This window comes from Streptomyces sp. KLMMK (assembly GCF_036961605.1).
GTDB lineage: Bacteria > Actinomycetota > Actinomycetes > Streptomycetales > Streptomycetaceae > Streptomyces > Streptomyces telluris.
Genome location: NZ_JBAMDC010000022.1, coordinates 1 through 52,789 on the forward strand (window position 1 = coordinate 1; position 52,789 = coordinate 52,789).

50 protein-coding genes and 3 pseudogenes are annotated in these 52,789 nt (G+C 71.0%); 26 read left to right on the plus strand and 27 right to left on the minus strand.

From position 1 onward, the window contains the following. From V7793_RS06715 to V7793_RS06725, 3 genes are all read right to left on the minus strand, one after another. Positions 1–1,576 (minus strand): GAF domain-containing protein (locus tag V7793_RS06715; RefSeq protein ID WP_335581984.1); only part of this gene is annotated, 1,576 nt, incomplete at its 3' end. 68 nt (positions 1,577–1,644) lie between these two features. Further along, on the minus strand, positions 1,645–2,517 hold the full coding sequence (locus tag V7793_RS06720) for a 3-hydroxybutyrate dehydrogenase (protein WP_443057855.1): 873 nt from the start codon (positions 2,515–2,517) through the stop codon (positions 1,645–1,647). A gap of 195 nt (positions 2,518–2,712) precedes the next feature. Next, positions 2,713–3,390 (minus strand): macro domain-containing protein, encoded by a 678-nt coding sequence (locus tag V7793_RS06725; RefSeq protein WP_335581986.1) that lies wholly within the window; start codon positions 3,388–3,390, stop codon positions 2,713–2,715. A 312-nt stretch (positions 3,391–3,702) separates the two neighbouring features. On the opposite strand from V7793_RS06725, the gene V7793_RS06730 reads away from it, so the two are divergent. The 5 genes and pseudogenes from V7793_RS06730 to V7793_RS06750 all read left to right on the plus strand — a co-directional run bounded on the left by V7793_RS06730 (position 3,703) and on the right by V7793_RS06750 (position 8,259). Further along, a complete protein-coding gene (locus V7793_RS06730) occupies positions 3,703–5,334 on the plus strand; it encodes an ADP-ribosyltransferase domain-containing protein (protein ID WP_335581987.1) in 1,632 nt (543 codons plus the stop codon). A 30-nt stretch (positions 5,335–5,364) separates the two neighbouring features. Beyond that, positions 5,365–5,517, plus strand: a pseudogene (locus V7793_RS06735) (DUF5959 family protein); the annotation flags it as partial. 153 nt (positions 5,518–5,670) lie between these two features. Further along, positions 5,671–6,609, plus strand: a complete 939-nt coding sequence (locus V7793_RS06740; protein ID WP_335581988.1) for a LysR substrate-binding domain-containing protein — start codon at positions 5,671–5,673, stop codon at positions 6,607–6,609. Between the two features lie 196 nt (positions 6,610–6,805). Then, positions 6,806–6,988: a 4-oxalocrotonate tautomerase DmpI gene (dmpI, locus tag V7793_RS06745; RefSeq protein ID WP_058041880.1), complete on the plus strand. Its 183-nt coding sequence runs from the start codon at positions 6,806–6,808 to the stop codon at positions 6,986–6,988. Between the two features lie 362 nt (positions 6,989–7,350). Beyond that, entirely contained in the window at positions 7,351–8,259 is a 909-nt protein-coding gene (locus tag V7793_RS06750) for a DMT family transporter (RefSeq protein ID WP_335581989.1), read from the plus strand. A gap of 739 nt (positions 8,260–8,998) precedes the next feature. Here V7793_RS06750 and V7793_RS06755 read toward each other — a convergent pair. The 3 genes and pseudogenes from V7793_RS06755 to V7793_RS06765 all read right to left on the minus strand — a co-directional run. Continuing rightward, positions 8,999–9,597, minus strand: a pseudogene (locus V7793_RS06755) (phosphotransferase); the annotation flags it as partial. Then, positions 9,594–10,433, minus strand: a complete 840-nt coding sequence (locus V7793_RS06760; protein WP_335581990.1) for an alpha/beta fold hydrolase — start codon at positions 10,431–10,433, stop codon at positions 9,594–9,596. The pseudogene V7793_RS06755 and the gene V7793_RS06760, both read right to left, overlap by 4 nt. 131 nt (positions 10,434–10,564) lie before the next feature. Beyond that, positions 10,565–11,329 (minus strand): alpha/beta fold hydrolase, encoded by a 765-nt coding sequence (locus tag V7793_RS06765; RefSeq protein WP_335581991.1) that lies wholly within the window; start codon positions 11,327–11,329, stop codon positions 10,565–10,567. A 160-nt stretch (positions 11,330–11,489) separates the two neighbouring features. On the opposite strand from V7793_RS06765, the gene V7793_RS06770 reads away from it, so the two are divergent. The 3 genes from V7793_RS06770 (at position 11,490) to V7793_RS06780 (ending at position 14,549) form a co-directional block, all read left to right on the plus strand. Then, positions 11,490–12,431, plus strand: coding sequence for a LysR family transcriptional regulator (locus tag V7793_RS06770; protein ID WP_335581992.1), 942 nt, complete (start codon positions 11,490–11,492; stop codon positions 12,429–12,431). A gap of 307 nt (positions 12,432–12,738) precedes the next feature. Beyond that, positions 12,739–14,250, plus strand: coding sequence for a hypothetical protein (locus V7793_RS06775; RefSeq protein WP_335581993.1), 1,512 nt, complete (start codon positions 12,739–12,741; stop codon positions 14,248–14,250). Positions 14,251–14,384: 134 nt separating this feature from the next. Then, positions 14,385–14,549: a hypothetical protein gene (locus tag V7793_RS06780; RefSeq protein WP_335581994.1), complete on the plus strand. Its 165-nt coding sequence runs from the start codon at positions 14,385–14,387 to the stop codon at positions 14,547–14,549. Positions 14,550–14,681: 132 nt separating this feature from the next. Here V7793_RS06780 and V7793_RS06785 read toward each other — a convergent pair whose 3' ends face one another. The 4 genes from V7793_RS06785 to V7793_RS06800 all read right to left on the minus strand — a co-directional run bounded on the left by V7793_RS06785 (position 14,682) and on the right by V7793_RS06800 (position 18,008). After that, positions 14,682–15,860, minus strand: a complete 1,179-nt coding sequence (locus V7793_RS06785) for a winged helix DNA-binding domain-containing protein (protein WP_335581995.1) — start codon at positions 15,858–15,860, stop codon at positions 14,682–14,684. Positions 15,861–16,071: 211 nt separating this feature from the next. Further along, positions 16,072–16,539, minus strand: a complete 468-nt coding sequence (locus tag V7793_RS06790; protein WP_335581996.1) for an SRPBCC family protein — start codon at positions 16,537–16,539, stop codon at positions 16,072–16,074. Further along, positions 16,527–17,369 carry an RNA polymerase sigma factor SigJ gene (gene sigJ / locus V7793_RS06795; protein WP_443057857.1) on the minus strand — a complete coding sequence of 281 codons (843 nt, stop codon included), beginning with the start codon at positions 17,367–17,369 and terminating at the stop codon, positions 16,527–16,529. Before sigJ ends, V7793_RS06790 begins: the two co-directional genes overlap by 13 nt. A 186-nt stretch (positions 17,370–17,555) precedes the next feature. Then, the gene (locus V7793_RS06800) at positions 17,556–18,008 is read right to left on the minus strand and encodes a VOC family protein (protein ID WP_335581998.1); all 453 of its coding nucleotides are present in this window, start codon (positions 18,006–18,008) and stop codon (positions 17,556–17,558) included. Between the two features lie 48 nt (positions 18,009–18,056). On the opposite strand from V7793_RS06800, the gene V7793_RS06805 reads away from it, so the two are divergent. The 3 genes from V7793_RS06805 (at position 18,057) to V7793_RS06815 (ending at position 20,039) form a co-directional block, all read left to right on the plus strand. Next, entirely contained in the window at positions 18,057–18,659 is a 603-nt protein-coding gene (locus V7793_RS06805; protein ID WP_335581999.1) for a CGNR zinc finger domain-containing protein, read from the plus strand. Between the two features lie 5 nt (positions 18,660–18,664). Next, the gene (locus V7793_RS06810) at positions 18,665–19,069 is read left to right on the plus strand and encodes an SRPBCC family protein (protein ID WP_335582000.1); all 405 of its coding nucleotides are present in this window, start codon (positions 18,665–18,667) and stop codon (positions 19,067–19,069) included. A gap of 196 nt (positions 19,070–19,265) precedes the next feature. Beyond that, positions 19,266–20,039, plus strand: coding sequence for an isocitrate lyase/PEP mutase family protein (locus V7793_RS06815; protein ID WP_335582001.1), 774 nt, complete (start codon positions 19,266–19,268; stop codon positions 20,037–20,039). Between the two features lie 95 nt (positions 20,040–20,134). On the opposite strand, the gene V7793_RS06820 is transcribed toward V7793_RS06815, so the two are convergent. The 3 genes from V7793_RS06820 to V7793_RS06830 form a co-directional block, all read right to left on the minus strand. Continuing rightward, positions 20,135–21,013: an aminoglycoside phosphotransferase family protein gene (locus V7793_RS06820; protein ID WP_335582029.1), complete on the minus strand. Its 879-nt coding sequence runs from the start codon at positions 21,011–21,013 to the stop codon at positions 20,135–20,137. Positions 21,014–21,167: 154 nt separating this feature from the next. Then, complete coding sequence (locus tag V7793_RS06825) at positions 21,168–22,694, minus strand: sensor histidine kinase (RefSeq protein ID WP_335582002.1); 1,527 nt, start codon at positions 22,692–22,694, stop codon at positions 21,168–21,170. Next, entirely contained in the window at positions 22,687–23,373 is a 687-nt protein-coding gene (locus V7793_RS06830; RefSeq protein ID WP_335582003.1) for a response regulator transcription factor, read from the minus strand. Before V7793_RS06830 ends, V7793_RS06825 begins: the two co-directional genes overlap by 8 nt. Before the next feature lie 166 nt (positions 23,374–23,539). Between V7793_RS06830 and V7793_RS06835 the strand changes: the two genes are divergently transcribed. Continuing rightward, positions 23,540–23,980 (plus strand): PepSY domain-containing protein, encoded by a 441-nt coding sequence (locus V7793_RS06835; protein ID WP_335582004.1) that lies wholly within the window; start codon positions 23,540–23,542, stop codon positions 23,978–23,980. Positions 23,981–24,022: 42 nt separating this feature from the next. Here the strand turns inward: V7793_RS06835 and V7793_RS06840 are convergent, their stop codons facing one another. Continuing rightward, entirely contained in the window at positions 24,023–24,628 is a 606-nt protein-coding gene (locus V7793_RS06840) for an RDD family protein (RefSeq protein ID WP_335582005.1), read from the minus strand. Positions 24,629–24,737: 109 nt separating this feature from the next. On the opposite strand from V7793_RS06840, the gene V7793_RS06845 reads away from it, so the two are divergent. Then, on the plus strand, positions 24,738–25,199 hold the full coding sequence (locus tag V7793_RS06845; protein WP_335582006.1) for a hypothetical protein: 462 nt from the start codon (positions 24,738–24,740) through the stop codon (positions 25,197–25,199). A 22-nt stretch (positions 25,200–25,221) separates the two neighbouring features. Here the strand turns inward: V7793_RS06845 and V7793_RS06850 are convergent, their stop codons facing one another. Next, positions 25,222–26,331 carry a DUF6461 domain-containing protein gene (locus V7793_RS06850; protein WP_335582007.1) on the minus strand — a complete coding sequence of 370 codons (1,110 nt, stop codon included), beginning with the start codon at positions 26,329–26,331 and terminating at the stop codon, positions 25,222–25,224. Positions 26,332–26,445: 114 nt separating this feature from the next. Here V7793_RS06850 and V7793_RS06855 point away from each other — a divergent pair, with 114 nt between their 5' ends. Beyond that, positions 26,446–26,877, plus strand: coding sequence for a cupin domain-containing protein (locus V7793_RS06855; RefSeq protein WP_335582008.1), 432 nt, complete (start codon positions 26,446–26,448; stop codon positions 26,875–26,877). A gap of 33 nt (positions 26,878–26,910) precedes the next feature. Here V7793_RS06855 and V7793_RS06860 read toward each other — a convergent pair whose 3' ends face one another. The 3 genes from V7793_RS06860 to V7793_RS06870 form a co-directional block, all read right to left on the minus strand. Further along, positions 26,911–27,957 (minus strand): magnesium and cobalt transport protein CorA, encoded by a 1,047-nt coding sequence (locus V7793_RS06860; RefSeq protein ID WP_335582009.1) that lies wholly within the window; start codon positions 27,955–27,957, stop codon positions 26,911–26,913. Between the two features lie 79 nt (positions 27,958–28,036). Beyond that, complete coding sequence (locus V7793_RS06865) at positions 28,037–29,674, minus strand: carboxylesterase/lipase family protein (RefSeq protein WP_335582010.1); 1,638 nt, start codon at positions 29,672–29,674, stop codon at positions 28,037–28,039. 96 nt (positions 29,675–29,770) lie between these two features. Further along, positions 29,771–31,171 carry a condensation domain-containing protein gene (locus tag V7793_RS06870; RefSeq protein ID WP_335582011.1) on the minus strand — a complete coding sequence of 467 codons (1,401 nt, stop codon included), beginning with the start codon at positions 31,169–31,171 and terminating at the stop codon, positions 29,771–29,773. Between the two features lie 274 nt (positions 31,172–31,445). On the opposite strand from V7793_RS06870, the pseudogene V7793_RS06875 reads away from it, so the two are divergent. Both V7793_RS06875 and V7793_RS06880 read left to right on the plus strand, forming a co-directional pair. Continuing rightward, positions 31,446–31,685: pseudogene (locus tag V7793_RS06875) on the plus strand (phosphotransferase); the annotation flags it as partial. A gap of 103 nt (positions 31,686–31,788) precedes the next feature. Then, the gene (locus V7793_RS06880) at positions 31,789–32,457 is read left to right on the plus strand and encodes a dienelactone hydrolase family protein (RefSeq protein WP_335582012.1); all 669 of its coding nucleotides are present in this window, start codon (positions 31,789–31,791) and stop codon (positions 32,455–32,457) included. Positions 32,458–32,497: 40 nt separating this feature from the next. Here V7793_RS06880 and V7793_RS06885 read toward each other — a convergent pair whose 3' ends face one another. After that, positions 32,498–33,346, minus strand: coding sequence for an alpha/beta fold hydrolase (locus tag V7793_RS06885; protein ID WP_335582013.1), 849 nt, complete (start codon positions 33,344–33,346; stop codon positions 32,498–32,500). A gap of 4 nt (positions 33,347–33,350) precedes the next feature. Beyond that, complete coding sequence (locus V7793_RS06890; RefSeq protein ID WP_335582014.1) at positions 33,351–33,962, minus strand: TetR/AcrR family transcriptional regulator; 612 nt, start codon at positions 33,960–33,962, stop codon at positions 33,351–33,353. Between the two features lie 120 nt (positions 33,963–34,082). Here V7793_RS06890 and V7793_RS06895 point away from each other — a divergent pair, with 120 nt between their 5' ends. Then, on the plus strand, positions 34,083–34,658 hold the full coding sequence (locus V7793_RS06895; protein WP_335582015.1) for a GNAT family N-acetyltransferase: 576 nt from the start codon (positions 34,083–34,085) through the stop codon (positions 34,656–34,658). Positions 34,659–34,749: 91 nt separating this feature from the next. Here V7793_RS06895 and V7793_RS06900 read toward each other — a convergent pair whose 3' ends face one another. Then, on the minus strand, positions 34,750–36,969 hold the full coding sequence (locus tag V7793_RS06900) for an MMPL family transporter (RefSeq protein ID WP_335582016.1): 2,220 nt from the start codon (positions 36,967–36,969) through the stop codon (positions 34,750–34,752). A 281-nt stretch (positions 36,970–37,250) separates the two neighbouring features. On the opposite strand from V7793_RS06900, the gene V7793_RS06905 reads away from it, so the two are divergent. Beyond that, on the plus strand, positions 37,251–38,525 hold the full coding sequence (locus V7793_RS06905; protein WP_335582017.1) for a sensor histidine kinase: 1,275 nt from the start codon (positions 37,251–37,253) through the stop codon (positions 38,523–38,525). Between the two features lie 122 nt (positions 38,526–38,647). Beyond that, on the plus strand, positions 38,648–39,346 hold the full coding sequence (locus tag V7793_RS06910) for a response regulator transcription factor (protein ID WP_335582030.1): 699 nt from the start codon (positions 38,648–38,650) through the stop codon (positions 39,344–39,346). A 137-nt stretch (positions 39,347–39,483) separates the two neighbouring features. On the opposite strand, the gene V7793_RS06915 is transcribed toward V7793_RS06910, so the two are convergent. Then, positions 39,484–40,911, minus strand: coding sequence for an IS1182 family transposase (locus V7793_RS06915; protein ID WP_443057858.1), 1,428 nt, complete (start codon positions 40,909–40,911; stop codon positions 39,484–39,486). 175 nt (positions 40,912–41,086) lie between these two features. Then, positions 41,087–41,740 carry a flavin reductase family protein gene (locus V7793_RS06920; RefSeq protein ID WP_335582018.1) on the minus strand — a complete coding sequence of 218 codons (654 nt, stop codon included), beginning with the start codon at positions 41,738–41,740 and terminating at the stop codon, positions 41,087–41,089. A 67-nt stretch (positions 41,741–41,807) separates the two neighbouring features. On the opposite strand from V7793_RS06920, the gene V7793_RS06925 reads away from it, so the two are divergent. Beyond that, positions 41,808–42,530, plus strand: a complete 723-nt coding sequence (locus V7793_RS06925; protein WP_335582019.1) for an ArsR/SmtB family transcription factor — start codon at positions 41,808–41,810, stop codon at positions 42,528–42,530. A gap of 116 nt (positions 42,531–42,646) precedes the next feature. Here V7793_RS06925 and V7793_RS06930 read toward each other — a convergent pair whose 3' ends face one another. The 3 genes from V7793_RS06930 to V7793_RS06940 form a co-directional block, all read right to left on the minus strand. Beyond that, entirely contained in the window at positions 42,647–42,946 is a 300-nt protein-coding gene (locus V7793_RS06930; RefSeq protein WP_335582032.1) for a hypothetical protein, read from the minus strand. Between the two features lie 202 nt (positions 42,947–43,148). Next, entirely contained in the window at positions 43,149–43,322 is a 174-nt protein-coding gene (locus tag V7793_RS06935) for a hydrophobic protein (RefSeq protein WP_335582020.1), read from the minus strand. Positions 43,323–43,401: 79 nt separating this feature from the next. Beyond that, positions 43,402–43,866, minus strand: coding sequence for a VOC family protein (locus V7793_RS06940; protein ID WP_335582021.1), 465 nt, complete (start codon positions 43,864–43,866; stop codon positions 43,402–43,404). Between the two features lie 219 nt (positions 43,867–44,085). Here V7793_RS06940 and V7793_RS06945 point away from each other — a divergent pair, with 219 nt between their 5' ends. From V7793_RS06945 to V7793_RS06970, 6 genes are all read left to right on the plus strand, one after another. After that, on the plus strand, positions 44,086–45,621 hold the full coding sequence (locus tag V7793_RS06945; RefSeq protein WP_335582022.1) for a phage tail sheath family protein: 1,536 nt from the start codon (positions 44,086–44,088) through the stop codon (positions 45,619–45,621). 91 nt (positions 45,622–45,712) lie between these two features. Further along, the gene (locus tag V7793_RS06950) at positions 45,713–46,153 is read left to right on the plus strand and encodes a phage tail protein (RefSeq protein WP_335582023.1); all 441 of its coding nucleotides are present in this window, start codon (positions 45,713–45,715) and stop codon (positions 46,151–46,153) included. Positions 46,154–46,220: 67 nt separating this feature from the next. After that, positions 46,221–47,549 carry a phage tail sheath family protein gene (locus tag V7793_RS06955; protein ID WP_335582024.1) on the plus strand — a complete coding sequence of 443 codons (1,329 nt, stop codon included), beginning with the start codon at positions 46,221–46,223 and terminating at the stop codon, positions 47,547–47,549. Positions 47,550–47,605: 56 nt separating this feature from the next. Beyond that, the gene (locus V7793_RS06960) at positions 47,606–48,061 is read left to right on the plus strand and encodes a hypothetical protein (RefSeq protein ID WP_335582025.1); all 456 of its coding nucleotides are present in this window, start codon (positions 47,606–47,608) and stop codon (positions 48,059–48,061) included. A 144-nt stretch (positions 48,062–48,205) separates the two neighbouring features. Then, positions 48,206–49,846, plus strand: a complete 1,641-nt coding sequence (locus V7793_RS06965) for a hypothetical protein (protein ID WP_335582026.1) — start codon at positions 48,206–48,208, stop codon at positions 49,844–49,846. Further along, positions 49,839–50,717 carry a hypothetical protein gene (locus V7793_RS06970; protein ID WP_335582027.1) on the plus strand — a complete coding sequence of 293 codons (879 nt, stop codon included), beginning with the start codon at positions 49,839–49,841 and terminating at the stop codon, positions 50,715–50,717. Before V7793_RS06965 ends, V7793_RS06970 begins: the two co-directional genes overlap by 8 nt. A gap of 3 nt (positions 50,718–50,720) precedes the next feature. Here the strand turns inward: V7793_RS06970 and V7793_RS06975 are convergent. After that, positions 50,721–52,789 (minus strand): ADP-ribosyltransferase (locus V7793_RS06975; protein WP_335582028.1); only part of this gene is annotated, 2,069 nt, incomplete at its 5' end.

Sequence of the window (52,789 nt, forward strand, 5' to 3'; positions counted from 1 at the left end):
CCGTGCCTCCGTCCCGGGCCGCGGCCAGGCCGTGCCGGGTCGCCGCCAGGTGGGACGCCGCGGACCACAGGCGTTGCCGGTGGTCCGCGGGCGGGGGCGGGGGTGGCCATGTGATCGTGGCCCCGTCACCGGCGTGTTCTCCATCGTCCGGAGGGCGTTCCGGATTCGCCGGACTCGCCGGGCGGGCTGGGCCCGCCGGAAGCGCCGGGCTCGTCGAGCCCAGCCCACTCGCCTGGCTGAACGCACTCGCCGGATTCAGTTCACTCGGGGCACAGCCTCGCGCGGCACCCGCCGTGCCTTCCACCACCCTCGCCGCCAGGACCAGGTGCGGCGTGTCCAGGTCCGCGCGCAAGCGTGCGGCGCGCGCTCTCAGCAGGCGCAGGTCGCGGCCGGGCGCGTCGAGGAGGTCGTCGAGCAGCTCGCCCCGTACCCGCTGTTCTGCCTCGCCCGCCTGGCGGCTTGCGAGTTGCAGGAGCGAGGTGACCATGGCCGCCCGTTCCAGGGTGCGCTGGTCGACGGGGTCGAGCCCGGCGTGCCCGTGCAGGACCAGGGCTCCGAGGAGTTCACCGCCTGCGGAGACGGCGGCGTACCAGCCGTCCTCGTGGCGTACGGCTACGGCGCGGGAGCGGTCCACGGCGGCCGGGGGACACTGGCCGGCTTCCAGGAAGGTGACCCGCCCGCCCAAGCTCTCCGCGACGGCCGCGGCGACGTCGTCCACGTCGCCGCCGTGCAGGACGAGTGCAGTCAGCCGGTCGTGGACGTCGGAGGCGCGCTCGATGACGGCGCTGCGATCACGGATGATCTCGTTCGCGGCCTCCAGGCCGGCGAGGGCGGAACGGGTCTCGGCCAGCAGGTTCGCCGTATCGATGGCCACGGCGGCGTGTGCGGCGAACGAGGCGAGGAGCGCGGTCTGCCCGGGTTTGAATGCCCGGGCGCGGCGGTCCGCCGCGAAGAGCACTCCGATCACGCGGCTGCCGAGCTTGAGCGGCACGCCGAGGATCGCGACCAGGCCCTCGTCGCGGACCCCCGAGTCGATGGCCCGGGTGTGCTGAAAGCGAGGATCGTCGAAGTAGTCGTCGGTGACGTAGGGGCGGGCGGTCTGGGCGACCAGTCCGCCCAGCCCCTCCCCCATGCCGAGCCGCAGCTGCTGGAAGCGGGCCGAGACCGAGCCGTCGGTGACGCGCATATACGTGTCGCCGGCGGCCTGGTCGTGGAGTGTGAGGTACGCGACGTCCGTGCCCAGCAGGGAGCGGGCCCGCTGCACGATGGCCTGCAGCACCGCGTCGAGGTCGCGCAGGCCGGCCAGGTCGTGGGCGGTCGCGAACAGGGCCGACAGCTCGGCCTCGCGCCGTCGCCGGTCCTCCAGCTCGGCGCGTACGCGCAGGGCGAGGTGCTTGGCCCGGTCGAGGGCGGCGAGCCGCTCCGGCGGTGCCCCGTCAGCGCGGGCGCGCAGTACCGGATGCTCGTACTCCCCGGCGGGCGCGCCGCGGGCGAGCAGCGCGAGGTACGGGGTCTCAGTCTCGGTCTCGGTCTCGGTCTCGGTCTCGGTCTCGGTCTCGGCATGATCGTCGGACATGGGCACAGGCTCAGGCTTACCGCCGCCGGCCGGCGGCGCGCCGGCTGTCGGATGCCCGTGCCCGTCCGTCAGTGGGCGGTCCATCCGCCGTCCATGGTCAAGGTGCTGCCGGTGATGAAGGAGGCGTGCGGTCCGCACAGGTACGCCACCGCCTCGGCGACCTCGCCCGGCTCGATGAGGCGTTTGAGGGCCGAGTCCGCCAGGAGGATCCCCGTGAGGACGCTCTCGACCGGGATGTCGTGGAGAGCTGCCTGGTCGGCGAGCTGCTTCTCGACGAGGGGGGTGCGCACGTAGCCGGGGCTCACACAGTTGGACGTGACTCCGTGTGGCGCCCCTTCGAGGGCGGTGACCTTGGACAGACCTTCAAGGCCGTGCTTGGCGGCGACGTAGGCGGACTTGAAGGCGGAGCCTCGCAGCCCGTGTACGGAGGAGATGTTGACGACGCGGCCCCAGCCCCGCTCGTACATGTGCGGCAGGGCTCCCCTCAGCAGCCGGAAGGGTGCCTCCAGGAGGAGTGTGAGGACTGCGCGGAACTCCTCCGGCGGAAAGTCCTGGATGGGGCGTACGAGCTGGGTGCCGGCGTTGTTGACGAGGATGTCGGCGCCGGCGGCCGCCTCCTCGGCCACGTCGAGGTCGGTGAGGTCGACCAGCACGCTCTCGACGGCGCCGGGCAGGCAGGCCGCCCGTGCGTGGAGGGCGTCCAGGCCGAGGGCGTCCCGGTCCAGGGCACGGACCCGCGCACCGGCGGCGGCCAGCCGCAGCGCGCAGGCGGCTCCGATGCCGCCCGCGGCCCCGGTGACGAGCGCCGTACGCCCACGCAGGTCGAGCGCGGTGGCCACCGGGTGAGGGCGTGGATCCGAAGGTTCGGGAGCGGGTGGGGAGTTCAGCGGGTTCAGGGGGCCCAGGGGGTTCCGCGGGTGCGGGGAGTGGGACGCGGTCATGCCCGCACCCTAGGCGGGAGGGACAGCCGGCCCGATGTGCTGCACCACCACAGTGCCCCTCGGAACCATGGCATTCAAAGACATACGCATCACCCGCGCCGCGCCCGTCGTCAACTGACGTCGGGAACGGCGGGATGCGATGGGAGCAGGTCTCGCCGCGAGGAACCTCGTCAGCGACGGGAGGGAGGAACCTCGTCAGCGACGGGAGGACGAGCGCTTGGGCGGCTCGATGCGTACCCGCTGTTCGGCCGGTGCGTTCTCGATGTCGTCGAGTTGCCCGATGACCGTGCTGCGCAGGTCGTCGTAGTCATCGAAGTAGTAGTCGTTGAACAGCGTGTGGCCCGTCCACATCAGGTTGGCGCACACGCGTGCCGGCACCCGGCCCGTCTGTGCGCCCATGCCGACCAGTGCCACGGACTGGATGCTGCCCGGCTTCTCCTTGTTCTGCCGGTGGATCGCCTGGAATGCGGCGGCGCACGCCAGGGCCACATTCAAGGTCTCACTCACGTTCTCCGAGGACGTTTCCATCGTGGGCGTCGATATCAGGAACTTCGGATTGACGGCCCCGGACGGCACACACACCGCAGCGCCTACCGGGAGGCTTCCCGCGAACTGGTTGCGGATCGCCCGCTGCACACGGAGTTGGATTCCGGCTCCGAGGTGCCGCTTGATGGCCGCGTCGACCCCGCCGTCCATGCGGCCCCGGGAATTGGTCGGGGTGACCCAGGCATCGACGTCCTCATCGAGGATCGAGCCTTTGCGGATCTCGATCCCGGAGGTGTCGGCGAACGCCGCCCGCCATGCCTCCACCACCTTGGTGTTGATGTCGGTCAGCACCACCCTGAGCGGGGACTGCATGCGGTTCACGGTCATAGTGCACTCCAATCGGCAACCGGTCCTTCGACCACTCACGAAGCTACCTTGCCCCACTGACAACGCCGGTGACGGCAGTCGTTCGTGACCTGTCGTCACGATTGCGGGCACACTGCGCCGGTGCTAGCCTGCCGCCAGATTTCCGCAGGTCAGCCCTGACCTCCGACGCTCCGACGAGAGCCCACCGGCCGCACGCACGGCGCTTGGGGCTCCTGCCCCCTCTTGTCGCATTCAGTACTTTTGCGCGGAAGTCGCCCGCCTCACCAACCATGTCCCCATCAGCACGGTTCGATAATTCGGAGTTTCTCCACCATGAGTGATGCCAACACCCCGGCCCAGCCCGACCCGAATGACCCTCTGGCCCTCGCCGAACTGTTCAAAGGCGGCGGCGAACCGTGGCTTCCGCTCCTCAAACCGGTTATCGAAGGGCAGCCGGATGCAGCCAGGTTCATCGGTCCCAGCCGGGGCCCGGAAGTCGTCCCCGTACGCGAACTGACCTTCCAGGCGCTCAAGCCCAATCCACCGCACAAGTGGAAGGTCGTCATATTCGGGCAGAACCCGTATCCGCGACCCGAAAGCGCCACCGGCATCGCCATGTTCGACAACACCTTCCACGACTGGAAGGACAGCCAGTTCGGCAGGGTCGTCAGCATCCGCTGCATCATCAAGGCAGCGGCGATGTGGAAGTACGGGATTCCCAAGAAGACGCCCATCGCCGACATTCGTGCGCTGCTGAAGAAGCAGGACACCGTCCAGCCGCCGGAATGGTTCCAGGCGATGCTCACGCAGGGCGTGCTCCTGCTGAACGCGGCGCTCACCGCCAGCAGTGAGGGGGCACGGGGAGCCGACCCGCACACCGCGTTCTGGCGCCCGGTCGCCGAGCGGATCGTCGAGGAGATCCTCAAGGCGAAGCAGAACGCCGACGAGGAGGACCGTGGTGTCGTCTTCGCATGGTGGGGCGCTCACGCGCGCAATCTGAAGAAGATCGTCCTCCGGCTCCAGGAGAAGTACCCCGAGGTCGAAGTCCGGCACATCGACCACCCCAACCCCGCGGCGCAGGGCGACATCTTCTGCGACGGCGACCATTTCGACATGGTGAACGATGCCCTCGCATCGTTCGGCGCCGACCAGATCGACTGGCTGCCGAGCAAGGGCTGGAACAAACTCACGGAGAGTGCCGGCGGGACCGGCGGAACGGACAACGACGTCGCCGAACGGATGGGCGCGTTCATCACGTCCACCATGGAACAGCACCAGCTCTACCTCGAACGACTCGCCAGCGTCAAGGACGAGGGCCTCGCCCTCCCCGCGATCACCGGCGTCTTCGACACCCCGCTCATGGAGTTCCGCGACGCCGTCGCCCCCGTCGCCAAGCTGCTGTCCGGTCTCGACTGGCACGTCGACCTGTCGCACGAATTCGGCAAGAGCCGGGCGGAGGTAGCGGCCGGCAACGGCAGCCTGTCCGCGGACGCGATTGCCGCCCTCTACCTCTACACCTGCGAATCCGCGTTCTACCGGGAGATCAACAAGGTCCTGCGCTCCCCGGACCGGGCCAGAATCGTCCCGTACCTCCCTTACCTGCGGCTGCTGTTCTCGGCGGTGTCGCAGCTTCCCGCCCGCACCGAGCCGCTGTGGCGCGGCGTCTCGCTGGACCTGCGCGCGCAGTACCCGCTCGGCCGGACCGTGACCTGGTGGGGTGTGTCCTCGTGCACGCCCAAGCTCAGCGTGGCACGGCAATTCCTCGGCAGCCGCGGCAAGCGGACGCTCTTCGAGGTGGTACCCGCCCGGGCCGTGGGCATCAGCAAGTTCTCCGCCTTCACCGGCGAGGAGGAATTCATCCTCTCGCCGGGCACACAGCTCAAGGTGACGGAGGTAAAGACCGAGCGCGGCGGTCTGTGCACCGTGAAACTGACCGAATTGGAGGAGCAGTCCCTGGTGTCCTGAGCGGGGCCGAGAGTAGGCCGCTCGGCCTGCCTCCGGTTCGTCGCAGACGACCCGTACGTCGTCGAGGTGTACGACGGGGCCAGTACCGGAATCGGTGTCGCCGTGCCGCTCGACATGCGCGAGGGATGGCTGTCCGAAGCCAGGGAGCGCCTCGCAGCGGTCCGGGCCGTACTCGGCGCGTGAACGAGCGCTGCCGCACGCTCCGCCGTGGTGACGCTGCTCTGCTGACCGCTTGCCGGGGGGGGACAGCAGCGGGGGCGTCTCTCCGTGACGTGCCGGTGCGGCAGGATCGGGCGATGCGTTGAGCCTGGGAAAGGCACGGGGAAAGGGGAGCCGGTGGAGCTGCGGCAGTTGCGTTACTTCGTCACCGTGGCGGAGGAGCTGCATTTCGGGCGGGCGGCGGAGCGGCTGGTGATCGGGCAGCCGGCCGTCAGTCAGCAGATCCGGCGGCTGGAACGCGAGCTGAAGATCGAGCTCTTCGACCGGACGCCCCGGCTCGTCCGCCTCACCGCGGCCGGGCAGGCCTTCCTCCCTGCCGCGCGCGCCGTCCTCGCGGCAGAGGACTCCGCCCGGGCCGTGGCCGCGGAGCTGACCAGCGGCAGCCGGGGCATCTTCCGGCTCGGCACCATCACCGGGCTGGGCGAGCGGCTCGACCGCGTGCTGGAGGCCTTCGGGGAGCATGCGCCGGACGTCCGGGTGGAGTTGACTGCGCTGCCCGTACGGGAGCGGCTCGCGCGGCTCGCCGACGGCCGTCTGGATGCCGTCTTCGTACGTGGCGGTGCGCCGGTCTTCGACAGTGCGTCGACTCAGGGTGGTGACGAGCTGCGGCGCCGCCTGCTCTGGGACGACGAGCTGGTGGCGGCAGTGCCCGCCCGGCATCCCCTCGCCGAGCAGCCGGCAGTCACTCTCGCCGAGCTCGCGGCGCTGCCGCTGCGCCTGACCGAGCGGCGTCATCACCCCGCGCTGGTCGACCTCGTCCTCGACGGCTGCCGGAAGGCGGGCTTCGAGCCCACTCCGGGGCCCGTATTCAGCAGTCTTCAGGACACCCTGGCGGCGATCGGCTCGGGCACGCCGATGTGGACGGTGGTCTACGCCGGCAACGCCCAGCTGATGCGGCTGCCGCGTGTGGCCTTCGTCCCCTTCTCCGAGCCCGGGCTGCGGCTGCCCGTCGAGCTGGTGGTCCGGGGCGGCGCCTCCTCCCGGCTGGTCGGCTTGCTTCAGGATGCCGTGGCGGACCGTATCCGGCCGCCGGACGGGGCGCCTCTCGCTACCTGATCAGTGGTCCGCGCCGTCGGCGATCAGTCATCGGTGGCCAGTGGCTGCTGGCCAGTGATCAGTAATCGTGATCGCTGCGAGAGTCATTCGGGTCTGGGTGGGCAACTGCCCCACGCGGTGAACTGTTTCCAGCGACGGAACGCACCGCACCGGAACGGCCGGTGAGGCACTCCCGTCAAGAAGCAAGGAGCGCATCATGCCCATCGTCACCATCCAGCAGGGTCCCCGTGACATCGAGCTCAAGCGTGATCTGGTGGCTCGCGTCACCGACGCGTTCGTGGATGCCCTGCACATTCCTGCCGAGGCCGTGCAGGTATGGATTCACGAGGTTCCGGCCGACAGCTGGGGCGTGGCGGGCAAGCTGACCGCCGACAAGTAGACCGCTCTCCCTCCGAGCGGGGCCGTGCCTGTCCCGAAACCACGTGTCCGGGGGTCACGTGGTCTCGGGACGGGGCTGCCCCACCGGCGGGAAGCCGGGCGCCCACCCGACCGCCTACCCGACCGGCCGCCGCCCGGCCCGAGGCGCCTGCCTCGCGATGCAGCGGGCCGAGGTCAGCCACCAGGCATGATCCGGCCCCGCCAGGCTCCCGTTGCCCCGGCCCGCCCTGCAGGAAAGCTCCCCCAGCAGCCGACCTGTCCTGCGCGCCGCTTCCCCCGGTCCGCCCGCCCATGTGATCGTCTTTCCCACGTGACGGCCGGTGAGGTCACGCCCGGGGTACGGACGAACGACGGGAGGACTGCATGTCAGCCACCCTGCTCTCCGCGGCCTTCGCCCTGCTGGCGGCCGCGGCCAACGCGACGGGTACGGTGCTCCAGCGCATCGGCGCACGCACCGTGCCTCACGGGGACGCGTTCAGTGTGCGCCTCATCCGGCATCTGCTGCACAACCCGGCATGGCTCGGCGGGGTCGCGGTGATCGTGGGCGCTGCGGCGTGCCAGGCGCTGGCCCTGAACCTCGGGTCGCTGTCGCTCGTCCAGCCCATCCTCGTGACGGAACTGCCCTTCACCCTCGTCATCGCCTGCGCGTTCTCCCACCGCCGCCTTTCCGCGACCGGCTGGGCCGCGGCCCTCATGGTGGCCTTCGGGCTTGGGCTGGCGCTGGTCGCCGCCGCACCCTCCGGGGGGCACGAGGAGGTTTCCGCCTGGGTGTGGGTCCTCACCCTGGTCTCCACCCTGGGCGCCATGGCCCTCTGCGTCATGGCCGCCCTCACCAGGCCCCGCGGTATGAGCAGGGCGGCATTGTTCAGCTCCGCTTCGGCGATCAGCTACGCCTTGACGGCGACCCTGATGACCACCGCCACCGACGTCTTCGAACGACAGGGCGCCGGAGCGTTTCTCACCTGCTGGCAGACGTACGGCTTCTTCGCTGCCGGCGGTCTGGCGCTCTTCCTCCTGGCCAACGCCATGGAGTCGGGGCCGCTGGTGGCCTCTCAGCCGGCCCTCACCCTCGGCGAGGCGCTGGTCAGCCTGGCGTTGGGCGGCTTGGTGTACGGCGAGCGCGTACGGACCGGCTGGTGGCTTGTCCCGGAAGCGGTGGGCGCGGTGCTGGTCACGTGGGGCATCCTGCTCCTCCCCAGGGTCGAGACGGAGGTCGATGAGTCGTCCGAGCCGTCCGAGTCGTCCGAGCCATCTGAATCATCCGAGTCATAGGCCACGTGACTTGCTCGTCGGCACCCACCCGTCCGCCACGGGGATTTACCGACCCCTCCAGTGAGCCATTGCCATTGCTGAACCTTCGGGCTCCATCGCCCCACAGCCGGAGTCGGTGAGCTACGCGTGTCCGCCGTACGCGCTCCAAGGCGCTCCAGGACCCTGCAGTCCGCCGACCTCGTACGGACATCACCGGGATCCCATCGGGTAAACGGAAGACAGACAGCCCGAAGGAGGAGCCATGGCGGGGTTGCTGACACGCATCAAGCAGTTCGCCCGCAGCCCACAGGGACAGCGGACCATTGCGTCGGCCCGGCGCGCTGCAGCCGACCCGCGCAAACGCGACCAAGCCCGCAAGCTGCTCGGGCGGCTACGCGGACGCCGGTAGCCGTTGGAGGACGGCCGGCCGACTGGACGTGTCCGACCGGAAAGGACGTCGTTGACCCGGTCACCAGGCCGCAATGATGAGCGGCCCATATGACAGGAGTGCAGCGATGATCTTGCCCCATGTCGGTCAGCTCTTGGGCTTGGCGGTGACCGGGCTCCACGCCTTCCTCGGAGCCTTGATCAACCCTGTGACCGGCCTGCTCTGAGAGCAGCGCGCTTTCTCTGGGAGCAGTGCACTTTTCCCATGGCGTCGGGCCGAGGAAGCCTTGCGGTCTCCCTCGGCCCACGCCGCCCGGCCCACGCCGCCCGGCGAGGGCTTGCTGCAGGGCGAACGTGCCGCGGATCGCGACGACAGGACGTTCTCCCCGCCGAGGTCGCCGTGCACCATTGCGTCGGTGATGTGGGGAAGGGTGTCGAGTGCCGCGAGTTCCCGCTCGGCTCGCCGTCGTCCGGTGCCGGACTTGAGGGGGAGCAGCTCTGCGCGCACGTCCGCCGCGAACTGCCGCCACCGGTCTTCGGGGACCGGGGCAGAGCCGCTCGTACCGTCCCGTCGGCGCCGGCCCGGGCCAGTCCGGCCAGCAGTGAGGCGTACTGGGCCTCCACGGCATCGGCCACGACGGGATCGTCGAGCGCCCCGGCCTCCAGAGGCGCCCCTGGGATACGGCTCAGAAGCAGGAACGGCGTCCCGTCCCCGTCATGGTCTCCTCCGCCCCCGGAGGTGGCCAACACCTCAGGCGTGCGGAAGCCGAGATCGAGCCCGGCGAGCGTGCTCAGGACGGCTGCCCGCTCCGGCAGTCCGGCGGCCGCCGCCTCCGCACGGGGCAGGCATACGACGCGGTCGGCGTCGATGACCACGTGATGGAACTGGCCGCGGCGGACGGCCAGATCGCCCGGTTCGTCGTCCGGCAGCAGCCGGTTCAGCAGCGCCCGGTGCGTTTCCCATGACTTCACATCATCAGACTCTGCACGAGGTCGAGGTGTTCGGCGACCTTGGCCGTGAGAAGGTCCGGGTTCTCGGCCGGGAGGCCGTGTCCGCCCGGCACGCGCAGAACCCGGGCGTGAGGGATCCCATCGGCCAATTCGTGCTGGTGGTGCGGGTACACGATGCGGTCGTCCGCGCTGGAGATGATCAGCGTCGGGGCGGTGACGTCCGGGAGCAGGCCGGTGATGTCGATCCCCATGTCGGCTTCGGACTGCCGGGCGACGCCGTCCCGGTCGGCGTCCAGCATGTCGGTCAATGCGGCAGCCGCCTGTGCGAACGTCGTCCGGTCCCAGGCGCGAAGGGTGTCCTTGCCCATGGCGGTGAGCAGGAGCATCCGGGCGAGCGCGGCGGGGTCGGTGCGTACGAGCCGACTCCACAGTTCGAACTGGCACGCCATCCGGGCGTCGGTCCGGACCCATCCGGCGTGGGCGGTCAGGGAGTCGACCATGCCGGGGTGCAGGCCTGCGGTGGCCGTGGCCACGACGGCGCCGAGGGAGTGCCCGACCAGGTGGAAGTGTTCGAGGCCGGCGTCCTGGGCCGCCGTCACGACGTGGGTGACCATGTCATGGAGGGTGATCGGCCCGCCGGGGTCGCGGGTGCCGCCGGAGCCCGGCAGGTCCGGGGCCACGATGGTGTAGCGGTCGCTGAGGGCCTCGATGAGCGGCCCCCAGTTGCTCTGCGCGGTGGCACCGGTGCCGTGGACCAGGACCAGGCCCGGGCCCTTTCCGGTGACGAGGTAGTGGGCCTTGCTGATGCCGCCGGAGACGGCGACGTCGACATCGGCATCGACATCGGCTACGGGCATGGTGCTTCTCTTCCGGAGAGTTCGGGCCGGGTGCTTGGACAGGGCGGGCGGGGGCGGCGGTCGAGGGCTGTCCAGAGCCGTTGAGGGTTGTTCAGAGCTATTGAGGGCTGTCCAGAGCTATTGAGGGTTGTTCAGCGCAATGCCTCACGAAGCGCCCGGTTGAAGCGTTCGGCCTGGTCCTGCTGCGGCATGTGGCCGGCGCCTTCGATGACGGTCAGCCGCGCGCCGGGGATCAGACCGGCGCACTCCTGGGGAACGGACAGCGGGACTTCGGTGTCCAGTTGACCGTGCAGGAAGTGGGTGGGGACCTGCACGCGGCCCAGCCGGTGGCGCGGGTCGTAGTCCGCCTGGTCGACGACGAGCCGGTCGATGAGGAACGTGGAGTCCAGCACCTGCCGGACCGTCCAGTCGATCAGGGCTGGGCTGACTCCCGGGCGGTACCAGTGCGGGACGAAGTCGGCCAGGGTGCCCGCCCTGTCGGCGCGCAGGTCCGCCAGCAGCTTCTCCATCGCCTCCTGCATCCCGCAGAAGTGGTGGATGCCCGCGTCCACCGGGACGATCGCGCCGATCCGCTCCGGGGCGGCAAGCGCGGCCTCGATGGTGAACGCCCCTGCGATCGACGATCCGATCAGCACCGGACGTTCGAGTTCCAGGGCGTCGGCGAACCCCAGGATGTCGTGGGTGATGTCGGCGATGGTGTAGCCGGTGGCAGGCCGGTCCGATCTGCCGCAGCCCCGCCAGTCGAGGGTGATCACGCGGTGGTCGGTCATCAGGTCGGCCGCCTGGGCGTCCCACACCCGGCCGCTGGTACCCCAGCCGTGCAGGAACACCAAGGGCCGGCCGGAACCGAAGTCCTGGTAGTGGAGCGTGGTGCCGTTGACGGTCGCGTGGGCCATTGTCGTATTCCTTTCCCCTGCCCCTTGGGCTTCCTGGGCTCCCTGGGATTCCTGGGCCCCCGGAGCGATTCCAGCGGACAGGCCGGTGACGACCAATGAGCAGTCCGCTCCTAGACTGATCAAGGACCATGATCAATAAGAGCGTCAGCAGGGGGGCGGCGTGGAACTGCGGCAGGTGCGCTACTTCGTGGCGGTGGCCGAGGAACTGCACTTCGGGCGGGCCGCCGAGCGGCTGCACATCGTTCAGCCGACCGTCAGCCAGCAGATCCAGCGACTCGAACGTGAGCTCGACCTGAAGCTGTTCGACCGCACGACCCGCGCCGTGACGCTGACCGCCGCCGGGCACACGTTCCTGGCGCACGCCCACGCCCTCCTCCAGGCCGAGCGTTCGGCGAACGAGGCCATGGCCGCCTTCCGTGCCGAGCAGGACTCGACCCTGCGCGTCGGCACCAGCACCGGACTCGGCCTCCGCCTGGACGCCGTGCTGACCGCCCTCACCGAACGGGCCCCGCAGCTGCTGGTCGAGCTGGTCAGTGCGCCCCAGGCGGCCAGGCTCCAGCAAGTCCGCGACGGCGAACTGGACGCCGCGTTCGTCCGGGGTGCAGACCTCGAACCCCGCACGGACGGTGCAGACCACAGCCCGGGCCTGGAGCTTCTCCCCCTCTGGTGCGACACCCTCGTCGCCGCGCTGCCCGCCGGACACTCTCTGGCCGCGCAGCCGAACGTAGCCCTCTCCGACCTGGCCGGCCTGCCCCTACGGATCACGCCGCGCGACACCAACCCCCTCCTGGTCGACACGGTCATCAACGCCTGCCGCACAACCGGCTTCGAACCGGTCATGGGCGCTGCGTTCACTACCGACCAGGACACCCTGGCCGCGATAGCCACCGGCAGGCCGAGCTGGACCGTCTACTACGCCTCACAAGCCGAAATCCAGCCGGCTCCCCGCATCTCCTTCCGCCCCTTCGCCACCCCTGCACCCGCCGTCCGGACGTACCTGGCGGTGCGCCCCGACCCGCCTTCCCGCCGGCTCGCCGCCCTCCTGGACGCTTGCAGCAGCCTGCCGCCAGCTACAGCCGGCGCCCAGGCGACGCCCCCGTAGGCATGGCACCACGGTGCGGCCGTTACACAGGGAACTTACTGTGAAAGCCAACCGTGACCACTCGGGGAGGTGAGGAGGGCGTGGCATGCCGGACCGGTCGGGCCCGGGGTACCGGCTGATCAGCTTGCCCTGGAACAGGTTGCCCTGGGTCAGCTCGTCCTGGAACAGCTTGTCCCGAACCGGCCGCCCGGTCGCGGACGACCACACTCCCCCAACAGGGCCCACCGCCCGACCCGGGGCCGGCCCGGCCCGTACTCGCACCCGCCGCGCAACAGGAGTCCGGCGGTGGCGCGGGAGCGTGCCGCTGGTGTGGGTGGCTGTGGTCTTCGGTGTGGTGCAACTGCTGGTGGTGCCGTTGCGGCTGCCGCTGGGCTGGGACGAGGCCGTATACGTGAGTCAGGTGAGCCCGCGGGTGCCGGCCGCGTATTTCAGCGCGCCGCGGGCCCGGGGCATCAGCTGGCTGGCCGCGCCTGCGGTGCTGCTCAGCGCATCGGTGGTGGTGTTGCGGGCCTGGATGGTGGCGCTGGCCACGGCCGGCCTGGTGGCAGCGTTCTGGCCATGGCGCCGCCTGGTCGGTGAGGTCGTGACAGCGGTGGCCGCGGCAGCGTTCGCCGGCCTGTGGGTCGTGCAGTTCTACGCGGGCGAGGTCATGCCGAACCTGTACGTGGCCTACGGGGCGACGGCCGCCACAGGGTGGTTCCTGCGGGCTGCCGCTGCCGCTGCCGCCACCACTACTGGTGCCGTCAGGCCGGCGTGGCGCGGCGCCTGGGCGTGGGTGGCGGCGAGCGTGGCGTTCACCGCGCTGATGCGCCCACCCGACGCGGCCTTCCTCGCGCTCGCGCTGCTCACAGCGGTGGCAATGGTGCCCTCGTGGCGCCGGTGGCGCCCGGCGGCCGCCGTGGTGGGCGGGCTCGCGGCCGGGCTGGTGCCGTGGCTCGCCGAGGCGTACACCGACTTCGGCGGTCCGGTAGCCCGGCTGCGGGACGGCAGCGGCGTCCAGGGCGGCATGGGGTGGACCAACACCCTAGGCATGCACCTGCGCGCCCTCAACGGGCCGCTGCTGTGCCGCCCGTGCCACATCCCCTGGGACTATCCGCTGCTGTCGCTGTGGTGGCTCGCCACGCCCGTCGTGGCCGTCGCGTCCCTGATCCTGGCCCTGGCCCTGACCATGAGGGTCAGGCACCGGCACGGCGGCCGAACCGCCGCCGCCGTCCGGCGCGGCACGCCAGGGGTGGCTGTGATAGCGCTGCCCCTGGCCTGCGCGGCGGCGATGTCATTGCAGTACCTCTTCCTCCTCGACTACGCGGCCCCCCGCTTCCTCATCCCCGCCTACGCCCAACTCACCATTCCCGTCGCCGCCTTCGCCGTGACCCTGTTGCGTGGCGCCCGGCGGCGATGGCGGCCGGTCGTGGCCGTGGTGCTGGGCACCGCCTTCGCCCTGCACCTGACCTCCCAATACCTCGTACTCCAACGGAGAGTCGGCGATCAAGTGCGCCTCCGCGCCGACACTCTGCAGGCCGCCGAACGCCTCCACCGCGCCGGTCTGAGCCGGCCGTGCACCTTGGTCGGTCCCGAGGTCGTCTCCGTCGCCTTCCACGCGGGCTGCTCGTCCGAAGCGCTGACCGGCAACAACACGTCCACCACGGTCGGCGAACTGCTGCAGCGGGCCCGGTCGGAACCAGTGGCTACCGCCGCTCGCGTCCCGGGGGCGCCGGGGTTCGCACGCGGCTGGACGCCGTGCGTCCTACGGATGCCGGACGGGGCCGACTGGTACCTCTACCTGGCCCCGTCGCCCCGTGTGACGGGCCGCTGCGGCTGACCGGTCTCTGTGGCGCATCCGCGCAGGCAGCGGCCGGTCACCGCGTCGAGCTGTAACGGACGGGCAGACGGGACAGGCCGCGGATCAGGCCGGGGCGCCAGGAGGCCGCCCTCGGCCGCGTCGTCCCCGCCTCCGTGACCGTCGCCCCGCAAGCCTGGCGGCGCCACCTCCGCCTCCTCCTGGACGGCCTGCGCGCCCCCGCCGCTCAGGCCGCCACCGCCCTCCCTGTACCGCCGCTCACCCCTGACCAACTGTCGGGCGCGCTCCGCGCACTGGCCGGCCACGACGACGTCGGCTGAACGCCCGGGACGCGCCGCCCGCCTTCCCTCCCCCGCGAGGCAGGCACCGACCCTCGGCAGCCGTCTCTGCGCCGATGAACCTGCGATTCCGGCGCCCTGGGCTATCGCCAACCGTGCCTCATGGGCGGCAGGTCAGCTCGCGAGCCGGCGTTCGAGAGGGGTGCGGTAGCAGGGGGTGACCCGGGTGCCGTTCAGGAAGGCGGTCAGGCGCCGGATCTCAGCCGTGATGAGCGCGCGGGTACGGCGGCCGGGGTCGGAGTCGGTGAGGAGGTGGTGGTTGATGCGGCCGTCCGGATGCTGGGCCCAGGCGCCGATGATGCGGCCGTCGGCCCAGATCGTGGGGCCGATGTTGCCGTTGCGGTCGAACAGGGCCGCCGTGTGGGCCGGGTCGAGGTACCAGTCGCGGTGGCGCCAGCCCATCGGGGTGGGGTCCAGGCCGGGCAGCAGCGCCACCCACGGTTCCGGCTCGCCCTCGGCCAGGGGCTCGTTGTCCTCGGGGAGGAGGTAACCGGTGCCTTCGTCGAGTTCGACGGCTTCGGCGCCGGTGGCAGCGATGGCCTTGCGCGTGTCGGTCAGGGTCCACCCCGTCCACCACTTCAGATCGGCCGCCGTGACCGGCCCGAACGCGGCGAGGTAGTGACGGGCGAGCGCGGCCCTGGCTTCGGGGGCCGGCACGGCGGGGAACGGTTCGGCCGGAGCCCAGCGGAACTGGGCCGAGGTCCACGAGCCCGCGGGTCGGGTGCGGTGGATGCGGCCTTCGGCGGCCAGGGCCCCCAGGATGGGGGCCGTGACACGCTGGCGGGTCTCGTACGACTTTCCGGGGTTGACGGCGTAGTACTCGCGCAGGTCGGGGATGTCGGCGGCCAGCTCGGCGGCGGTGGCCCCGCCGCGGGCGGTCAGGGCGCCGAGGGTGGCTTTCTCCACGGCGGCGTAGCGGGCGGGGGTCCAGCCGAGGGTGGTGCGCAGGTGCTCCACGGCGTCGCCGCGGTTGCGGTGGGCGTCCTTGGTGGTGGCGGCGTGGAGGACGGGCGCGAGGTGCCGGGGAGTGACGAACATCGTGCGGCGCATGCACCGGATGCGCGCGAGCGGAGGCGTGGCGTCGTAGAGGGCATGGTCGACGGCCGCGGCGGTGGGGGTGTGCATGCGGGCGGCGGCGGAGAGGAAGACGGTGGCCGGGTCGGTGGCGTGCAGGCCTATGAGGGCCCCGGCGACCTCCTGCGGTGCGGCGGCCCGGCGGGCGGGGGCGAGCAGGTGCTGTCCGGCGAGCCGGGCACGGCGTTCGGCAGCGGTGATACGGCGCAGAGCGGTCATCGTGCGGGGGCCTTCATCGGGATCTCTCCTCGGGGCAGCTTTCAGTACATAAGTACTGTAACCAGGGGACCGAGCATACGCAATACGGACACATCCCTACATTCGACACAACCTCCCATCTCACCCGCGCCAGCCAACGGGCGCCTCACCCCCCGACCACCCCATCCCCACCCAGGCAAGCCCGTCTACGTTACAGATGTACCGTAAGCCGTCACCCCCGGTGCCCACTGGCGCGGCCGGCCAGCGCAGCATCGGCAGCGGCGAGGATGTTCCCGAACGTGCGGGTGATGATCGGCCGCGCGAGGCGCCGCGTGAGGAAGGCGCCGATCAGCGGGACGGGGATCTCGGCGCGCGTGGTCCAGCGGACGTGGGTGCCGCCGCCGTCGGTCTCGGTGAACGTCATGCGGCCGAGTTCGTGCCGGGACGGCGGCAGGCTCCGCTCCACGACGTACTCGGTGGCGTACGGCGCGTCGTAGTGCGTGATGCGCTCGCGGAACCAGCCGATCAGCCACAGGTGACTGCGCACCGCGCCGACGCCGTACGGCGCGTTCCCGCCGCGCCGGGTCAGGCGGCAGCGCAGCACCAGGGGCGAGGACGTGTAGTTCGTGGTCGTCGTGAGCCAGGCGAAGACGGCGTCGATCGGGGCGTCGATGGTGCGCTCGACGATCATGGTTTCCATGGCTGGCGTTCTCCCCTGTTGAGTGGGTGCACGGCATCGGTGCGGTGCATCTTGTCCGGGTTGCGCATGACGTAGAGGCCGGTGATCCGTCCGTCGTGGATCTCGAAGGCGAGCAGCCAGTCCAGTTCACCGTCGGTGAGCGAGCGCGCCGCGGGCATGCCGTTGTAGGCGGCCTGCTCGATGCGGGTCGTCGCGGTGACGCTGGTGCGGGCCACACCGAGGACGTACCGGGCGACCTCGGCGCGGCCGGTGATCGGGTGGCGGGCGGCGGACACCTTCCCGCCGCCGTCGGAGACCTGCACGACGTCGGGCGCCAGCAGGTCCATCAGCGCCTGGACTTCGCCGGTCGTCGTCGCGAGCAGGAACCGCTGGACGATCTCCCGGGTGGCTTCGGAGTCGGGCTCGAAGCGGCGGCGCCGGGCGTGTACGTGCCGGCGTGCGCGGTGGGCGATCTGCCGGACGGTGACCTCGGTCTTCCCGATCGAGGCGGCGATCTCGCCGTGGGTGTAGCCGAACACGTCGTGCAGCACGAACACCGCGCGCTCGGCCGGGTTCAGCGTCTCCAGGACGAGCATCATCGCCATCGACACCGACTCGTTGAGGATCACGTCCTCGCTCACCTCGGGTGCGGTGCGGATCGGCTCGGGCAGCCACGTGCCGACGTACTCCTCGCGCCGCGCCTTGACCGAGCGCAGGTGGTTGAGGGACTGCCGGGTCACCACGCGGACCAGGTAGGCGCGGGGGTGCTCGACCGCGGCCGGGTCGACTGTGCTCCACCGCAGGTAGCTCTCCTGCAGCACGTCCTCGGCGTCGGTGGCGCTGCCCAGCATCTCGTAGGCGATGGTGAACAGCAGCGGGCGGTGCTCGGTGAATGCGTCCACGACGAACCGGCTCCTTTCCTTCGGGCACCCATCGAGACACACCGCACCGGAAAAGCGTGACAGCCCCTGACTGTGAATCACTTCACAGTCAGGGACTGTCACGCTCTGGGGCACAGAAGGTTCGCCGGCACGGCCCTACGCCGCGCAGAACTCATTGCCCTCCGGGTCCTGCATCACCCACCAGTGCCCGGCCGGGCCCCGGTTCACCTCGCGGATGCGGGTCGCCCCCAGCCCTTCCAGCCGGGTCACCAGTTCATCGAGGCCGCCGGGCTCGCTGTGCACGTCGACGTGCAGGCGGTTCTTGCCGGACTTGCCCTCGGGTACGTCCTGGAAGAGCAGGCGCCGGCCGCGGCCGACGCCGCTGGTCTCGTCGAACGGGTCCTCGGGGTGGCGGATCGCGGCGTACCCGCGGAAGGTCTTGCGGCCACGGTGCTCCTGGACCGCCTCCTCGCCGATGTGACCGGCGGCCAGCAGCTGCTCGACGAGCCTGCTGGGGTCTTCCACCTCGTACTCCAGGGCCGCGGCCCAGAAGTCGGCGAGGGCGGGTGCGTTCGTGCTGTCGATGACCAGCTTCCAGTTCAATGCCATGCCGCCAGTATAGCCGCCGTAACCGATATAACCGGTTACACTGATGGCATGGACTCCCCCGCAGCCAAGGGGCTCACCCTGCGCTCCCACACCGGCGTCGCCTACCGGTTCGACCCCGGCGCCCTGTGCCTGGAACTGCTGCCCACCGGCGGCCCCGGCCCGTACCGCCGCTTCGAAGTCCTGCACGAGCCCGCCGACCTGGCCGCCTGGGCGGAGCGGTCGCGGCTGACGCCGACGCCCGTGATGGAGATATCCGAGGCCGAAGTGACCGGCATGCGGGAGCTGCGCGACGCGCTGTTCCGCGTGGTCATCGCCCACACGCACGGCGAGCCCCACCCGCAGGGCGACCTGGAGACCATCAACGAAGCGGCTGCCCGCCCCTCCCTGGCCCCCGCCGTCGCACCGACCGGCGAGCGGCAGTGGGCCGGGACCCCCAATGGCACACAGCTGGCGGCCACCGTCGCCCGGGACGCCGTCGAGCTGCTGACCGGCCCCTACGCGCACCGCATCCGCACCTGCGCCGCCGAGGACTGCAACCTCGTCTACGTCGACACCTCACGCCCCGGCCGGCGCCGCTGGTGCTCCATGGAGCACTGCGGCAACCGCCACAAGGTAAGGGCGCTGCGCGCCCGCCACTCCGAGGAAGGATGACCGCCATGCCCACCGGACTCACCAAGGACGCCGGCTGGCAGATCGGCGTGTCCCGCACGCTGCCCCACCCCGCACCCGCCGTCTGGGACTTCATCAGCAGCCCCGAAGGGATCGCCCTCTGGCTCGGCCCCGGCGCGGACCTCACCCCGGAGCGCGGCGCTCCCTACCGGACGGCCGCCGGAGTGACGGGCGAAGTGCGCGGCTACCGGCCGGGAGACCGCATCCGCGTCACCCACGGCACCACCACGGTCCAGGTCGCCCTCACCCCGGCCACCCCCGCCGCCGACGGAGCCCGGACGGTCCTCCGCTTCCACCAGGAACGCCTGGCGAGCGCCGAAGAGCGCGAGCGGCAGCGGGCCCACTGGCAGGGCATCATGGACCGGGTCGCCGCCGCCCTCGACCGGCAGTGACGGCGAGCCGGCACTCGCGACGCCTGCCCTTGTGCCGGACACCCGCCCCCACGGCCCGGCCGGTCGGTCGCCCCGCCGGGGGCCGAGCACGCCGACCCTCGCTCGTCACCTGTCGCCCATCGCCCCGCAATGGCCCATGAAACGGGCCCTCAAGTGGACCACCGCCGCGCAATCGTCCGCGTCTACGGTCGTTCCCATGACACCCATCACCGGCAACGCCGCCGCCTTCCGCGGCCTGCACCATGACCGTGCCGGGCGCGGCCCGCTCGTCCTGCCCGGCCCTTGGGACCCCGCCAGCGCCCGCGCCTTCGCGGCCGCCGGATTCCGGGCCCTGGCCACGCCGAGCGCCGGCATCGCGGCCTCCCTGGGCCACGACGACGGCAGCACCCCCGCGGACGAGATGTTCACCGCGGTCGCCCGTATCGCACGGGCCGTCGCGGAGGACGGCGTGATGGTCTCCGCCGACATCGAGGACGGCTACGGCCTGCCGCCCGCCGAACTCGTCGAGCGGCTGCTGGAGACCGGCGCCGTCGGCTGCAACCTGGAAGACAGCGACCGCACCACCGGACGCCTCAAGGACCCGGCCGAGCAGGCCGAGTGGCTGGCGGAGGTACGGGCCGCGGCCGGCGGCCGGCTCGTGATCAACGCCCGCACCGACACCTTCCTGCGGGGCGACCGGGCGGCCCCGGATGCCACCTCCGCCATCGCGCGCGCCCGGCTCTACGCCCTCGCCGGCGCCGACTGTGTGTACCCCATCCTTGCCCCCGCGGAGCTCCTCCCGGAGATCACCCGCGCTGTTCCCGTACCGGTCAACGCCATCGCCCTCCCCAACGGGCCCGCACCTCTTGAGCTGGGCGAGATGGGCGCCGCCCGGGTCACGTTCGGCGGCGGGCTCCACCGTCGCACGATGGCGATGGTGGAGGACCTGGCGGCCGGGCTGCGGAAAACGGCGGACGCCACGGCGGACTGACTCCTCGGCCCACCCGGACCACCGGACCACCGGACCACCGGGCGACCCGGCCACCCGGCCACCCGGCCACCCGCGCCCCGAACGGCACGCGCCGCTCAGCCCGCCAGAACCTGCCCGATCACGTAGCGGGCGTTGGCGGAGATGACCGGGTTGGTCTTCCGGTAGTACGGCAGCTGGATGACCGCCATGGACAGCGCCCAACCGCGCCCGCGCGCCCAGGTGTCGTCATCGACGTCCACGTGGTCACGAAAGACCTGCCGGGCGGCGGACGGCAGCAGGTTCCACGCCGGGATGAGGTCGACCGCGGGATCGCCGAGACCCGCGGTGCCGAAGTCGATCACCGCGGCCAGGCGGTCCCCGGCGCCCAGCAGATTGCCCGGCATGAGATCGGAATGGATCCAGCACGGCGCCCGCGGCCGGTCCGGGACGGCGAGCGCCGCCTCCCAGACCGCGAGGATCGCGTCGGCGTCGAACGGCTCGTCCGTGCGCCGGAGCGCCTCGATCGCGTCCCGGGTCTCCCCATCGGCACCGGTCAGCGGTCCGCCGCGGTGTGCCGGAGGGCCGCCGTCGAGGTCGGCCTTACGGATGGCGGTGATGAATCCCGCGAGGTCACGGGCCATCAGCTCGGGCCGGGCCACCCGCCCCTCGACCAGCACCTCGCCCTCGATCCACCGGTGGACGGACCACGCCCACGGGTAACCCTCGGCGGGCTCCCCCGTCCCTGCGACCGCCGGGATCGGGACGGGCACCAGAGGCGCCAGTTCCGCCAGCCACCTGGCCTCCGCCTCCAGCCCTTCGGCGCCGCCCGCGGTGAGGGGCAGACGGGCGGTCAGCTCGTCGCCGACCCGGTAGATCGCGTTCACCGTCCCACCGGACGCCAGGCGCCGGACGGGCAGGCCCGCCCACTGGGGGAACTGGGCGCGAAGCAACCGCTGGACGAGGCCCGCATCGATGTCCGCCTCGTCCGCATGCATCTTGGCCATGTGCCGACCGACCATCCGATCTCGCTGCCGGGGAGGGCGCTGGCGCCCCGCGCTACCGCGCATCAACCTATGTCTTCCGGGCCGGTCGGCGGCAAGGCATTTAGCGGCAAGGCATTTACCAGAGATCGCCAGGGGGTTCCGCAGCTCAAGGGGCAGTGCACGGGCCGGCGTTTACCAGGGGAAGCCTCACCTCGAAGAGCGCGCCGCCTTCCGGCGCCCGGCGTACGGAAATCCGTCCGCCGTGACGCTGCACGACGTCGCGGACGATGGCCAGGCCCAGTCCGGCGCCGCCCTCGTCGCGGCTGCGGGCGTCGTCGAGACGGACGAACCGTTCGAAGATGCGGTCCCGCTCGGCCGGGGGCACGCCCGCGCCGTCGTCGCCGACGGTCAGCACGACCAGGTCGTCCTCCCGGCTCAGGGCCACGGACACGCAGGAGGTGGCGTGGCGCTGGGCGTTGTCGAGCAGGTTGGCCAGCACTCGGGTGAGCTGGGAGTCGTTGCCGCTGACACCGTGGCAATCCCCCGTGATCTGCACATCGGGGGTGATCCGGTCGGTTGCCGCGCGCTGGACCAGCTCGGCCCGTACCAGGCGGGCGAGGTCCACGGCGCCCCTCTCGGCGCCTTCAGCGCCTTCGGCGCTTTCCCCGGCGTCGAGGCGAGCAAGCAGGAGCAGGTCGGCGGCCAAGGTCTGCAGACGCGTCACTTCCTCGAGCAGCCCCTCGGTTTCCAGCAGTTCGGGGTGGGCGTGGGCCACTTCCAGCTGGGCACGGAGGCTGGCGATGGGGTTGCGCAGCTCGTGGGAGGCGTCGGCGACGAAGCGGCGTTGCCGTTCTACGGAGGTCTCCAGCGCGGCCAGGGTCTGGTTGGTGGTCGCGGCCAGGCGGGCCACTTCGTCGCGCGAGGCGGGTTCGGGTACGCGGCGGCTGAGGTCCTGGCTGGTGGTGATCTCCGCCATCCGTGCGCGGATGGCCTCGACGGGGTGCAGGGCACGGCGGGTGACCAGCCAGGTGACGGCGGCGATCACGAGGAGGAGCAGGGGCAGGCCGATGAGCATGGCCCGGGTGACGGAGGTGACGGTCTCCTGTTCGTCCCCCAGCGGGGTGGCGGCGTAGACGGTGTAGGTGCGGCCGTCGTAGGTGGTGGCGTGGACGGACGCGAAGCGGTAGTCGTGCTTCTCGCCCGGCTCGTCGCTGTCGGTGTCGGTGTTGACGGCGACGGTTTTGTGGTCGGCGCTGGTGGAGACCTGCCCCCGGGGCGGTGTCTTTTCGTTGTCGTCACCGTCGTCACCGTCGTCACCGTCGTCGCGGTCGTTGTCATCGCGTTCCGGGGACTTCGCCGTGGGGGCAGGAACAGGCGCGGGATCGTAGGTGGTCAGTGGGGCTCGCCCGTGCAGGGGCTCACTGGCGGCGAGCACCCTTCCGGCGCTGTCGACGATCTGGACGAGATGGTCCTCGTCGTCGGGGAGGGAGACCTCGGTGAAGCGGCCGCTGAGGGCCGCCTGGGAGCCGGCCACCGCACGGGCTCGCACCTCGGACTGCAGGGACACGCGGTCCATCAGGTCCCCGCGCAGCACGCTGATGACGGTGATCCCCGCCGCCACCAGGGCCAGGGCGACCACGGCCGTGGCACCGAGGGTGGTGCGTGCCCGTACGGAGGCGAACGGCCTAAACACGGGTGCCGCCGTCGGTGGCGAGCCGGTAGCCCGCTCCCCGTACCGTGGTGATCGAGCGACGCCCGAAGGGGATGTCGAGCTTGCGACGCAGCGTGCGGATGTAGACCTCGACGATGTTCGGGTCGCCGTCGTAGGCGAAGTCCCACACGTGCTCGAGGATCACGGCCTTGGAGACCACCTGTCCGGCCCGCAGCGCCAGCTGTTCGAGGACCGCGAACTCCCGTGCTGTGAGCGGGACTTCCGTATCCCCGCGCCACACCTGCTTTGCATCCGGGTCCACCGTCAGGTCACCGAGGCGCAGCACCGGGGTGCCGGCGCGGGTACGGCGGCGCAGCAGGGCGCGGATGCGGGCGACGAGCACCACGTAGGAGAACGGCTTGGTGAGGTAGTCGTCGGCGCCGGTGTCGAGGCCCTCGGCTTCGTCGTACTCCCCGTCCTTGGCGGTCAGCATGAGGATCGGGGTGTCGTCCCCGGCCGCCCGCAGAGTGGAGCAGACCCGGTAGCCGTTCATGCCGGGCAGCATGATGTCCAGGACGATCAGGTCGTACGCGCTCTCGCGGGCCCGGTGCAGGCCGTCCGGGCCGTTGTGGGCGACATCGACGGCGAAGCCCTCGGCCTCCAGACCACGGGCAAGGGTGGTGGCCAGCCGTTTCTCGTCCTCCACGATCAGCAGTCGCATGCCTTCAGCGTCGCAGAGCGAACCTGAAAAGAGTTTCAGGTTCCTTCAGCGGGCGTTCAGGAAGGCCCGGGCACCGTGAGGACTGCACGACAACCGCAACGAAAACCGCGACGACGACCGGCCCCGCCACCGGGGCCGGGTCCTCGAAGCCGAAGGGACTGTCCTTATGAAGCCGCAGCTCAAGCGCGTACTGACCGGCCGCCGCCGCATCGTCGCCGCCGCACTGGCCGCAACCGCCCTCCTCGGCGGCGCGGGCGCTGCGACGGCCGCCTCCCTCACGGAGGACGGCGGCGACACGCCGGCCGTGTCCTCCATCGGGTCGGACGAGCGCGAGCACCGCGCCCTCGTCAAGAGCGCGAAGGTCGACGTCAAGCAGGCCGCCGACGCCGCGCTCAAGAGCGTCTCCGGCACCGTCGTCTCCGCCGAGCTCGACGACGACCACGGCCGGACCACCTGGGACGTCGAGATCATCGACGGCAAGGGCACCGAGCACGACGTCACCGTCGACGCCGCGTCCGGCAAGGTCACGGCCAACACCGTCGACGCGCCCGGCAACGACCGTGATGACCGCGATGACCATGACGACCGGAATGACCAGGACGACTGACCGTCGCCGCCGCCCGGTCCCGCGCGGTGCCCGGGGCCTTGATCAGCGCAGGTCCCTGCTGCGTACGTAGCGCAGGCCGCAGGCGTCCTCGTACGGATCGCCCTCCGCGCCGATCAGGCTCCGCACAGGCTGCATCGGGAGCCAGGTCAGGCCGAGGAGCCAGCGGCCCACGGCCTGCCAGAAGCGCGGCCGCCCGGCGTCGGCGTCGCGCACCACGCGGGACACCAGCAGGAACTTGCCCACCGTCGCACGGAACACCACGGCCCCCAGCACGTGGTGGACGAAGGACACCCCGAGCACGCACCCGGCCACGTAGGCCCAGAAGACGCCGACGCTCTTGTCGCCCGCGAGCTGCTGGGCGAGGCCGAGACCGCCGACGACCGTGATGGTGCCGTCGACCGCCGCGGCGAGCATGCGGCGCTCATCCCCGATCTCCTCGGGAACCTCCGGCTGCGGGGTCGGGGTCGGGTATTGAGGCGGGTACGCGTAGGGGTGCGGGTGGTGCTGCTGATTCGGTTGGTGCTGGTTCGGCTGGTGCTGGTTCGGCTGGTGCTGGTACGGGTGCGGCTGCTGGGGGTGGGGAGCGTACGGGTGGGGCGGAGACTGCGGGTGCTGATTCGGGTGTTGCTGGTGCTGATAGTCGATCACGGAAGGTCATCCTGCCTGATGACTGTCACAGCTCATTCTCAGGTTGATACCCGACCGGAACCGAACAGGCTCGAACGCGCGGACACGCGGGCGCGGCTACCATCTGCGGATGGCTCGCAGGGGAAAGACCGCACGGCGTCTCGTGGTCGGCGGGGCGACCTATATGTGGTCGATCGGCCACACCCACCACGTGCTGGGCGGCGGCCGGTACGAGGGCTGCTGCGAGACCCTCGTCGTCCGTCTGTTCAAAGCGAGGGGACGTCTCCGCGTCTCCTTCGCAACAGGCCCCGGCAGGCTCGTTCCGGACGGCCGCTACATGCCGTCCGGGGCGGTCGGCACCACCGACGGCAGGACGCTGAACCTCAACGAGCCGGGGACCGTCAGGGCGCTGCTGGACGAGGCGCTGGGCCGGGGATGGCGTCCCGACGACCCTCCGGTGGAGGAGCTCGACGGCTGGAGCCTCTTCGACGTCGTCGCCGCCCGCCGGGGCGCGGCCCCGCGCGAGCAGCCTGCGGCGTCCGAGCCCGGCAGCGACACCGGCACCAGCTCCAGCACGGGCACCAGCCTGTGACACCAGCAGGGACCCGGTCGCCCTACCCTCGCGCGGCCGCCCTCATCAAGGACGTCAGCAACCAGTAGCGCTCCGCACTGCCGCCGGGCCCCCGCACGGCATACGTCAGCAGGCTCTCCGGGTCGGGGCGGTACTCGGGGCGGTATGTGGAGTCCCCCGGCGCCCGGTCTCCGGCGGCGAGCCGCTCTTCCAGCGCCCACCACATGGCGGACCGGATGTGGAAGACATGGGAGGGCAGGGTCCACGCGGGTATCGGCTCGTCCTCGTCGAAGTCGTCCGGCTCGTCGCGCATCAGCGCGAACGCCTGCTCCCGGTCCGCCGACTGCGCCGCGGCAAGCCGGGTACGAAGCTCCTCGCGGCCGGCCGCTGTTCCGTCCCCGCCCGCGAGTGCGGACAGGGCAAGCGGGTCCCGGTCCAGGCCGGTGTGCTGCAGAGCGAGTTCGAAGGCGTACTGCCGCATGTGCGGCAGGTGGTGCGGGCCGAGATCAGCCATGTAGTGGTCGAAGGGCGGCTCGGCGAGGAGAGACGAATCCTCGTCGCACTGGTGCAGGACGGCTTCCTTCACCGGCCTGATCGGCACGATCCGCTGAGGCCCCGTCTCCCATGCCGTGTCCAGCCGCGCGCCCGTCGCCCGGGCCACGGCGATCATCCCGACCGCCCAGGTGGACCCGGCCGGGGAGTCGAAGTCGAGGCCGTGCAGATAGCGATCCCATGCCTCCGGGCGGGCACCGCCGCGGTCATCGGGGAACAGCATGTCGAGCGAGGACTGGACCAGCCCGTCCTCGGCGAGGCTCAGTCTCGAATGCGCATTGACGTTCCAGAAGGCACTTGCCGCGCGGCCCAGCCCGGACAACGGCCGGAGCACCTCCTCCCGGGTTCCCTCGAACCCGTTGTCCTCCCAGACCACTACGGTCGACCCGGTCCGCGACACGACGATGCACTGCAGGCGGCCGCTGCCGGTTTCCACGCCACCGAGGTCGGCGAACGTACGGGCAGCCCGGGCCTCAGCGGGGTCGCCTCCGAAGCAGCGGATCACATCGGCCTCATCGGCACCGGCCACCGCCGTGACACACGCCGCCTCGCTCATGGCGAAGCGTTCGACGGTGCTGTCGTGAGCATGGGGTGCGGTCATGCCGCCGACTATGGCCGCACCCACTGACAACGGGCCTTCTTCCCCGGTCCCCGGCCGCCGCCCGTCTGGCTCGAACTGATCGCAGGCTGCAGGCGGGCTTGTTGTACTGCGCGCATGGAAGATCACAAGCAGTGCACGGTGGTCCGCACCGGGCAGTACGAAGGTATTCAGGGCGGCTTGTTCGGGGCGGGGATCAGCGCCCAGTCGGCCGGCGCGAAGGCGCTGTGCCTGCACCGGCTGGTGATGCCCGCCGGCACCCGGGGGCGCCCGCACCTGCACGAGGGCCATGAATCGGCCATCTTCATCCAGTCGGGTCAGGTCGAGGTGTGGCACGGCGAGGGCCTGGCCGAGCACGTGGTGCTGCACGCGGGCGACTACTTCCACATCCCCGCCGACACCCCGCACATGCCGGTCAACAGCAGTGACGAAGACATGGTGTGCCTCGTCGCGCGGACGGACCCCGACGAGCAGGAAGGCGTCCGGCTGCTGGAGCTGCCGGACCGGCTGGCGGCGAGGCTCGCTCCGCTGACGGTCGGGGTCGGCTGAGACCGGGCCCGGCCCGGCGGGGGCGCGGCCGGTTCACCGCGCCCCCGCACGCGGGTGGACGTCGCTCACCTCCGGGACCGGAGGGGCGGGATGGCTGTGGCGCCGGCGCAGCCAGACATACAGCAGCAGGCAGGGCAGCAGCAGTCCGCAGACGGTGATGACGAGGAAGGCCGTGAAGCTGCTGATGTGCGTGACCAGCCAGTCGAAGTTCTGCCCGAAGAAGCCGACCACGAACGACAGCGGGAGGAATACCGACGCCAGGATCGTCAGCCGCTCCATCGTGGCACTCTGCCGAAGGTTGATCTTGTTCTGCTCCACGGAGATCACCGCGATGTTCGCCTCGAGGACGGTGGCCAGCAGGTCGCGCTGGGCGGCGACCTCCTCGTTGACGAGCAGCAGGTGGTCGTGCACGTCGCGGAAGTACGGCAGGAGCCCGGCCGGCGCCTTGCCCGATTGGAGACGGCGGGTCACGACGGCGAGCAGCGGGTGCACCGCGCGGTAGAAGTCGGTGGCTTCGCGGCGCAGGGAGTAGATCCGTTCGGTCGGAGCGACCGCCCCCGAGAAGACCGTGGCCTCGATCTGCTCGATGTCGCGCTCCAGTTCCGCGACGACGGGCGCGTAGCCGTCCACGACCTGGTCGAGGATCGCCCACAGCGTGGAGACGCTTCCCGCCCGGAGCAGTTCGGGGCGGCGTTCCAGCCGGCTGCGGGCTCCGCTCAGCTCGCTGGCGATGCCCTGGCGCACGGTGATCACGAAGTGTTCGGCGAGGAAGATGCTGATCTCGCCGGTGTCGACCTCCTCGCGCTCGTCGTCGTAGCGCGCCGTGCGCAGGATGATGAGCTCGGTGCCGTCCTCGTACTGCTCGGCCTTCGGCCGCAGGTGGAACGCCCGGGCGTCCTCGACGGCGAGCTCGTGCAGCCCGAAGCACTCGCGCACCCTCGCCAGCTCCGCGGGCCCCGGCTCGAACATCCCCAGCCAGACGAACCCGCCCTGCGCACAGCGCGCGGCCGCCTGCTCCAGCGGCATCGCGCCCTCGTGCTGCCGCCGGCCGTCACGGTAGTGGGCACAGTCGACGATCACGGATGCGAATCTAGCTGCCCGGCGGCAGAAAGTGGTGCAGCCACACGACCGGATCGGCCTCCGGCCGTACGGCCCCGGCTCAGCCGCGGTGGCGGTCCCAGAAGGAGCAGTGGTGCGCCTGTCCCACGTCGAAGGGGGCCACGCCGTGTCGGCCTGGTGCCAGGGACTGGGCGAGCGGCGTCCGGGTGCGGAACACGGGCCAGACGGGAGCGCCGGGGTGGTTCGGGTCGCCGGTGTGTGCGAAGCGCGTCCAGTAGTCGGCCATGCGGTTCGCCAAGGCGCGCTGCCGGTCGGTGAGGGGCTGTTTCGTGAGCGGGGAGACGAAGAGGTAGGGGAGCTCGAAGCCGTGCGCGGCGCCGTAGGGAAAGCCCGGCACGTCGGGGAGGCCCTCCAGGACGGGGGCGGTCCGGTCGGCGAACTCGTAGGCGTACGTGGGGACGCGCCGGGCGAGGGCCCTGTCGGCGTGCAGTGTGGTGCACGCCCACGCGTTGTCGGTGGTCACCGCGGCCCAGGCGAGGGCGGGCGTGGGGTACGCGGAGAGCGGGTATTCCGCTTCGACGGCCCCGGCCGCGCCGCCGAAGGAGTTCCGCAGGCGGGCCCGGTAGTCCCGGGCGTCGCGGAGGGGGTACTGGCCGAGGGTGAAGCCGAGGAACATGCGCATCTCGTCGCGGTTGGCGCCCTGCATCACCGGCACCCGGTGGAAGCGGCCGGCTTCCAGGGCGCGCGCCGGCTCCGTGGGCAGGAGGGGGTTGCCGTAGGCCGGTCTGTTGAAGACCGCGGTCAGCTCGGGCGTGACGAGCTTGTCGGCGCTCAGGCCCCGCAAGCAGTGCAGCGCGCCCGCGCCCGCACCGCCCTGCGGGCACCCGAGCCGGGCGGCTGCGGCCGCGCCCTCGTCGCGGAGGCTGCGCTGGGAGACGAAGGGACGGTAGGCGGGGAGGCCCGGGATGAGGGCGCCGGGCGGGTACGCCGTCATGCAGGAGCCGCTCTGCAGGACGGCCTTGCCGAAGAGGCCGGCGGCGGTCGGCGAGACCAGCTGAGCGCAGGTGCTGAGCCCGCCGGCCGACACACCGAACAAGGTCACGTTGTCCGGGTCCCCGCCGAAGCGGGCCGCGTTGGCCCGGACCCAGCGCAGGGCGGCCTGCTGGTCGGCCAGGCCGAACGGGGGAGCATTCTTCAGTTCAGGGTGGCCGAAGAACCCGAGCATTCCCAGCCGGTAGTTGACGGTGACGACGACGGCGCCGCCCCGTACGGCCAGCCGCTCGGGGTGGTAGGTGCTGCCGGTGCCGAAGGTGAAGCCGCCGCCGTGCAGCCACACCATGACGGGCCGCCCACGGACGGGTCCGGGGCCTGTGGGCGTGGTGACGTTGAGGTGCAGGCAGTCCTCCGAGCCGGTGGGCGGCCCGCCGCCCAGCACCGGCGGCTGCAGGCACTGGGGTCCGGGCTCACCCGCCTCCCGGACACCGCGCCAGGGGCGAGCGGGCTGCGGAGGCCGCCAGCGCAGCCCGCCGGTGGGCGGCGCCGCGAAGGGGATGCCCTCGTACGTGAGGAAGCCGTCGTGCGCCCTGCCCCGTACGAGGCCGTGGTCGGTCGCGACGACCGGGTGCTCCGGCGCGCCGGTGGCCCCCGGTGCTGCGGCGGCCGCGGTGACGGTGGACGACAGCGCCAGGAGCACGGCGGCCAGAGCGCCTCGGCGGCGGGGGAAACGGGCTCGCTGCATGCTGCTCTGCCCCTTCGACAACTTCGGCACCTTCAGCACTTTTAGCACGTTCAGTACCTTCCGCGGCCTCTGCGCCTTCGGCCCCTGCAGCTCAGCTCAGAACTCCCCCGAGCCGGTCATGTCCTCCAGCGTGCGGGTGAGGGTCCGCCGCAGGCCGGACACCGTACGCCGGGCCTCCGGCGTGCCGACGTAGATCGAGTTCATGTACAGGCCCGTGTCGGTGCGGTGGAGCCAGAAGCAGAAGCCGTTGGTGCGCGACAGCCAGACGTGCTTCCTCGCCTGACGGGGCACATGGTGCCGGGCCCCGGGCGACCGCCGGAAGTCGAGGTAGGAGAAGAAGTTCACGGCGTACGGCCAGTAGCGGATCTTCGTGTACTCCACCGGGGCCAGCAGCTGCCACGCCTTCACGAAGGGCACGTCGGCGTGCTGCCGCATCTCTGCGGACGCGGCGCGCACGTTGGCCATGACGGCCGCGAAGTCCTGGTCCTCGGCGACGGAGAAGGCGATGGGCATGGTGTTGATGAACCAGCCCATGGTGTGCGCGTAAGGGCCCCGGCCGCGTTCGCTGACCGGCATGATGCCCCGGTAGACGTCGGGGCCGCCCTCCTTCCTGAGGGACACGCCGACGGCGGCCAGGAGCCCCATGAAGAGCCTGCCGCCGACGGCGCGGCACGTGGCCTCCAGCTTCTCGATCTCGTCGGCCGCGAGCAGCTTGTCGGTCTCGTTGACCGCGGGGTACATGCGGCCCGGCTCCGCGCCGAGGTCCAGGGGGAACCGCGGGAAGAAGCTGTCGCCGCCCGCCATGAACGTCTTCCAGTGGTCCAGCCGGGCGTCATCGGCGTCCAGGGAGAGGTTCCGGCGGCGCTGCTCGCGGCTGAAGTCGACGTAGCTGCCGGTCTCCGGGAGGTCGGGGGTGCGGCCGTTCGCGAACGCCTCGTAGGCCGCGGCGATGTCGTGCACGGCGATCGGCGTGGACAGGCCGTCGGTCACGAGGTGGTCGCAGGCGAACCAGACCGTGGCGGAGTCGTCCCTGACCACGGCGCCCATGCGGATCAGCGGCCAGGACAGCGGGTCGACCTCCTGAAACGTTCGGTGCAGATGCTCCCGTACGCCCTCGGCGGAGCCGACGAACCCCATGTCGTGCTCCTTGAGCTCCACGTCGTCCGGCCCGAGGACGTCGCAGGACACCTCGCCGACGAGCTGCTGGAAGCTGCAGCGCAGCACCTCGTGGCGCCGCACGAAGTGCAGCATGGCGGAGCCGAGCGCGTCGCGGTCCACGGGCCCGGGAAGGTCGAAGGTCCCGGCGACGTAGGCGCAGACGGTGTCGTTCGCTCTGTGCGCGTCCTGGGCGACGGCGAAATGTTTCGCCTGGTTGTACGTCGTGGCCGCGCCCGGCTGGGGCGACCCGGCGGAGCCGACCATTTTCGAAGAGACCACCGCCCATTCGAAGACGTGCCCTGGGGCGATTTCCACATCCTCGACGGATACCTGGATCACGGGGTCCCTTCCCCTTGTCGGCTGCCCTGGACGGGAGTTGCCGCAACGGACCGGGCAGAGACCCGGCCTGCGCACTCACTCGTTCAGCCCAACGAGCCGACTGGTCAGGGGAAACGGGCGGGACGGTCACCGCGCCGGAGCCGGGGGGCGCCCGCCTCTCCGGCGCGCCGGACGCGGACGAACTGACCACGGGCCGCGGGGAGTCGGAGTCCGTTTCCGCCGGTCCGTCGCCGTGCCTGCTGCCCGGGAGCGTACGGGCTGGACGAGCGTCTGCCGCCCGGCCCCCGCCCACCGGTCGCGCTTCCTGCACCGCGACTTCCACCCCCGCAACGTGCTCTTCACCGGGCACGGCGCCGGTCTGGCGATCGGCGGCGTCGTGGACTGGGTGGAGATGTCTTGGGGACCCGCCGACCTGGACGTGGCCCACTGCTCCACCGCGACGGCCCTCCTGCACGGCGTACAGGCCGGCATGGAAGTGGCGGTTCACTACCGCGCCGCCGGAGGCATGCTCAGCAGGCGCTCTTCGACCAGTACGGCTGACATCCCTCCGTACGGCCGGCGTCCCGTTCCGGCGTGGCGCGCCCGGACAGCCGCCGTACCCGGGAGAAGGTGGCTGCATGATCTCCGCGGAGGTTCTGATTCCCACCGACGGGCCGGCACTCGTCGGTGACCTCGCCGTGCCCGGTTCCGCCCGGGCGGTGGTGCTGTTCGCCCACGGCAGCGGCAGTTCCCGGATGAGCCCGCGCAACCGGGCGGTCGCCGCGACGCTGCAGGAGGCCGGCCTGGCCACGTTGCTGATGGACCTCCTGAGCGAACGGGAGGAGCAGGTGGACGCGGTCACGGCCCAGCATCGTTTCGACATCGCCCTGCTGAGCGAGCGCCTGGCCGCAGCGATCGACTGGCTCGGCCAGGACCCGAGAACCGCCGACCTGGCAGTACATCTGTTCGGGGCCAGCACGGGCGCGGCGGCGGCGCTCACCGCGGCCGCCCGGCGACCGGACCGCGTGGTGTCGGTCGTCTCGCGCGGCGGCCGCCCCGACCTCGCCGATGACGCGCTCGGCCGGGTCCGGGCGCCCGTCCTGCTGATCGTGGGCGGCCGGGACTACGACGTGCTGCAGATGAACCGCACGGCCGCCGCGCAGCTCCACGCGCCCCACCAGGTACACGTCGTACCGGCGGCCACCCATCTTTTCGAGGAACCGGGAACGCTGGAGGAGGTCGCCGAGGTGGCGTGCCGGTGGTTCCTCGGGCCCGCGGAGGCGCCGGACGGAGAAGGGCGGCCATAGGAAGGATGGCCACAGGAGGACGGCCGCCGGTTGCAAGACTTCAGGCGAGCGTCTTGCGCAGCTGCTCGCCGAACTCCTTCGCGCGGTCCACGCCTCCGAGGTGCCCGCCGGGGAACTCCACCAGCGGGATGCCGAAGAGCTCCGCTAGCCGGGCGGCCGGCCCGTAGAAGGGCTCCTGCGTGCGCGACGACCGCCCCGCCGCCGGGACCAGCTTGTGCGCGACCGGGCGCAGCGCCTCCAGGTCCGGGACGGACGAGGAGAAGGGGCACAGCATGCGCTCCAGGAAGACCGGGAAGTTGGCGTGCATCCGGGGTGCCATCTCCTGGACCTCGGGCGGCAGTTCTGTCGACTGCTCCGCCTCCTCCGCCGTCACCGGCTCCCCGATCCCTTCGCTGAACCGGGCCATCGCCGGGCCGAGGCCCTCCGCCCGGTAGGTGTCGCGGACCTCGGCGAAGAGCGCCCGGTACGGGGCGGGGTCGGGGAGGAGCTCCACGAGCGGCGGCTCGTGCGCGACCACGCGGCGCAGCCGTTCGGGGTGGCGGGCGAGCAGGTCGAGCGCGACGATGGCGCCGGAGCTGCAGCCCATCACGCTGACTTCTTCCCCGCCGGGTGCGAGGTGGTCGAGCAGGCGCCGCGCGTCGTCGCTCCACACCTGGACCTGCTGGTCGGTGAGCGGGCCGTCGAGGGTGCTGCGGGAGAGGGCGCGCGGGTCGTAGGTCACGACGGTGTACTCGGCTGCCAGCGCCGGGAACATGCCCGCGTACATCCCGGCGTCTCCCGCGCCGCCGGAGATGAGCAGCAGGAGCGGGCCGCTGCCGCGCGTCTCGTAGTACAGGGTGGCGCCGGGCACGGCGAGCGTGCCGGTGGTGGGGCTCGGGTTGCCGTTCATTTACTTACTCCCCGTTCGATTCCGGAAGCTCTGAAGATTCGTCGGAGGGACCGGAAGGCCACTGCTCCAGGAGCACATGGAGGGCTTCCAGCCCACGCGACCAGGACTCCTGCACGGGGCGGGAGTGGCCGAAGCCGCCGCTGAGCTCCAGGTGGATGTAGCCGTGGAAGGTGCTGCGCAGCAGCCGGCCGGCGTCGGTCAGGTCGGGCTCGGTCAGGCCGTAGCCGCGCAGCATGCCGTAGGTCAGCTCGACGCTGCGCCGGAACCCGATGGAGTCCGCGACCTCTTCCGGTGCGAGCTGCATCTGCGTGGCGGCGTACCGGCCGGGGTGCGCGAGCGCGTAGGACCGGTAGGCGTCGGCGAAGGCGATGAGCGCGTCCTTGCCGGCCCGGCCCGCGACGGCGGCGGCGATGCGCTCGGTCATCTCCGCGGACCCCAGCAGGGCGATCCGCACGCGCAGTTCCCGCAGGTTCTTCACGTGCGAGTACAGGCTGGCGTCCTTGACGCCGAAGTGCCGTGCGAGGGCGGAGACGGTGACATTCTCCAGCCCGGCCTCGTCCGCCATCACCGCGGCTGCGTCCGTCAGCCTGGCCACGGTCAGCCCTGCTCGCACCATGCGGACCCCTTTCCTAGGACCTCTAGGAAAAAACCTAGCATGCCTAGCCGTCGCCTGTCCGCACCCTGCATGCGAAGATCACTTCGCCGTGTGTGCTGGTAACGACCGTGGAGGGCAACGATGTACGCGATATCCCTGGGCGACGACGGCGCCGAGCTGGGCCCGCTCGAACCGTGGCAGGCCGAGGAGTTCCTGGCCCACATGGATCGGGGACGGGAGTTCATCGGGCAGCACATCGCGCTGGCGGACGTGGTCGCCGACCTGGGGACGAGCCGGGCCTTCCTGCAGTCGTACGCGGAGAAGGCCGCCTCCGACAGCGGGCGGATCCACGGCATCCGCGTCGACGGCAAGCTGGTCGGCGGCGTCCTCTTCCGGACCATGGACGTCGCGCAGGGCACCGCCGAGGCGGGCTGCTGGCTGGAGCCGTCGGCGGTGGGCAAGGGGCTGATCACCAGGGCCGTCGGCGTGCTCATCGACTGGGCCGTCGAGGAGCGGGGGATCCACCGCGTGGAGTGGCAGGTCGCGGCGGCCAATCAGTCCAGCATCGCCGTGGCCCGGCGGCTGGGGATGACCAAGGACGGCGTGTTGCGCGAGAGCTTCCTGTACCGGGGGACGCGGCGCGACATCGAAATCTGGTCGGTCCTGGCACCGGAGTGGCGGGCGCGCAGGCGGGCCGCGCAGGCTCAGGCGGCGTAGCGGCAGACGGGGCCCGTTCGACTGAGGTCGACCGGGCCCCCGTTCTGCTGTTCCGTTGTCGTCGTTCCGTTGTCGTTGTTCCGTCAGCAGGTCAGCGGGCGGAGGCGCCCTCGTAGGGCGACCGGGAGGCCTGGGGCCCCGCCTGGTGGCGGCCCCCGTCACGCCCCGGGCGGAACGGCCACCACATGCCCCGGCCGAGGATCGCGGCGAGTGCGGGCACCAGCACGATGGACAGGACGAAGGCGGAGAGCACGATGCCGAGCGCCGTCGCGAAGCCGATCTGCTGCGTGGACGGGGCCGCGTTGACGGCGAGGCTGCCGAAGGACGCGGCCAGGACGATTCCCGCCGTGGCGATGGCGGGTGCGGTGTGGCGCACCGCGCGGGCGACGGCGGCGCGGGCCGGGCCGGGGCGTTCCATCTCCTCGCGGATGCGGTCGCTGATGAGGATGTTGTAGTCGGTGCCGAGGGCCACGACGAAGAGGAACAGCACCAGCGGCAGGACGAAGTTGACGCCCGGCTTGCCGAGGAGGTGCTGGAAGAAGAGCGCGGAGGCGCCGAGCGTGGCCGCGAAGCCGAGGCCGACGGCGATCATGAGGACGGCCGGGGCGAGCAGGCTGCGCAGCAGGGCGAGCAGGATGAGGGCGATGAGCACCGCGGCGACCGGGAACACGACCTTCAGGTCGTGGTCGACGGCGGTGGAGATGTCCGCGAAGATCGCGGCCGTGCCGCCGACGTGGGCTTCCAGGCCGGCGGGCGTGTGCGCGGCGACGGTGGCGCGGACGGGCCCCGAGACGAGGTCGCGGGCCTGCTGGGACTGGGTGTCGGCGGTGAGGTAGAGGTCCATGCGGGCGGCGGTGCGGTCGCCGTTGAGGGTGGTCCTGCCGACCTGGCCGACGCCCTTGACCCCGGCGAGGGCCTTGGGCAGGGAGCCGAGCGCCTCGGCGGTGAGGGCGCGGCCGTCCTTGGCCGTCACGTAGACGGTGGCCGGGTCGGACACTCCGGCGGGCAGGGCGCGGGAGATCTCGGCGGAGGTGGCGGCTGCCGGGGTGTCGTGGGTTCCGGAGGTCTGGCCGAAGTCCATCCGGATGCCGGCCAGTCCGGCCGCCAGGGCGCCGAGCAGGGCGACGCAGGCCAGCACGGCGGCGAACGGCCGGCGGGCGACCAGGTCGCCGACGCGCGCGGCCGCACCGGGACGGGGCTCGTGCTTGAGGGAGCGTGAGGGCCAGAACATCTTGCGCCCGGTGACCGCGAGCAGCGCGGGCATCAGGGTCAGGCTGGCCAGCAGCATGACGAGCACCGACACGGCGATGGCGGGGCCGAGGACGCGGAACTGCCCGAAGGTCGCCACGCCCAGGGTAGCGAAGGCGGCCACGATGGTCAGGGCGGCGGAGGTGATCGCGGTGCCGACGCGAGCGCTGACCTCGGCCGACACGGCGCGCGGGGCCAGGTCGGGGCGGGCCCGCAGCTGTTCGCGGAAGCGGAAGAGGAGGAAGAGGAAGTAATCGACGCCTATGCCGATCAGCACGACGCTGATCATGCTCGGGGTGGAGGGGTCGAGCGTGATGCCGGTGAGCATCGCGAGGCCGACCACCGCGCCCGCCGCGGCGCCACCCACGATGACGACCGCGAGCAGGGGCACGAAGGCCGCCAGCACGCTGCGGAACACCAGAATGTTGATCAGCACGATCAGGCCGACCATGAGGATGCCGACGACCTTCTGGGTGGTCTCCTCGGCTTCGGCGGTGTCGACGAGGTCGGCCAGGCCGCCGGTGAAGCCCGTACGCATCCCGGCCTCGGCGAAGTCGGCCCTCGCCCGGTCGCGGAAGGCGCGGTAGAGGTCGTGCATGCCGGGGTCGGTGGAGTTGCCGGTCAGCTGGACCGAGAGCAGCTCGAAGCTGCGGTCGGGCGCGATCATGGCGGAGCTGACCCCGGGCGTCTGGGAGTGGTCCTCGGCCAGGAAGGAGGGCGGCCCGTCCTCCTTGGGTTCGGGCATCCGGACGCGCCGGTGGCCGAGTTGCTCGGCGAGCTCTCCCACGCGGCGGTGGTCGGGGCCGGTCAAGGGCTTGCCGTCGGTGCGGGCGACGAGCACGGTCACCGCGTTGGCGTCGGGCTTCACCCCGAACCGCTCCTCGGCGACCTTGAGCGCGGCGGCCGAGTCGTACTTCGCGGGCAGGAAGTCGCCGCTCTGGCTCTGGGTGACGCGGTAGAGCAACGCCTGGCTGAGCACGGTCAGCAGGATGCCGAGCACCGACCAGAGGGCGATGACCTTCCATGGATTGCGGGTGGAGAGCCCGGTCAGGGCGCGGATCACAGTGTCCTCCGGCAGTGGGTGGTGCGCGTGGTGCGCCGGGTCGTCCCGGCCGGTGTCCAGCTCATCAGCGCGAAACGCAGGACCCGTACGAGCGCGGGACGAGATACGGCCTGGGAGCGGGGGCCGGGGGCGACCGCCGACCAGGACCCTGGTCCTGGTCGGGGATCGGCTCGGGGGCCCGGGGCCGGGCCGCCGGCCGGTGCCAGAATGGATCATCGGATGACAGCCGCGCCGCACCGGAAGTGGTCGGAGGCGGGGGCGGCTGAGGGGGAAGGACCGTAATGTCGACGACGCGCCCTGGCGCAAGAGATTCCACCGGGTCCACCAGATCCACCGGACCCGCCGGATCCACCGGAGGATTCCGGGCCGCGCCGGGCGGCGACGCGCTGCCGTGGACGCGCAACGACGCGCTCGTCGCCGTCGGGGCCGCGGCCGTGGACCTGATCGGCTTCACCCTCGCCAGTCAGGTCGACCTGGGGTACGTCCCGCCGGCCGGCTGCGTCTTCATGGTGGTGTCCGCGCTGCCGCTGCTGGCCCGGCGCCGGGCCCCGGTGCTGACGCTCGCGGCCGTCCTGCTGTTCGGCCTGGGGCTGAACCTGAGCGTGCCGGTGTCACAGCACTTCAACGCCACGATCGTGGTCGCGCTCTACACGGTCGTACGGACCCGGCGCCCGGCCGTGGCCGCGCCGGCGACGCTCGCGGCCGTGACGCTGCCGCTGGTGGGACTGGAGTCCTGGCCACGGCTGAGGCTCGTGGAGGTGGTGGGCAACGTGGCCACCGGAGCGATCGTCGTCACCGCCGCGATCGTCATGACCCACTGGCAGCGGGACATCGAGGCCAACCGCCGGCTCCTCGCCGACCGGGCCGTCGCCGACGAACGTCGGCGCATCGCACGCGAGCTGCACGACATCGTGGCGCACCACATCACCACCATGCAGCTGATGGCCGGAGGCGCCCGGGCCAACCTCGCCCACGACCCGGAGGTGGCCGGAGAGGCACTGGTCGACCTGGAGGCCTCCGGGCGGATCGCGCTGCGCGAGATGCGGCAACTGCTGGACGTACTGCGCGCCGGGGAGGAGCCTGAGGAGGCGCCGACCGCCCCGCAGCCCGGGATCGGGGACCTGGAGCGGGTCGTCTCCGAGTCCTGCCGGGCCGGGTTGCCGACCGCACTCGACGTGCGGGGCGAGGAGCGCCCGCTGCCGCCGAGCGTGGGCCTGACCGTGTTCCGGATCGTGCAGGAGGCGCTGACGAACGCACGCAAGCACGCGGGCAGGGCGCAGGCGTCCGTACGACTGACCTACGAGCCGGGCGGGGTGGCGGTGGAAGTGTCGGACGACGGCGCGGGAGCCGGCACGGACGCGGGCTTCGGGTGGGGGGCCGGGGCCGGTGCGCGTTCCGGTTACGGACTGGTCGGGATGCGGGAGCGGGTCGTCCTGCACGGCGGGACGCTGGAGGCCGGTCCGCTGGACGAGGGCGGGTTCCGGGTTTCGGCCCGGTTGCCGCTGAAAACCGACGAACAGCTGCTGCCGGCGACCGGCGAGGGGGTGCTGCGATGAGCGCGGTGACGAACGATGCGAAGGCGAACGTGGTGGTGGGTGCGAGTGCGGGCGTGGGTGGGGGCCTGAACGGGAACGTGGGCGGGGACGGGAACGTGGACGTGGACGTGGACTTGAACGTGATGAGTGACGCGGTGGGGCGGCGGACGATCAAAGTGCTGATCGCGGACGACCAGCCGCTGGTACGGCGCGGGCTGGCGCTGATCCTCACGCCCGACCCGGCCTTCGAGGTGGTGGGCGAGGCGGGGGACGGCGCGCAGGCAGTGGACCTCGCGCACCGGCTGCGGCCCGACGTCGTCGTAATGGACATCCGGATGCCCGTACTGGACGGGGTCGCCGCGACCGGGCGGCTCGCACGGGAACTGCCCGGCTGCCGGGTGCTGGCGCTCAGCACCTTCGACATGGACGAGTACGTGGTGGCCGCACTGCGGGCCGGTGCCTACGGGTTCCTGCCCAAGGACATCTCGCCGGAGGAGCTGGTCGCGGCGGTCCGGGTGGTGCACACGGGCGAGGCCGCTGTCGCTCCCCGGCTGCTGACCAGGCTCATCTCCACCTACGTCAGGACCCCGCACCGCCCGGAGCCGCCGGTCGCGCACACGGGCGAGCTCACGCCGCGCGAACTGGAGGTGTGGCGGCTGATGGCCACGGGGCTCGACAACACCGGGATCGCGGGGGCGATGGACATCAGCCTGTCCACCGTGAAGAACCACATCACCAACGTCTTCGGGAAACTCGGCGTCCGTGACCGCGCTCAGGCGGTGATCGCCGCGTACGAGACGGGACTGGTCGAAGTGGGCGGCGGGCGGAACTCCGTGCCCTAGGAGCGTGTCCCAGTAACCGGCAAGACCGGGTGATAGTGGTGCCGAGGTCGGTTGCTGTTGCCCGACCTGCACGCTGCCGGGGTGGCCGGGTCCTGCCGGTCCGGGAAGCGGCCCGAGGGGCCGGTGGTCCGGGCCGGTCAGGCGATCGCGGCGGCGAGTCCGGCGGTTCCGACGTGTCGGAAGATTTTCCGGAAGTTGTGGCAGGCGGTCAGAAGACGCCACTCTCCTCGGGCGCCGTCCTCGCCGCGCAGGAGGAGCCGGCGGCCGTTCTGGCAGGTCATGATCTGCCCGAAGACGGGTTCGACGATGGCCTTGCGGCGGCTGTAGGCCTTCCGACCGGGATTGGTCCGCAGCTTGCGGGCCATGCGCTCCTTGAGGGTGGCGTCCTTGGGGATGCATCCGCGGGGTGCGGGCGGGACCTGCTCGTCGTGCCCGAGCCGGCCAGTGGCCATGAACGTGTCGGTGCCGCAGGTCACTCGGCGGCCCCTGGCGGCTTCGAGGTTGGTCTCGGAGCAGTATCCGGTGTCGACGAGGGCCTGTTCGGGGTGGATGCCGGTGTTCTGGTGGGACTGGTCGAGCATTGGGGTGTAGTTCAATGCGTCGGAGGCGTTGGTCGTCACGTCGGCGGCGGTGATCACCTGATGGTGCTCGTCGACGACGGCTTGGGCGTTGTAGGCCTGGATATAGGCGCCGTCGCTGTTCTTCATGATCCGCGAGTCGGGGTCGGTGAAGTTGGCCTGGGCCTTCGGCTTCGGGCGGGCCGTCGTGGCGGCCTTCTCGCCGGCGTCGGTGACGGCCTGCTCGTCGCTGCTGCCTGCACGTGCCTGGCGGCGGCGTTCCTTGTCCTCGGCATGGCGGCGGGCCTTGTCGGCGGCCTCGGCCTCGATCTGAGCGCGGGCGGCCTGCAACCTGGCGAGGCGCTTCTCGCGGCGGTCCAGTTCGGCGGGCAGGTCGGTGTCCTTGCCGCCGACGCCGAAGTGCTCGTCCTCGGCCGTATCGGTGGCCTCGGCGTCGGCAAGCAGGGACCTTGCCTTGGCCTCCAACTCGGCGATCTCGGCCTCGATCCGTTCCTCCTTGTCGACCAGCCGCCCGTAGCTCATGGCCTTGTGCTTGGAGGCGTTGGCTTCCAGTTTCGTGCCGTCCAAGGCGACGCGGCCCATCTTGACCATGCCGAGTTTCTGCGCGAGGTGCAGGGACCGGAGGAACAGGTCGGCGAGGGCGTCGAGGTGGCGGCGGCGGAACCGGGCGATCGAGCGGAAGCCGGGGGCCTGGTCGGCGGCCAGGAACCGGAAGGCGACGTCGTCGACGCACTTGCGCTGGATCGCCCGGGAGGTGCGGACGCCGGTGGCGTAGCCGTAGATCAGCAGGCGGACCATCAGGCGCGGGTGGTAGGGCGGGTAGCCGCGCTTTTCGGTGTAGCCGGCCAGGATCGGCGAGAGGTCGAGAGACTGATCGACCAGGTCGGCGACGAACCGGGCCAGGTGGTCTTCGGGCAGCCAGTCGTCCAGCGACGGCGGTAGCAGCAGGACCTGGTGCGGGTCGAACGCCCTGAACCGCTTGTCCACCGCCGCCGCACGCGCCTGTGGCCGCTTCTTCTCGACCGGCTCGGCCTCGAACAGGCCCTCCCCATCACGCATACCGGGATCATTTCGCATGAATGATCACACAACGGAGGCGGGTTGCCGGTTGCGACCCTACTTCAGTCCCCCTTGCCCCTACGTTTACCGGCTTCGAGATCGGTCAGTGGGCTTGCCGGGGTGTCTGGGAGCGGAAGCTGTGGCCGAGTTCAGGGCCCAATCCGTAGTAGTGACGGAAGTTGTAGATCAGCGGGCTCCACGTGGCCGGGTCGACGTGCTGGGAGCCGGGGACGACGATACGCGGATCGGCGTGGACCTTGAGCACGTGGGCTTCGACGATGAGGAACGCCCCGGAGGCGTCGGGTTGGACCCGGGCTGCGCGGGCCTCCAGCTGGATAGGACATTCGGCGGCCCTGGGCGGCCGGACCAGCTCGGAGGGTTCAGGTCGCAGGCCGGCTGCGGCGAACTTGTCCGGCTCGAAACGGAAGGTGTCGCGCTTGTCCACGGGTACCGGGGTGCGTCCGGTCAGCGGCGCCAGCCGCTCCACCGTCGGCCACTGGGCAGGCTCAGGGAGGTTTACAACGAGATCGGGTCGGGTGCGGAGATTGTGCGCGGTCTGTCCCCCGGGGCCCAGACCGAGGACGATGACGTGGCCGAGTGCCCAGGCCGAGGACATCGGCGCGAGGTTGAAGGAGCCGTTCTCGTTCTCCGTCGAGAGCAGTACGACCGGCGTGCCGAAGTACAGGATGCTCGGCTCGATGGTCACATGGGCGGCCGACGTGTTGCCGGGCGTGGTGCTGCGTGTAGCGGTGTCCATGGAGTCGACCGTAGGGTGAAGACACTTCGGCCCTCACCGAAGGATCGCTGGTGGATGATGGACGGCGATGAGAAACCATGACGCGCACCTGGAGGGCCCGGACCTCGCCGCTCTGGCCGGACTCCTGGCGGACGGCACCCGCGCAAGCTTCTGCCTGGCCCTCCTGGACGGCCGGGCATGGACCGCGACCGAGTTGGCGCGCCATGCCGGGGTGGCCGCCTCGACGGCCACCGAGCACCTGAACCTCCTGGTCAGCGGAGGACTGCTCGCCCAGGAGCGTCAGGGGCGCCATCGCTACGTGCGCCTCGCCGATCCCGAGACGGCCCAACTGATCGAGACCCTTGCCTCCATGGCGCCTCGTCGCGTCAATCCGCCCCGTTCACTGCCCGCCGTCAACCGGAGCCGGGCGCTGGCCCGCGCCCGCACGTGCTATGACCACCTCGCGGGCGCCCTCGGGGTCGCGATCACCGAGGCGATGGCCGACCGGGGGCTGCTGGACTGGGAGCAGGGGCTGACGCTCACCGGCAATGGGATCGCCTGGCTGGCCGGTCTCGGCATCGCGCTACCTCCCGCCACACGGCGTCCGCCCGTCCGCGCGTGCCTGGACTGGACCGAACGCCGCCCCCACTTGGCCGGTGCCGTCGGTGCCGCCCTGTGCCGCCACGCCTTCGACTCCGGCTGGATCACTCGGATCGGCACCGGCCGCGCCGTCGCTCTCACCGAGATCGGCCGGCGTACGCTTCAGGACCACCTCGGCCTGTCCGACGAGATGGGCATTCCCGTCAGCTGAACACCGATCCCGCCCGGTCAGACGCTGCCGCTACCCGCGCCTCACCGCGCCGCACCCTTCTGTGTTACTGAGACACGCTCCTAGCAGACCGCCGTGCTTCGGGGGAACTCCGTGTCTCAGCGGAACTCGTGAACCACCTGGATCTCACCGACGATATGGGCGTTGAATTCCTCGAGCTCCTCGGCCGGAACCCACAGTTCGAGAATGGCCCGCCCTCCGGCCTGCCGGACCGGATAGCGGCTCAGGAATTCGGTCTCGACCTCGAATCGGGTGACGAAACCGGCACCGTCGTGTTTCACGTTCCAGTCCCGGGCGATGGCGATCGCGTAATCCTCGTTGAGGACCGGGTAGAAGATCGGCTGCTCGGGAAGACGGGGCGGCCAGGCACGCCAGCCCGCGTCCCGGACCAGATCCAGCTCCTTGGGGCCGGTGGGGCGCTACAGGGTCGTCGTCGCTGGTCGGCTGGGCATGCGAATCACTCTCTGGATACGGCTGATCGGGAGACCAGACGGTACCCGCCCCGCAGGCTCGGCGACCACCCGGTTTTCGTACCGCTGCCGTATCGCCCGAAGGACCGTGAGCGGAGCGCTCACGGTCCGACGTTCGGGTGATGTCAGGTCACCAGCGGTACCAGCGGCCGCGGCCGCCGCCCCCGGGGCCCGGGGCACGCATGACGAAGCCGAGGAGCCAGAGCACCAGAACCACTACGGCGACCCACCAGAGCACCTTCACCGCAAACCCGGCGCCGAAAAGGATCAGCGCGAGGAGCAGAACAAGGAGAAGGGGAACCATCGTTATCAACCTCCGAAAGGACGTGTTCCCCGGATTCCCGTTCACACACGCTCCGCCGCATTCCCGAACCGCCCGCGGCTCAGCGATCCGAGAGCTCCGAGGGGGCCTCCTGGACCACCCAGCCGTTGCCGTCCGGGTCCTCGAACGTCATGAACGAGTTCCAGGTGCCGCCCTTGCCGTCCTCCCAGCCCGTCTCACCGACGTGGCGGACCGGGGAGACGTCCACGCCCCGGCCCACCAGCTCCTCGCGGGCCGCCTCGATGTCGGTGACGCAGAGCTGGAGACCCTGCAGCGTGCCCGGGGCCATCGTCTTCGTACCCGGCGCCGCCGGCATCCCCTGAAGCATCGCGATCGAGCACCGCGAGCCGGGCGGGGTCATCTGGATGATGCGCATGCCGGGAGCCACCTCGTCGTCGAGGTCGAGCGTGAAACCGGCCTTGCCGACGTAGAACTCCTTCGCCCGGTCCATGTCGGCGACGGGGATCGGGACGACTTCGAGTGTCCAGTTCCGGTGGTGGCGGGTGTTCTTGTTCGTGGTGTTCATGGTGAGTCTCCTCAAGAACGCCGGCGTCTCCGGCACGACGCCGGACGCCCGGTTACCCAGTGTGCAACCGCACATCCGGAGCGGCGTAGTCGGGATCACCAAGTGGGTGAGGGGCCTCCGTACGTCATCCGGCTGAGCTTCACTCGTTCGCGAGCGCGCACGCGCGCGCGAATGGTTCGCTGAGGGCGCGCATTTCCCGATGAGAGGGGCAAACAGCGCATGTCTACAGGCCCTTTAGCGCCCGGAGTGTTCGTCAAGGAACAGCCCAGCGGAGTCAGGACGATCACCGGCGCGGGGACGTCCACCCCTGCCTTCCTCGGGTACGCCTTCCGGGGACCCGGTGACCAGGCGGCTTCCCCACCGATCCTCGTCAGGAGCTGGCCCGAGTTCGTCGACCTCTTCCACTTTCGTCCACCGCTCTCGGCGGAATCCGTCGAGGAGGAGCTGAGGAGGCTGGTCAAGGCCATCGAGGAGGTCACGGAACTCCTCCAGCCTCTGGAGACCGGTCTCCGGGAGGCGGCAACGAAGGATCCGTCCCCGACCGTCCCCGTCGAGGCATTCGACAAGCTCGTCGCCGTCCGTACGGCCCAGTGGCAGGGGCAGCCGGTCGAACCGGCGGACGAGCAGGCGGCCGAAGCCACCGCGACGACCGTCTCCGGAGCCCACCCCACCGAGTACGAGCAATGGAACTCGACCGGGGCCCGGCTGCTGCCGCTCCATCAGCGCCAAGCGGAGCTGACCGCCCTCAAGGAACGTCTCAACCAGGCGAAGACCTACCAGCTCGCTGAAGCCGTCTACGGATTCTTCGCCAACGGCGGGACGTCCTGCTACGTCCTCCGGCTCGACCACGCCCAGGACCTCGCCGCGCAACTCGACGGTGATCCTGTTGAGCGCACCGGTCTCGCCGGGCTGAAGACCGTCCCGGAAGTGACCATGGTCGCCGTTCCGGACCTCTGGTCCAAGGGGGCGGATGCCGCGGCCGGCGCGGCCCTCATCAGCAAAGTCGTGGGCCACTGCACGACCATGCGCAACCGGCTCGCCCTGCTGGAACCGCCGCCCGGCACGACGCCCGGCGACGTGCCCGGATTCCTCACCCATCTGGCGCCGCCGAACATGCCCGACGCGGAGTTCACCACGCTCTACTACCCGTGGGTCAACGTGCCAGGCGTCGACGGCACCCCGCGCACCGTCCCACCCTGCGGCCACATCGCCGGCGTCTGGGCCCGCACCGACGCCGAACGCGGCGTCTTCAAGGCCCCCGCCAACCAGAACCTCCGCGGCGTACTGACGTTGCCCACGCTGCTGACCGATGCCCGTCACGGCGAGCTCAATGACAAGGGTGTGAACTGTCTGCGCGTCTTCCCCGACCGCGGGCTGCTGGTGTGGGGAGCACGGACGAGGTCCAGCAGCCGCGACTGGAAGTACCTCAACGTCCGCCGCCTCGTCTCCTTCCTCTCCGACTCCATCCGCCAATCCACCACCTGGGCCGTCTTCGAACCCAACGACGACCGCCTCTGGGCCACCCTCCGCCACTCCGTCACCAGCTTCCTCACCGACCAATGGCGCCAAGGCGCCCTCCAAGGCCGCACACCCGACGAAGCCTTCTACGTCATCTGCGACACCACCAACAACACCTCCACCACCATCGACAACGGCGAAGTCCACTGCGACATCGGCATCGCACCCGTCCGCCCCGCCGAATTCGTCCACTTCACCATCACCCAGATCGCCGACGGTCCTGCCCAGTCCGGCTGATCCGCCCGGCCCGGCCCGATCCAGCCAGGTCCAGCCCGGCCCGGCCCGGCCCGGCACCATGAGGACACGATGAACCCAGGAGGCCACGCACGTGTTGACCGGTGACACTTTCAGCAGCAGCACCTTCGCCATCGAACTGGGCAAGTTCCAGGTCGAGACCGTCCAGGACGTCTCGGGGCTGACCCTGGAGCAGGACGTGGTCGAGACCCGCCAGGTCTCCGCCACGGGGGAACTGATCGTGCGCAAACAGCCGGGCGCCCGCCGCACCGGCGAGATCACGATCACCCGCGGCATGGACAAGAGCACCGCGTTCACCGACTGGATCAAGGCCACACTGGTCGACGCCGACCTCGACAGCGCCCGGCAGAACATCACCATCGCCCTCAAGGACGCCAAGAAGCAGACCGTGCGGCGCATCCACCTCAGCAACGCCTGGGCCTCCCGCTGGGAAGGCCCCCAGCTCGGGGCGACGAACTCCGGCGTCGCCACGGAACAGGTGACGATCACCTACGAGGACATCACCGTCGAATAGCCCTCCCCCGTCAGGACGCTCCGCAGCAAGGACAGCAGCAGATGATGAAGGAGAGGGAACAGCAGCGATGACCACACCGAAGCCCCCCGGCGTCTACGTCACGGAGCAGTCCAGCGGTGTCCGCATGATCGTCGGGGTGGGCACGTCCACTCCTGCGTTCCTGGGCTACACCAAGGTCCCGGACGCTGCGGGAAAAGGGGCGTCCACTCCCCCGTTCACCGCCGAGGAACGTACCCATCCGCAGCGGATGCGCGGCTGGCAGGAGTTCGTCGCCCGCTACAGCATCAAGGAGCTCAGCACGGAGCTGGCCGACCTCTCGAAGAAGAGCAACAAGGGAGCGGAGGAGCTCAAGAAGGTCCGCGCGCTGCAGCGATGCCTCGTGTTGGCGGAGGCCGTCTACGGGTTCTTCGCCAACGGGGGCACGTCCTGTTACGTCGTGGGCTTCACCGACCCGGCGGCCGCCGTGGCGAGCACGGCGCTGCAGGGGGACGCCGAGGAGCGCACGGGCCTGGGCGGGCTGGAGACCGTTCCCGAGGTGACCATGGTCGCCGTGCCGAACCTGTGGGACATGACCGCCGCGGTCTCCGACGCCGCCACGCCTCCCGCGCCGGACCAGGCCAAGGGGCGGGAGCTGATGAGCGCTGTCGTCGGTCACTGCAAGACCCTGAACAACCGCCTCGCAGTGCTCGACGCCCCTCCGGACCAGACCGCCGATCCGCTCCAGGCCTTCGCCGACGCGCTTCCGTCCCAGGACACGCCCGACGCGGAGTTCACCACGCTCTACTACCCGTGGGTGAACGTTCCCGGTATCGACGGCACCCCGCGCACCGTCCCGCCTTCCGGCCATATCGCCGGCGTCTGGGCCCGCACCGACGCCGAACGCGGCGTCTTCAAGGCCCCCGCCAACCAGAACCTCCGCGGCGTACTGACGTTGCCCACGCTGCTGACCGATGCCCGTCACGGCGAGCTCAATGACAAGGGTGTGAACTGTCTGCGCGTCTTCCCCGACCGCGGGCTGCTGGTGTGGGGAGCACGGACGAGGTCCAGCAGCCGCGACTGGAAGTACCTCAACGTCCGCCGCCTCGTCTCCTTCCTCTCCGACTCCATCCGCCAATCCACCACCTGGGCCGTCTTCGAACCCAACGACGACCGCCTCTGGGCCACCCTCCGCCACTCCGTCACCAGCTTCCTCACCGACCAATGGCGCCAAGGCGCCCTCCAAGGCCGCACACCCGACGAAGCCTTCTACGTCATCTGCGACACCACCAACAACACCTCCACCACCATCGACAACGGCGAAGTCCACTGCGACATCGGCATCGCACCCGTCCGCCCCGCCGAATTCGTCCACTTCACCATCACCCAGGTCGCCGGACAGCCGGGACAGAACAGCTAGCCCCTGTTCACGACCCCGTTCACGACCCCGTCACGACTCCAGGAGAGCTGTCCGTCATGCAGAAGCTCGTGGTGAGGGAGGGTGATCTGGTGACGCTCCAGGTGGCCTTGACCACGCCTCCGGTGGGCGCAGCACTCGCCCCGCCCCCTCCCCCCTTCCCACTGCAGGGCTCGGCGGGCTTCCGGGTCGAAGGGCACGTCGCCTGTGTCCCGGACGACATCGAGTCGCTGCAGATCGTGGGCGTCCCCTACAACGTGACGCCGGCGTTTCCCGTCCTGGGGGCCGGCACGGTCGAACTCAAGGTGCCCCGGCAGAACCGCGCACGGTACGCCAGGACGGCACAGGGCAAGGAGGTCGTCGTCGACGGCGGCCCGCTCGATCTGGTCTTCACCCCGACGAAGGCGGCGAGCAACCTCAACCCGCCCGCCGAGGACAAGGTGACGAAGTACGAAGGCACGGCCCTCGTCACCTGTGTCCGCGTACGGCCCGTCACGGCCGGCCCCGCCGCCTGACCGTCCCCGTTCGCGCTTGTGCCCCGGCCACTGGTCCGGTGACCGGGGCACAAGCGCATCACGGCTGGTGTCCGTCCCGCGCACGGGGTCTGCCCGTATACCTGCGTTCCATTGCCTTGACGTGGCCGTGTCAGAATGCCGATCATGGACGATCGTCGGCCCGAGCAGCCCCCGCCACCCCAAGAGGCGCCGCCGCCCGAGCCCGTCGACGCCCCGGAACCGGCGAAGGCGGCGGACGCGGACTCCGGTACGGGCCCGGCGGAAGCGCCGGAACCGACGGACGCACCCGACGCGGACACCACGCAGACGGACGACGCCCCGGAACCGGCCGACGCAGAGGAAGCCGACAGCACACCGGAGAACAGCGAGGCGCCGGAACCTGAGACCGAGCAGCCCGACGCCGATGCTCCGGGACCCACGGACGCGGAGGCCTCGCAGGAGACGGGCGCAGAGGAGGCGGACGAGGCCCCGGAGTCGGAGGGCGTAGAGGAATCCGACAGCGCGCCCGAGGACGCCGAGGTTCCTGAGCCGGAGGCCGAGCGATGGGACGCCGACGCCCCGGAACCGGCGACTGCTGAAGACGCGGACGCAGACGCCGAAACCGCCCCGGCGGACGCACCCGAGGCGGATGCCGAGGACGCAGACGGTGCCCCGGAGCCGAACGACGCAGAAGAGAGCGACGCGCCGGAGCCGGAGGCCGAGCGGTCTGACGTCGACGCCCCGGAACCCGTTGACACGGCGGACGCAGACTCCGAGACAGACCCTGCAGCCGCGCAGGACACGGGCGCCGAGCAGGCTGACGATGCTCCGGAGCCGCCTGCAGATGGTCCGGACGTGGTTGATAAGTCACGGGAGCCGTCTGCGGATGCCTCGGACCTGACTGATGAGGCTCCGGATCCGACGGCGCCGATCGACGCTCCGGAGCAGCCGGCCCCGGTTGACGAGGCCTCGGATTCGGCCGTCGATGCTTCGGAGCGGGCTGACGATGCTCCGAAGCCGACTGCAGGCGACTCGGGCTTGGCTGATGAGTCGCGGGAGCCGCCTGCGGATGCCTTGGGCTCGATCGATGAAGCTTCGGGACGGTATGGCAACGACGCTCTGCGCGACGGTCCCCACTACCAGGAGGAGCTCGACGACCAGTTGGCGGCACGCGGACTGGACCGCTCCGAGCATGACAAACTCCGACTCAGCCGGACCAACGATCTGAGCGACGAGCAGGCCCGCGAGGTCGTCGGGGTCCGTGACGCGATCAAGCTCGACGAGGGTCAAATGGTGACCAAGGTGGTCACGCCCGAGCGCGCGCTCGCCTACCTGGAGAACTTCACACCGTCCGACGAGGACGACAAATTCAAGCCCGGCGAGTTCCGCGGCTCCATCGCGCGCGGCTCTGACACCGTCGACCTACGAAGCATGGACCAACTGCGCGACGGACTCGCTCTTGACGATGGCGGCGCCGGCTGGTCCGCGGTCCCACCGGGCGCGTCCGAGACGTACCAGCTGCGCTTCCCGGCACCGGACGACATGCATGCCGAGCCGTCCTTCGGCGCCGTCGGCGACAAGGAGAAGGCCGACCACGTCGCCGGCATGGCTGGCCAGAGCGAAGGACTGCCCTATCTTGATCCGTTCCTCGGCACCGGCTACACCGGCGGGGGTGTCCCGGAGTGGATGGCCGAACCCACCGGCTTCCCCCACCATGCTGAGATCTGGCTCATGCATGACGATGGCACCGAAGAGGCCGTCGGCTTCTTCGACAAGAACGAAAGGCTGTGGAAATACTATGACTGACCCCGTGGGCCACCCCTCCCCGATCAAGGGCGAGGTCGCCGTTTTCCGCGGTGAGCTCTATCGGGCCCGTGGCGCCGAGGGTCTGTGGCCGTGTGTCGAGCTGCTGCCCGAGCCCGGGCGCCCCGCACCCGAAGAGGTCGCGCCGCGCCAGGCCGCCGACGGGTCGGTGGGATACCCGGTTCCGCTGGAGTGCCTGGAAGCCTGGTACGCCGTGACGTGGACGTTCCGCTGGCGCCGCGAGCTCTTCGAGTGCACCGCCTCCACGCCCACCACACTCTCGGGCAACTACCTCGGCTCCGACGAACACTTCGCCAAGGAGCATCTCAAGCGCCGGGTCATCGGCTACCGCGGCGTCTTCCCGCGCGACGAGGTCACCGAGCTGGAGCAGCACCGCGAGGATCGCCTCCAGCCCCGGCACGCTCTGGTGCGGCGTCTGGACGAGTTCGACCATTTCCGCCCCAAGACCTATGCGGTCCACCGCGGTCGGACGTATCCGGCCGCTGCTGAGGCCGACACGTCGGGCCTCATCACTCTGACCACCGGGGATGACCGACCTGAGGATCTCATCGCCGATCCCCGGGACCCGAGCGGCGAGCACTTCCTGGCCGCCCCGGAGCAGCTGGACGCCTGGTACCGCACCCACTGGACCTTCCGCTGGAAGGGCGAACCCTTCGACGCCGCCGGGACGGTGGACGGCAGGATCAAGGGCGTCTATACAGGCGGCAGCTGGGGTTTCGTCTCGAACACCTTGCAGCTGACCCCGGAGAAGGGTCCCGACGGGGTCCACACCCAGTACACGGTCCAGGCGGGCCTCAAAAACGTCACCGACCTCGAACAGCACCGCACCGACCTACTGCCCGAGAAGCAGTAGCCGTCAGCCGGTCGTTTCCGTGGCCCATACGAAGTCGTAACGGATCTCCCGCCCGTTGACCCGTACGGCTTCGTCGCGGTTGCGCAGCTGCACGGTGAACGCCGCCCCCGGCAGGAGGAGCACTTCCTTCTCCTCCGGCTTCTGCGAGAAGGCGGAGATGTCCCGTCCGCTGCGTCCGGAGAGCTCGAGCTGGTAGAGGACCCTGCGGCCGCCGGCGGTCGGGTACTGGAGCGGCAGGAACTCCTCGGCTTTCTTCCGCTTCTCGCTGGTGCTGGTGAAGCCGTCGAAGGTCAGTCGCTTCCGGGGCCACATCTCCCATCCCGCGCGGTACACCGACCCCGTCACGGGAGGCAGGCGGTGGAGGGAGTCGGCGAGCATGTCGGCATGGGTCTTGGCCTCGGCCCGCAGCGTGCCGGCAAGGGCGTGCAGCCTCTTCCTCACGGGCTCCAGCCGGGACTTCCGCTCCTGATCGTCGAGATCTGGCGCCGTGTACTGGCTGATCAGCCCTTGGAGCTCGTCGTCGCGCCACCTGGTGAAGGGCACCTCCGTGGGCACGTCCTCGGCGACCCGGGACATCATCTCGTCGATCAGCCGGCCGACGCCGAGCGACGTGAATCCGCCGGGGGTGGTGAGAACGCGGTTGATGAGCTGGTGGTTGTCCCCGGTGTACTGCGTCAGGGCCAGGAAGTGCGCGAAGTCGAGGTCCTTGCCGGGTCCGGCCGCACCGGCCGCCTTCTTCTCCAGGTGCCGCTGCTTGCGGCGCGCCGCGCGCACCGTGTCGCCGTGGACCGTGAGCATCCCGCCGTCCTCCCGCCCGGCCAGCGCCTGCTGCTCGTAGAGCGCGGCGTACGGCGGCTCGGGCAGCTTCGCCTGCGGCAGCGCGGTCCGTACGAACGCGTCGAAGTCCCGGTACATCGCGGCCACGTCCTTGGAGGACGCCGTGAGGCCGGACAGGCTCGCGAGCCCGGCCGCTTTCGCGCCGCGCAGGATCTCGTACAGCGAGTGGTCCCGGCCCGTCAGCATCCAGGAGGCCACGGCGAGGAAGAACTCCCTCTCTGAACGCTCCTGGCCGCCGCCCGGTCCGCCCGGCACGGCCTTCAGCCAGCGGAAGGCACTGAGCATGCGGGTGGTGGTCCCGGAGATGCCCGCGACGAGGGGCGCGCCGGCCTCGTGGTGCTTGCGGTACCAGGCGGCCGCGGGATCCATGGCGAAGAGCGCCTGCCCCGAGGCCCAGGGCAGAGGGAACTCGGGCCCCTGCTCCCCGGGGGGAGCCATGGCCGCCCAGATGGCCTCGGGGGTGACGTCGTACTCCTGCGGGTGGATCCGGTCCCCGTCGAGCCGGACGCCTTCGACGCGCAGGGGCGTGGTGCTGCGCTGTGCGTGGGCCCGCTCGGCTTCGCTCAGGGGCACCCCGAGGTCCTGGTAGTTGCGGAGGGTGCTCCTGCCCGGTCCGGTCCCGGCCCGGGCCTCGGGCCGCTCAGTCCTGCCCTGCTGGCTGCGGCCCATCGACACGGTGGTGCCCGTGCCGTGCTGGAGGGTCATGTTGCCCAGAGCGAAGATGTCCTTCGCGAACAGCCGGCCGATGTCCTGCGGCAGGCGTCCGAGGACGCTGCGGGCGCCGCCGGTCAGGTACTCCCGCTGCGCGCTCAGGGCTTCGGTGTCGAGGCCGAGTTCGCGGGCGCGCCGCAGGTCGCCGTCGAGGACGATGCAGTGCAGGAGGGTTTTGAAGGAGACGTCACGGTCGTCCCCGGTCGGCCCGGGCTGGGGCCCGTATTTGTAGTAGGCGGCGTTGTAGAAGGCGGTGACGAGCTCGCGGACGGTGGCGGAGGAGCCGGGGGCGGTCCACTGCAGGAGCCGTTCCCGGGCGTCTGTTCCCGTCTCCCCTGTGCCGACCTGGCCGGCGCTGGCCGGGTCGTCCTTGAGGAAGGCCCCGGCCGCGCGCTCCGGGGTGAATTCCGCGCTCAGTACCTCGTTCATTCGCAGCACGGCCGTACGGGCGGCGCGGCCGACCTCGGGGGCGGCTGCCAGTGCCGCGCCGAGCCGCTGTTCGTAGAGCTCGGCCTCCTGGTGCC

Excerpts from the sequence above, each read along its gene's own strand:
- V7793_RS06720 (WP_443057855.1), bottom strand. The coding sequence starts at position 2,517 with ATGACCGCGTCCCACTCCCCGCACCCGCGGAACCCCCTGGGCCCCCTG.
- V7793_RS06725 (WP_335581986.1), bottom strand. The coding sequence starts at position 3,390 with ATGACCGTGAACCGCATGCAGTCCCCGCTCAGGGTGGTGCTGACCGAC.
- V7793_RS06730 (WP_335581987.1), top strand. The coding sequence starts at position 3,703 with ATGAGTGATGCCAACACCCCGGCCCAGCCCGACCCGAATGACCCTCTG.
- dmpI (WP_058041880.1), top strand. The coding sequence starts at position 6,806 with ATGCCCATCGTCACCATCCAGCAGGGTCCCCGTGACATCGAGCTCAAG.
- V7793_RS06750 (WP_335581989.1), top strand. The coding sequence starts at position 7,351 with ATGTCAGCCACCCTGCTCTCCGCGGCCTTCGCCCTGCTGGCGGCCGCG.
- V7793_RS06760 (WP_335581990.1), bottom strand. The coding sequence starts at position 10,433 with ATGCCCGTAGCCGATGTCGATGCCGATGTCGACGTCGCCGTCTCCGGC.
- V7793_RS06765 (WP_335581991.1), bottom strand. The coding sequence starts at position 11,329 with ATGGCCCACGCGACCGTCAACGGCACCACGCTCCACTACCAGGACTTC.
- V7793_RS06785 (WP_335581995.1), bottom strand. The coding sequence starts at position 15,860 with ATGACCGCTCTGCGCCGTATCACCGCTGCCGAACGCCGTGCCCGGCTC.
- V7793_RS06790 (WP_335581996.1), bottom strand. The coding sequence starts at position 16,539 with ATGGAAACCATGATCGTCGAGCGCACCATCGACGCCCCGATCGACGCC.
- sigJ (WP_443057857.1), bottom strand. The coding sequence starts at position 17,369 with ATGCTGGGCAGCGCCACCGACGCCGAGGACGTGCTGCAGGAGAGCTAC.
- V7793_RS06800 (WP_335581998.1), bottom strand. The coding sequence starts at position 18,008 with ATGGCATTGAACTGGAAGCTGGTCATCGACAGCACGAACGCACCCGCC.
- V7793_RS06805 (WP_335581999.1), top strand. The coding sequence starts at position 18,057 with ATGGACTCCCCCGCAGCCAAGGGGCTCACCCTGCGCTCCCACACCGGC.
- V7793_RS06810 (WP_335582000.1), top strand. The coding sequence starts at position 18,665 with ATGCCCACCGGACTCACCAAGGACGCCGGCTGGCAGATCGGCGTGTCC.
- V7793_RS06815 (WP_335582001.1), top strand. The coding sequence starts at position 19,266 with ATGACACCCATCACCGGCAACGCCGCCGCCTTCCGCGGCCTGCACCAT.
- V7793_RS06820 (WP_335582029.1), bottom strand. The coding sequence starts at position 21,013 with ATGCATGCGGACGAGGCGGACATCGATGCGGGCCTCGTCCAGCGGTTG.
- V7793_RS06830 (WP_335582003.1), bottom strand. The coding sequence starts at position 23,373 with ATGCGACTGCTGATCGTGGAGGACGAGAAACGGCTGGCCACCACCCTT.
- V7793_RS06835 (WP_335582004.1), top strand. The coding sequence starts at position 23,540 with ATGAAGCCGCAGCTCAAGCGCGTACTGACCGGCCGCCGCCGCATCGTC.
- V7793_RS06845 (WP_335582006.1), top strand. The coding sequence starts at position 24,738 with ATGGCTCGCAGGGGAAAGACCGCACGGCGTCTCGTGGTCGGCGGGGCG.
- V7793_RS06850 (WP_335582007.1), bottom strand. The coding sequence starts at position 26,331 with ATGACCGCACCCCATGCTCACGACAGCACCGTCGAACGCTTCGCCATG.
- V7793_RS06855 (WP_335582008.1), top strand. The coding sequence starts at position 26,446 with ATGGAAGATCACAAGCAGTGCACGGTGGTCCGCACCGGGCAGTACGAA.
- V7793_RS06865 (WP_335582010.1), bottom strand. The coding sequence starts at position 29,674 with ATGCAGCGAGCCCGTTTCCCCCGCCGCCGAGGCGCTCTGGCCGCCGTG.
- V7793_RS06880 (WP_335582012.1), top strand. The coding sequence starts at position 31,789 with ATGATCTCCGCGGAGGTTCTGATTCCCACCGACGGGCCGGCACTCGTC.
- V7793_RS06885 (WP_335582013.1), bottom strand. The coding sequence starts at position 33,346 with ATGAACGGCAACCCGAGCCCCACCACCGGCACGCTCGCCGTGCCCGGC.
- V7793_RS06890 (WP_335582014.1), bottom strand. The coding sequence starts at position 33,962 with ATGGTGCGAGCAGGGCTGACCGTGGCCAGGCTGACGGACGCAGCCGCG.
- V7793_RS06895 (WP_335582015.1), top strand. The coding sequence starts at position 34,083 with ATGTACGCGATATCCCTGGGCGACGACGGCGCCGAGCTGGGCCCGCTC.
- V7793_RS06905 (WP_335582017.1), top strand. The coding sequence starts at position 37,251 with ATGTCGACGACGCGCCCTGGCGCAAGAGATTCCACCGGGTCCACCAGA.
- V7793_RS06910 (WP_335582030.1), top strand. The coding sequence starts at position 38,648 with ATGAGTGACGCGGTGGGGCGGCGGACGATCAAAGTGCTGATCGCGGAC.
- V7793_RS06920 (WP_335582018.1), bottom strand. The coding sequence starts at position 41,740 with ATGGACACCGCTACACGCAGCACCACGCCCGGCAACACGTCGGCCGCC.
- V7793_RS06925 (WP_335582019.1), top strand. The coding sequence starts at position 41,808 with ATGAGAAACCATGACGCGCACCTGGAGGGCCCGGACCTCGCCGCTCTG.
- V7793_RS06935 (WP_335582020.1), bottom strand. The coding sequence starts at position 43,322 with ATGGTTCCCCTTCTCCTTGTTCTGCTCCTCGCGCTGATCCTTTTCGGC.
- V7793_RS06940 (WP_335582021.1), bottom strand. The coding sequence starts at position 43,866 with ATGAACACCACGAACAAGAACACCCGCCACCACCGGAACTGGACACTC.
- V7793_RS06945 (WP_335582022.1), top strand. The coding sequence starts at position 44,086 with ATGTCTACAGGCCCTTTAGCGCCCGGAGTGTTCGTCAAGGAACAGCCC.
- V7793_RS06955 (WP_335582024.1), top strand. The coding sequence starts at position 46,221 with ATGACCACACCGAAGCCCCCCGGCGTCTACGTCACGGAGCAGTCCAGC.
- V7793_RS06960 (WP_335582025.1), top strand. The coding sequence starts at position 47,606 with ATGCAGAAGCTCGTGGTGAGGGAGGGTGATCTGGTGACGCTCCAGGTG.
- V7793_RS06965 (WP_335582026.1), top strand. The coding sequence starts at position 48,206 with ATGGACGATCGTCGGCCCGAGCAGCCCCCGCCACCCCAAGAGGCGCCG.
- V7793_RS06970 (WP_335582027.1), top strand. The coding sequence starts at position 49,839 with ATGACTGACCCCGTGGGCCACCCCTCCCCGATCAAGGGCGAGGTCGCC.